Genomic DNA, 57,671 nt, shown 5'->3' with positions numbered 1-57,671 from the left:
TTGAACCACCAAGTCCCAATCATTGCTGACTTTTGTTGTTTGGTTGTCAGTACTGATCGCCAGTTTGCCTCTCGAACGCCACATCTGAACGCCTAAATAAAACAGGTAACCCGCACCAACAAATTTAAAGCCCGTAAATAGCCATGGGTAATTCAACATGATCGAAGCGATACCCAATACCGCGGCAATAGAAACCACAGCGACACCAGCCAGTTCACCGATCATCATCCATAATGTACGCTTGTATCCAACACTCATTCCAAGTGTCAACGCCAAAGTCATACACATACCGGGCGTGATTGACACGAAGAAAAACGTGGGAATAAAAGCCCAAAGTAGTGCGCTATCCATATTATTACCTTATCGACTTGTTTTTATTTATTAGTTCTTGTTTCTTGATCGGGCTTGAAATGAAGCGAGGTTGAAACGAAGCAGTAATGACAATAAACAATATTGCGATCAATACAAACAAAAAGAGCCACATAACAGTGGCTCTTTTCAATCACCAACCGTAATTACTTACGACGGTTTTTAATTCGCTTCATCATAGTCAAACGACGTTCAGCGCTTGCTTGATCTTGTGGCTCTTCGTTCGCGTTGTTCTTACGACCCTGACGGTTTTTGTAAGCCGATTTAGTGTTCAGCTTCTCGATGTAAGCATCACGTTTCTTCGGTTCATAACCCGGTTGTTCAACACGACGAATGCGCTGTTGAATCAGTTTTTCAACTTGAACGACAGTCAGCTCTTCTTCGCGGTTAACGAAAGAGACAGCGTGACCTTGCTTACCTGCACGACCTGTACGGCCAATACGGTGAACATAGTCTTCTGCTAGGAAAGGCATGTCGTAGTTAATTACGTGTGGTAAGTCTTCGATATCAAGACCACGAGCCGCAACGTCGGTTGCTACCATTACACGCGCTTTACCTTCTTTAAAATCGTCTAGAGCACGACGACGAGCACTTTGCGCTTTATCACCGTGACACAGTACTGCTTTAATGCCGTCTAGCTTAAGCTCTTTAACTACATCGTTCGCTGTTTCTTTGTAGTTAACAAAAACAAGCACTTGGCGCCAGTTTTTACGACCAATCAGCTCAGAAAGCAGTTCTGTTTTACGCTCTTGATCCACTGGGTAAACCACGTGGCCGACAGTAGCAGCCGTTGAGTTTTCGCGCTCAACACTAATACGTTTTGGTTTACGCAGAATATCAACAGACAGTTGGTTTAACTGAGTAGAAGTCGTTGCAGAGAACATCATGATTTGCGGTGATGTTTCTACATCCAACATGATCTTACGAACGGCATTGATAAAGCCCATATCAAGGATACGGTCAGCTTCATCAAATACTAGAAATTCTAGGTTAGCAATAGACACGTTACCCGCTTCTAAGTGCTCTTCTAAACGGCCAGGTGTTGCAACCAAAATATCCACACCCAGTTCTAGTTGACGAACTTGTGAAGACATCTTGTTACCACCGTAAACCGCAGAAACACTTAGATCTGTGTATTTAACGTAGTCTTTAATGTTTTGAGCGATCTGCGCAGCAAGCTCACGAGTTGGAGCAAGAATAAGGCCGCGAGCCGTTCCTCTAGACGCCTTTTTACCGCTGTTCAAAAGGTGTTGGATAACAGGCAATGAAAATGCCGCTGTTTTACCCGTACCGGTTTGAGCAGTAGCAAAAATATCATGGCCTTTACGAGCCATTGGAATCGCTTTTTGTTGAATTGGAGTGAGTTTTTCATAACCACACTCAGTCAACGCTTTGACTAATTCAGGAGCAAAACCTTGAGAGGAAAATGACATTGTTACGGGTTCCTTAAGCAGACAGCCTACATTCTTATTTCAGCCGAGCACTATAAAGTAATTAGAGTGATTTATCTCACATTTATCGTGATATAACGCAAACTTTCTCATTTAATCTGGTGTTTATCCCGCCTTCAACGAGGTAAACACCAAGATCCTTGGTTCAAACAGCAAAAACAGGGCTATTTGATACCACACAGCTTGAGTAGAATCTGCTCGAGATCGCCCCACGGCATGAGCTGCGAGTCGATCACTTCCAATCGAGATTCAAAGCCATCAAGCGTAATTTCGTTCACAGACACGACTTGATTCGCCACATTGAATGCGTAGCAACCTTGGTCGGTGTTCACGACAGCTTTTACACGCTCGGCCGTTAGATCTGACAACATAGAGAATAGCGCATCGAAGTTGAACTTATGCTCTGCGCCAAATAGCCAACCACAACTAAAGTAGCCCTGCCCTTTATTCTCTTTACGGATGAAAGCTTCACCAGGAGGAAGTTGGAATTGAGGCTCTTGTTCAGCGTGATCGTGATGATGCGCTTCAATATGAGAGGAAGCACTGCCGTATACTCTTTCAATGTCCAACACTTCCAATGGCACTTCACCATCGTGAATTAGCTTATGGAAGACTTTTGCTGGCGTTTGATCCGTCACCCAATCATTAAACACATCGATGTCTTCAGAATGAACAAGATCAACCTTAGTACCAAGAATCACATCTGCACTATTTAGTTGATCATTAAAATTCTGATTCGAGGTGTACTTTTCAATAGACAGATTTCGTGGGTCAACCAAACCAAGCGTCGCTTTTAAATCGACATATGGTGTGTACTGATCGGAAGTCAGTGTCGCTATAACCTGTTTAGGGTGACCAAGCCCTGTCGGCTCAATCAATAAACGGTCTGGCTTTTGGCGAAGTAAGGCATTAATACCCACTGACATAGGCACGCCCGCAGTACAGCACATGCATCCACCCGGCACTTCTTTAATCAAAGCGCCTTGATCTGTCATCAATGCACCGTCAATGCCGATTTCCCCGAATTCATTAACCAGAACAGCCCAGTTTTCATTCTCAGGTTTGTTTTTTAGTAGGTTCAAGATGGCTGTCGTTTTACCAACCCCCAAGAAACCCGTAATGATGTTTGTAGGAACTTTTTTAGTCATATCAGTTCTCCTTTTTAAGGGAGTATATACACAATCACGGAGAAATTGACCCCAATCGCTTGTTTATACGGAGAATGATTTAAGCCAGAAGTTGTATGGGTGTCACTAGAAAAGGGGGGGAACGATGAAAATGGGATGCTCCAGACGAACTAAAGGCGTACTTACTCAGTACGCCTCACCCTCGTTACTCAATCGTGAGTTCGCGAATCAGGAAGCCTTAAATATCGACCTGAACATTTAACGAGGAACTAAAACTTTGTTTCTGAATCCATCCAAATTGTGTGTAAAACCTCACTTCTCCTCGCGGTTCGTTATGTTGCTTTACGATTTAACTATGGTTCATTTTTGGGGATATTCAAGCCGCCGCCAGAGAATCGATCAAAACTGTGACGGTGATTCCACTATTGACCATAGATTCCATTTATGTAACACGCACATTCCATAAATGAAATTCAACTTTTCATCTTTGTTGCTATAGGATATGCAGAGGAAGCGTATAATTTAATGCAACCCCGCCTTAACTCATTCAGGAAACTTATCTCTATGACCAGAAGAGAGAAAATTAAGCAATCCTTATTAGCCAAAATGCCAAGGGATGCTATTAATCAATTTCTCTCAAGAGATAAGACACCCGCTTCCGTTCTCTTTCTTTCTTGTATTGTAGGTGTACTTGCTGGCGTAGTGGGTACCTATTTCGAAGTCGCGGTTCATTTCATCACAGAAACTCGTACCGATTGGCTTAAAGATGAAATCGGTAGCTATTTACCCCTTTGGTTGGCCGCTTTCCTTATTAGTGCTGCATTTGCCTTTATTGGTTACTTCCTCGTTCACCGCTTTGCTCCAGAGGCTGCAGGCTCAGGCATCCCCGAAATTGAAGGTGCGATGGACGGTATGCGCCCTGTTCGATGGTGGAGAGTATTGCCAGTAAAATTCTTTGGCGGCATGGGCGCGTTAGGCTCTGGTATGGTTTTAGGCCGTGAAGGGCCAACCGTTCAAATGGGCGGCAGTATCGGTCGTATGGTCACTGATATCTTTCGAGTCAAAGACGATGACACTCGCCACTCACTGTTGGCTTCAGGTGCCGCTGGTGGCTTAGCCGCCGCATTTAACGCACCACTGGCAGGAATCATGTTTGTGGTTGAGGAGATGAGACCACAGTTTCGCTACTCACTCATATCAATCAAAGCTGTCATCATCTCAGCAGTTTCAGCCAACATTGTATTTCGTTCTATCAATGGCCAATCTGCCGTTATCACAATGCCTCAGTACCAGCCGCCTGAACTCGACGCACTTTGGTTATTCTTATTATTAGGTGTGTTGTTCGGCCTGTTTGGTGTGATTTTCAATAAACTGATTACGCTTTCCCAAGACCTGTTTGTGGCGATCCACAAGAATGACCGTAAACGCTACTTGATGACAGGCACCCTACTTGGCGGTTGCTTTGGCTTGTTGCTCCTTTATATACCTGAATTAACTGGTGGTGGTATTGGTATCATCCCGAACATCACGAATGGCAGCTACAGCGCCAATGTGTTGTTGTTGATTTTCTTAGGCCGAGTCCTCACTACCCTGCTTTGTTTCGGCTCTGGTGCGCCAGGCGGTATCTTTGCACCAATGCTTGCGCTAGGAACACTCTTTGGTTATGCGTTCGGGCTTATCGCAGCGGCATTCTTTCCCGAACTGAATATTGAACCGGGTATGTTTGCAATTGCTGGCATGGGAGCATTATTTGCCGCCACCGTGCGAGCGCCTATCACTGGCATACTGTTGGTTATCGAAATGACCAATAACTACTACCTGATCCTGCCGTTGATCATCACCTGCTTAGGTGCGGTAATCATTGCTCAAATGTTAGGTGGGCAGCCAATTTACAGTCAACTGCTTAACCGTACGCTGAAAAACGAAAAACTAAGACAACAAGATCTCCCTCAACAAGAGGAAGTACGTTAATTACAAATGACTCATGAAACAAAAGCACACATTCAACGTGCTTAATCTCCCGATTCCGTATCAAAATCAAAAAAGCAAACGTTAAACTTGGTATCATCCACTCAAAATTAGTTGAGTGCCCTCAAAATCTATTGATGAAAGGCCTACACACTCTAACTAAAGCAAATATTCTAAAAGTCTTTAATTAACTAAGTCGGAGTAAGTCGTTGAACTGGAGAAGATTAACCCAAGTAAAAAATGTGCCGCCATCTCAGGCGTCTTTAGCACTTGGCGTTATTGGGTTAGGACAAGCTTGGGCGTTATATATCCCGGGCATTGGTGAGATAATTCGTCCCTACCTCGCTGCATTCGGCGCGCTATTATTGCTGCCTGTTTTACTGCGCTATTTAACGAGCTTTAATACCTTCCTTAATGACATTCGCCACCCGTTAAGTGGAAGCTTGATGGCACCAATGAGCATGGCTTTACTGATTCTGTGCGACTATTTAGCCGAGATATCGCCAGCTATCGCCTACCCAGTTTGGTTCTGCGCGCTATTGCTGCACTTTACCATGATGGTGTTGTTCTTTAGTTTTCAGATCATCAACTTCAAAATGTCGAACATTGTACCGAGTTGGTTTCTGTATCCGGTCGGTTTGATCAGCAGTTCCTTAGCTGGCACACAGTTCGGGCACACCGTATTTTCAGAAACACTTGCGGTCACTTGTATTGGTATCTATTTCCTTATGTTGCCAGTGGTGTTATACCGCTTGGTGTTCGAAGGCAATCTTCCTCGCCGAGCAAGACCAACACTCGCTATCATGGCAGCTCCGGTTAACTTGTCTTTAGCCGCTTACTTGGTTAACTTCGACAACCCAGACCCGATTCTAACAGGTGCATTGGCGGGCATTGCCATCACCATGACTTTGTTGATTTACTTGTGTTACATCCGCCTAATGCGTTTGAAGTTCCAACCTTCGATTGCTGCCGTCACCTTCCCATCTGTGATCAGCGCTATTGCCATGCATCGTCTAACTACATTTTTCGGCGCGGAATACCCACAATGGTATTGGCTACACAAGTTTGGTTTCTTTGAGCTAACCATCGCCACCATTCTAGTGATTTGGGTTGCCGGTGGTTACGTAAAAATGTACTGGCCTGAGTTTTTCGATTCCGACTACATGTCCAAGAAGATGAAACGTTCTTAGATAGAAGCGAAAAGATCTTAGCTGAACCATCGTGTTCTGCAGTAGTCGATGATGTCAGACAAAACCAACCAAACCCAAAAAGGCCTCACACTGTGAGGCCTTTGAATAGGCAAGGTATTAATAGTTCAGGCGAGTGTTACTAGAAATGCCGAGACCTATTAGAAGTTAGCGTGAGGGCCGAATACTTCGTAGTGAACGCGTGAACGGTCAACTTTCATTGCATCTAGCTGCTCTACGATGTTCTTCATGAAACCAACAGGACCACAGATGTAGAAATCGCTCTCTTCAAAGCCTTTAGTATCAGAGATAGACGCTAGATCCATTTGACCTTGATGCGTGTTTTCACATGCAGATTCATCTTTGTTCATGTACCACGTTTTCGCTTCCCAACCTTTGTCGGCAACAATATCTTTAACACGAGTCGTGAAAGAGTGTTGGCCTACGTTCTCACAAGCGTGAAGGTAAAGTACTGGCTCGTTTTTATCTTCCGTGTTTAGGAACTCAAGCATAGACTGCATTGGCGTTACACCAACACCTGCAGAGATAAGTGTTACTGGCTTGCTGCGCTCTTGATACATGAAGTCACCCGCTGGTGCGTATAGGCTAACCTCATCACCAACAGCAACCGTATCGTGTAGGTGGTTAGATACAACGCCTTGTGTCTCTTGGCCTTGTCCTTCACGTTTAACAGAAATACGGTATTGCTTGCCGTTTGGCTTATCAGACAGTGAGTATTGACGAATCTCGCTGTATTGAGAGCCTTCTGGTTTCACTTCGATACCGATGTATTGACCTGGTGTGTAATCCAGAACTTCACCGCCGTCTTTTGGCTGAAGGATAAAGCTTGTTACTAGCGCTGACTCTTCGATTTTGTCTGCAATCACAAACGCACGCGCTGCTTCCCAACCACCAACAGCTTGCTTACGCTGTAGGTAAAGTTCAGCTTCACGATCGATGAATACTTGCGCCAAGAATAGGTAAGCGGCTGTCCATGCTTCTTCCACTTCTGGAGTAAAGGCGTCAGCAGCTAGTTCACGTAATGTCTCAATCAGGTGCAAACCAACAATTTGGTAGTGCTCTGGTTGAATGTTAAAGCTTGTGTGTTTCTGAGCAATACGTTCAACGGCAGTTGTTAACGCTGCTAGATTTTCAATGTTCTTTGCATATGCCGCGATAGCTTCAAACAGTGCTACGCCTTGGCGACCTGTTCTTTGGTGAGTCATATTGAAGATATCTTTCAACTCAGGGTTATGCGTGAACATACGTTGATAAAAATGCTGAGTTAAAGCTGGGCCTGCGCTCTCAAGTAGAGGAATAGTAGATTTGATGATTTCGATATGTGCATTGTTAAGCATGAATTTACTCCGAACACTGAGCCTTATGACCTATATGTCATTTTGACTACTAAAAATTAAGAATGACTTATCGATTTTCTGAAACCTTAGTTATTTTTAGAAACTGAGTTATTTTGACTCGTTTTCATTTCAAAAAATCGCGAAACCTGATTAATGCAACCTGATTGATTGAGATCAAGAATAGTCTGTTTAATCAGCGCTATAATTGGGCTTCTCTGTATCTTCTGCACAATCAGTGCCAACTTTATCAATCCCCGTCATTACTGGTTTTCTTCTCAAAACTCATCTTATAAAAATGTCAAAAAGACCTTTTTTTTAAGTCAATAAGACTCTATTATGTAGATAAACACACACCGTTAGAGTTTTTTATGCAAGATATCTCCGCATCTACCCTCATGGAAATGACCATTGGCCTCGCAAGTGGTGTCAACGATCAAGATCGTTTCAATCGCCTGATCGATGCCATTCGCAAAACCATAACGTGTGATTGTGTCGCGCTTTTAAGCCTTCAAGGCGACACGCTAGTACCTATCGCAATGCAAGGGCTCAGCCGAGATACGTTCGGTCGTCGCTTTATCATTTCAGAACACCCACGGTTTGAAGAGATCTGCGCGTCTCGCTCTCCTGTTCGTTTCGATGCTGACAGCTCCTTACCCGATCCTTTCGATGGTTTGCTTATTGACCATGATGGCGATTTACCAATGCATGCTTGTATGGGCTTGCCTTTGCTATTTGGCGATAAGCTCTTAGGTATTCTGACTCTAGACAGCTTGAAACCTGATGTCTTCGCGAATATTCCGGCGCGTAACCTTGAAGTACTGGCAGCTATTGCAGCCTCAACCATGCAGATGGCACTGACCTTCTCGCAACTTGAGCATCAAGCAAAACAGTCAAAGCAATTACTCGAAGAATTGAACGTAGAAGCGTGGGAACGTGACGGCGGTGAGTTGATTGGTAACAGTGACACCATGGTCGCGCTTAAGAACGACATCGCTGTTGTAGCTCCATCTGAGTTTAATATCTTGATTCATGGTGACACCGGGGTTGGTAAAGAGCTTGTGGCTCGCACCCTGCACCACCAATCTCAACGTAAACGTAACCCACTCGTCTACGTAAACTGTGCTGCAATTTCTGAAAACTTAGTAGAGAGTGAACTGTTTGGTCACGTTCGTGGCGCGTTCACTGGCGCAGACAAAAACCGCTTAGGTAAATTTGCTTTAGCCGATGGTGGCACACTGTTCCTTGATGAGATTGGTGAATTGCCTTTGGCCGCTCAAAGTAAGCTCCTACGTGCGCTGCAAAACAACGAAATCCAACCGGTTGGCCAAGACAACATTCAAACCATTGATGTGCGAGTATTGGCAGCGACAAACCGAGATCTAAAACAAGAAGTTGAAGACGGTCGATTCAGAGCCGATTTGTACCACCGATTGAGTGTGTATCCTATCGCGGTGCCAGCACTGAAAGATCGTGGTGACGACATCAGCCTATTAGCGGGTTTCTTCTTAGAACAAGCGCGTCGTAAGCTTGGTATCAACCAAGTTAAGTTCCGCTCCGACGTTCTTTCTTTCCTAAACCGTTATGGTTGGCCGGGTAACGTGCGTGAACTTGAGCATGTGATCAGTCGTTCCGCATTGAAAGCGTTAGCGCGCAGCACCAATAAAAACCTGGTGACAATCACCAAGGAAGATTGTGGTCCTCTAGACCAAGATCAGCCAATTGCGACGACTCAGGTGAAAAACACACCATTATCGACACCAACGATCGACCTTTCTGCAGGGCTACGTGGTGCAACGGACGATTTTCAACGCAGTATCATTACTGAGGTGTTGGAAGATGCCAACTTTAACTGGGCACAAGCAGGGCGAGTTCTGAAAACAGACCGAGCAAATCTGACTCGACTGTCTAAGCGTTTAGGGCTAAATGTGGCTAAGTCTCATACGATCGAACGGACAAAATAGATATTAGCGGTTTGTTGCGAGCATCTGACAAAACTTGTGTATATAATGCTGCAAATTGTAACGCTAATTTTAAATATGTAGAGAGAGTTATGAAGTTTATCCGTTGGTTCTTAGGTCGTGTCATCTTGTTATTGAATTTTGTTTTCAGCCCACGTGGTGTGAAGCGTTCTCAAGAAGAACAAAACAAAGTAAATGAGCAAGCAAAAACGCACACGTTATACCAATTCGAAGCGTGCCCATTTTGTGTGAAAGTGCGCCGCGCGATGAAACGTCAGTCGGTTCAATTTGAACTTCGTGATGCAAAAAACAACGAGCAACACCGTGCTGAGCTTGAAGCTGGCGGCGGTCGTGTGAAAGTGCCTTGTCTACGTATCGAAAAAGACGGTAAAACTGAGTGGATGTACGAATCTTCAGATATCGTGACTTACTTAGAAAAGCAGTTTGCATAAGCAATAAAGCAACAAAAGTCAGATACAAAAAATCCCTCGAATGTGAGGGATTTTTTATATCTGTTATTTGGCGTTAATCGCTTCAAATTGGGCGCGAAATTTCAAACGACTACTTCGTGACAATCAGCATCAATTCAACACGGCGGTTACACGCCTTGCCTTGCGCAGAAGCGTTCGTACAAGCTGGAACATACTCACCGAAGCCACGAGTATAGATGGAACGACTTGATACGTAGTTACTCTCTAATCGAGCCTTCACTTCTTTTGCTCGCTGCTCTGAAAGCGGATCATTGATTCGATCTGTGCCCGTGTTATCGGTGTGTCCTTCAATCACCACATCAATATCTTGGCGTTGAGCAAGGTAGCTGCCTAGCGTATCTAGCCATTGATTATACGCTGGCTCAGGGAATGCTGAACCTGTTTTAAAGTTCACGTGCTGCTCAAGCTTTACCATCACATGGTTACCCGGCAACACTTCAAAATCGATGCGGTTTTGTCTTAAAAAGACTTCCAGTGGGTCGTTAGTCGAAACGCCACGTCCGTAGTTGGTCGTGATGGTTCTGTGTTGATGAGTGCTACTCTGGATAGAGTACCCACGATTGCTTGCTACATGAGTCGTTTGAACCACACCCCATTCAGGATGCATCAAGTCGTAATCGGTTTGTGGTGCAGTCTCTAGCATGTCACCGCCAAGTAAGTCAGTTGGTGACGTGGCTTCACACCCAGCCAAAGCTATGCTTAACATTATCGCTAAATATCTCATTACTTCACCAACCACTCATGCAGATAAACCATTCACTAATGTCTATATCGGCACCGAGGGAAAAACTTTAGACGAAAAGAAAGCAGAACCCAAAAAAGTGCTGTTGATCACAGTTAACCGTCTACTAGCTTGTGTTCAGCCGCTAGTTCGAACTGTTTGCATTTATTTACCTTATAATTGTTTTCCAATTCGTACTAAATAGTTAGAATCTCACGACTTCTCAACGCTAGAGCAAACATTATGTTTAAACCATTTACTAAATTCATCACAGCACTCGCTGCCGTACTCATTATCGCGGGTTGTAGTGAAACAGACGAGCCACAAAAAGGCGTTCAATACGAAGCGCTTCCTACTGCTCTAACAGAATTTAACTTGTCTCCGATCACTGAAATCTTCTCTCTTAACTGTGGTCACTGCCGTCAAATGGAAAGTGCCATTCCAGAGATTGAATCTCTAACAGACCAAACTATTGGCAAGATGCACGTGACGTTCAACGAAAGCGCTCAAATCAGCGCAATGATCTACTACACAGCAGTGATGCAGCTTGATGCGACGCCTGACCACGCATTCATGGACGACCTATTTGGTGCCGTTCAAATGGGTGCAGATGCAACACCTGAGCAGCGTCAACAAGCACTAGAGACAGCGTTTACTTCTCGTGGTTTGGTTAGCCCATACCAGCTGAATAAAGAACAGCAAGTCGCTCTTTTCGACTACGTTAAGCAAGCAGAAGAGATCTCAGTAAAAGGTCAGATCAACTCAGTACCAACCTTTATCATCAACGGTAAATACCAAGTACTAACAGCAGGTCACCAAGACGTTGCTGGCATTGCAAAAACGATCAACTACCTTTTGACTCAACCATAATCACGGCTTTAGTCAACTGATTAACACATTTTGTATTAACTACGAAATTCAGCACTCAATATAAATAGGTTTTACTATGTCTAAATTTGTCATCCCGGTCATTGTCTTTCTTTTGGCGGGTTTCATGATTTACCGTACTTGGACGAATCATAAGTCTGGCGGAGAAAACTTCGAACAAGGCCAACAATTTCTAATTGAAAACGGCACTAAAGAAGGCGTGATTACGACTGAAAGCGGTCTTCAATACCTTGTTCTTGAAGAAGGTACAGGCACAGAGCACCCAACTAAGAACAGCAAAGTAACGGTTCACTACCACGGTACGCTAATCGACGGCACTGTTTTCGACAGCTCTGTTGAGCGCGGCGAGCCAATCTCATTTGCTCTTAAGCAAGTAATTAAAGGCTGGCAAGAAGGTTTGACTTACATGGTTGAAGGCCAAAAAGTTCGTCTATTTATTCCAAGCACTCTAGCTTACGGTAAAGGCGGTTCAGGCCCTATCCCACCATCATCGACTCTGATTTTTGATGTAGAACTCATCTCTATCAAATAATCGAAGTTACTGATTTAAGCCCCAACATACGCGCTATGTCGGGGCTTTTTTATATCTGAACATTTGAAGCCTCTTTAGATATTGAGCTATTTAGCTATTTAGCTACTGTAACAACGACCAAATATACCCTCGAAAACCGACCACTAGACGACTGGTCTAATTTAACTTATAGTACCGCCCATGAACGAAAAAACGAATGACACACGCCTGCATGTTTTAGATGTTGGCTACCAATTAATAGTGAACAACGGCTTTAACGGCGTTGGCTTATCGCAATTGCTTAAAGAAGCGGACGTGCCGAAAGGGTCGTTTTACCACTACTTTAAATCGAAAGAGCAATTTGGCGAGGCTCTGATCCAGCACTATTTTGAGACCTACATCAGCAGAGTTGAAACTATTTTGGTTCATGGTGAAGGCAACCATTACCAGAGAATTGTCAGTTATTTCACTCGATGGTCACAGATTGAAAACGGCACCTGCAATGCTCATAAATGCTTGGTCGTTAAACTCAGCGCGGAAGTTTCTGATCTTTCTGATCCTATGCGCCAAGCGCTATTAAAGGGTGCAGAAAAAGTGACGAATACCATCGAACAGTGCATTGTCGGCGGTATTGAAGATGGCTCCATAAAGGTTGAAGAGAGCCAAGAAGCAGCTCAGAACCTATACTCAATGTGGTTAGGCGCCAGCTTATTGAGCAAGCTGAGCCAAAGCTCACATAGCTTACAGTCAGCTTTGAGCCTTACCGAACGAATTTTAAAAGGTGAAAGCTAATAACGCGCAGCGCGCTTTATTGGCTTTAACTTAAAAAATCACCCGCCCTCTTATCAATTTGATGACGGCGGGATTTTTAGACAACAAGACTAGACGACTGGTCTAATTCTAAATGTATAAAATACACAATTAAGGACATCCAATGACTCAACAAGACAATCGCCGAATCGTATTGGCTTCTCGCCCAGTTGGCGCACCGACTCAAGACAACTTCCGTTTAGAGACAATAGCTGCGCCAAGCATCAAAGACGGCGAGATGTTACTTCGCTCAGTTTACCTTTCTCTAGACCCATACATGCGTGGTCGTATGAGCGATGCTAAATCCTACGCAGATCCCGTTGCGATTGATGAAGTGATGGTAGGCGCAACCGTATGTCAGGTTGAAGAATCAAACCACGCTGATTACGAAATTGGCGAGTGGGTACTGGCTTACACAGGTTGGCAAGATCTTGGTGTGTCTAACGGTGAAGGCCTTATCAAACTAGGTAAAGAACCAACGCACCCTTCTTACGCGCTTGGCATCATGGGTATGCCTGGTTTTACTGCTTACATGGGCTTGCTTGATATCGGCCAACCTAAAGAAGGCGACACGCTAGTCGTTGCAGCAGCAACAGGTGCTGTAGGCGCAACCGTTGGACAAATCGGCAAACTAAAAGGTTGTCGTGTTATCGGCGTTGCAGGCGGTCAAGAGAAGTGCCAATACGCGAAAGAGGTTCTTGGCTTTGATGAATGTATTGACCACAAAGCTGACGACTTCGCAGAGCAACTGGCTAAAGCGTGTGACAACGGCATCGATGTTTACTTTGAAAACGTTGGGGGCAAAGTATTCGATGCAGTAATGCCTCTACTTAACACAGGTGCTCGTATTCCTGTGTGTGGTCTTATTTCTCAATACAATGCGACTTCACTGCCTGAAGGCCCAGATCGCATGTCTAGCTTGATGGGTATGTTGCTGGTTAAACGAATTAAGATGCAAGGTTTCATCATCTTTGATGACTACGCGCACCGTTACAACGAGTTTGCTGTTCAAATGACAGAATGGTTGTCTCAAGGCAAGATGCACTATCGTGAGCACCTGGTTGAAGGTCTAGAAAATGCGCCACAAGCATTCATGGGCCTATTGGAAGGTCAGAACTTCGGTAAGCTTGTTATCAAAACGAACGAAGCTAAATAAATTCAATAAACTGAACCCGTTAACTAGGTAGAATCATGATTACTTTGCATCACCTGAATAAGTCGCGCTCAAAGCGCATCATCTGGCTATTGGAAGAGCTTGGGGTAGATTACCAAATCAAACCCTACCAACGAGACAGTGTCACTTTTCTTGCACCACCAGAACTCAAATCCATTCACCCATTGGGTAAATCTCCTGTCATTGAAGACGATGGCGTCGTGATCACTGAATCTGGTGCTATCACGGAATACCTAATAGACAAATACGGTCAGGGTAAGTTCGCACCTACACGCGGCACCGCAAACTACGTTGAGTATTCGCAATGGCTTCACTTCGCTGAGAGTTCAGGTATTTTGCCAATGCTGCTTAAGATCTTTGTAATGAAGGACGGCTGTGAAACTAACTTCCTAGGCGGTTATGCAGACGATGAAAACCAAAAGATCTTAACTTACGTGAATAATGCACTTGAAGGTAAAACCTACTTGGTTGCAGACACACTAACAGGTGCAGATTTTATGATGTCGTTCATCGTAGAAATCGTTGGTAACTTTGGTGCAACTGCGCTTTACCCTAACATCGCTAAATACGGTGAACTTTTAAAGAGCCACCCTGCTTACCAAAAAGCTGAGCAAGTAGAGCTAGAACACTCGAACTGATCGAGTTTCACTCAAACACGTGCTTGCTAGAGTAAACACAAGAAACTAAATGAAGCCAAAGCCGATTTATCTTCTGCTTTGGCTTCTCATTTGTCTTCATTTCGACAACAATACCGAACTCTAACTGAACAGCCATAGAGTTTGATCTTAATGCCAACAAACCTCGCTCAATACACACCTCTGCACCTAGCAAACACGAATGTCGATTTAGCGCTACCGACTCGTTTTACGTTTCCGTATTACTATACCCCGCACCCTGTGTGTGAATTCGCTATGCTGCAGCTTCAGCAATCACTTGTCGACTGTGGTGTGAATGAAACCTCGCAAGGTAATCTCTACGCTGTGCTTCTTGTTCAGAATCCAACCACACAAGGGTTAGGTTACCTTTCTGCGTTTTCAGGCTTGCAGTTAGATCCGGCTTTGGTCTCTCAGTTAAACAACATTCACTTTGTTCCACCAGCCTTCGATTCAAAACAGTTTCAATCTCAAAACAGTGCGAACCTTGCTCGACAATTGCAGCTCTCGGACGACATTGAAAAGCTGCAACAGTCGCACAATCTAGACACATTATTGGCCGAGCTTGAAGGGTTAAAAATCGAATCAGCAAAAGCTATCGAAGCCTTTCAGTTAGCAATGGCCGCAAACAAAGCTCAGCGTAACGAACTCAGAGAACAAGCCAATCAAGAAAAAGCATTAGGGAATCTAGAGTCAGCGGCGAATTTGCTCAAACAACTGGGCAATCAAAGTAGCCAAGAGAAACGTGACCTAAAAGCACTTCGTATTGAGTGGAAACAGAAGATCGCAGAGCGCCAATCACAAATTGATTTGATTGAAAGCGAACTGAAAAACCGTAAGCAAGATCACCAAGCAGTTTCACAACAGTTGGAAACTCAACGCCTCTCTCACTATCGCTTTATCAATCAAGCCAAGCAATCTAAGAATTTACTCGAGTTGCTCGATGGTAAAGACGCGCTTGAAGGCTCTGGTGACTGCTGCCTACCAAAGCTGCTTAACTTCGCCTTTGAACACGGGTTCAAGCCGTTAGCTTTGTCTGAATTTTGGTGGGGATTACCGCCTACAGACATCATTCGACAACACGCAAACCTCTACCCTGTTTGTCAGAGTAAAAGCTTTGAGATCCTCGAACACCAGTTAAGTGGCATAGAGCTAGAAGATAACCCGCTTATCGTGAACCCTGCGGTTGGTAAGTCTTTTAATATTGTTTATGAAGACGATGAAATCGTAGTCGTCAATAAGCCTGAAGAGTTCTTGTCGGTTCCCGGTAAGTTCATCGAAGATTCAGTTTATACCCGCATAAAAGCGCGTTACCCGGATGCGACTGGTCCTTTGATTATCCATAGGTTGGATATGTCGACGTCAGGTTTGTTGATCTTGGCGCTCACGGCGGAATCAAACAAGCATATTCAGAAGCAGTTCATTAATAGAACCGTAGAGAAACGCTACACCGCTTTGTTAGATGGCGAGATAACGGGCGAACCTGGCAATATCAGCCTTCCTTTGCGCGGCGACATCACGGACAGACCAAGACAACTGGTTTGTCACCAACACGGCCGAAATGCAGAGACCCATTGGCAAGTGGTTAGCACTCACAATGGCAAAACCAAGGTTCACTTGTACCCTAAAACAGGGCGAACCCACCAGCTGCGAGTGCACTGTGCTCATCCATTAGGGCTTGGTGTACCTATTCGTGGTGACGACTTATACGGATACAAACGCGAGCGCTTACACCTGCACGCTGGCTACTTAAAGTTGATTCACCCGACAACCGGTGAATGGATGGAGTTTGAAGTGCCTTCCGAGTTCTAAACTCTAACTTATCGAGCTAAGACTCTTATCTCACTCAATATTTGATCTCATAAAACGCATCAAGGTTCTACAACTGCTTAAGGTATAGAACCCTGATATTTAATTTTAATGTGATTATCACAGTTCATTAGCGTACTTTAGTTACTGAGTTCAATACTGCAGACGCCTAGCCCATCACATCTTTGCGCTGGTCAACACATTCGAAAGAGCCCATTTCGAACTCGCGACAGATCCATGGTCGGTTTTCGTAGATAGTACACATCAGTGTTTCTCTATCTACCGCAGAACACCAGCCGTCGTCTAAGCGCTTCATGGTTTCACCGCCCCATTCATCATAAGCGATGTGCTCTTCAGGTACGCCCGTATCTGTGATGATCATAACCTCTAAACGACAACAGCATGCCTGACAATTTGCACAGGTTACTTCAGGTTCGGTTACGTTCTTTATATCTATCGTCATAAGTGACTACACTGCTAAATTTTGCGTATAGTAATCGAAACCGCCCGCTACGGCTAATAAAGATAGTGCGGCGCGGCGTTTTCATTGATGTAGAAATAACAAAGGGCGCTGTGATTCACTCACAACACCCATAATATTTCGACTTTTCAGCGCGGCTTATCGCCACAGGCTCTATTTAGAACAGGCTCGCGAAGAACAGCTTAACGTAGTCTATTAAACGTTTGAACAAACCGCCCTGTTCAACCGCTTCAAGCGCGATCAAAGGCTGAGTTTGAACATCTTCGCCATCAACGGTGTAATGAACCACACCTAGAGTTTGACCTTCTGCAATTGGCGCTTTCAGTTCAGAGTTAAGCTCGATAGATGCAGTCAGCTTTTTACTGTCTGACTTAGGCAACGTAATGAACGTGTCTTCTGCCACACCTAATTTCAATGTGTCTTGCTCACCAAACCATACCTTCTCTTCAGCCACTTGATCGCCGCCTTTATGCGGGTTTAGTGTATCGAAGAAACGGAAACCGTAGCTCAACAGCTGTTTGCTGTCTGATTCACGGCTCTTAACGCTTGATGCGCCCATCACAACCGCGATAAGTCTCATCTCACCTTGTGTCGCTGAACTCGCCAAACTGTAGCCAGCACCAGAGGTGTAGCCCGTTTTCATGCCATCAACGGTTAAGCTTCTATCACGCAACAAGCCATTACGGTTATGTTGAGTGATGCCGTTGTAACTGAAAGAGCGTTCGCTGTATAAGCCATACACATCCGGTAAATCACGAATAATGGCACGACCGAGTAACGCGATATCGTAAGGAGTCGAATAGAGGTCGTCTGCATCCAAACCATGTGCATTGGCAAAATGGGTGTTTTCTAGCTTCAGAGAGGTAGCCCAAGAGTTCATCAGGTCAACGAATGCATCTTGTGAGCCTGCAACATGCTCTGCAATCGCAACGCTAGCATCATTACCGGATTGAATAATCAAGCCACGATAAAGATCCATCATTGCTACATCGGTGTTTACTTCGATGAACATTTTTGAAGAGTCTGGGAAGTTCTTCGCCCACGCGTTCTCACTGATTCGTACCTGATCATCGGCAGAGATGTTGCCTCGCTTCATCTCTTGACCTGCCACATAACTGGTCATCAGTTTGGTCAAGCTTGCTGGGTTTAACTTCGTATGTGCGTTTTTTTCTACCAGCACATCACCAGAATTAAAATCAATTAACACATACCCTTTTGCGCCTAGGCTAGGTGGGCTTGGTACTATAGAAGGTGCTGCGATAGCTGCATTACTTACCATCGCGGCGTTACTTACAATGAATATACTTAATAGAGGGAGAGAGTATTTGGAAAACAGTTTCATTGAATCAAACCTAAGTTAACGTTTTGAGCAGTATAGACAAATGCTAGCAAAAGAAGCGCGAACTTTACGTTGCTTTACGTATTTGTACCATTCGTTACAAATAAAAAAGTATAATCTGCGATCTGACCATATTTTCCACAACTAATATTTACTCCACGAATGCATTCAACGCCTAATGCTATCGCTCAGGCATGCGTCTAAATAACATTTCAACAAAGCCAGTAATACGCTGTTTGCTCTCGCTTGGCTCTAAATCAGGTTGGATGCCAGACTGTGCTAATGCTTGCCATTGTACGACCTCTGAGCTAGGTACGAAAAACGCAATGTACAACGACCCTTTCTCCGCGACTTTACCTTCACCATCGTAAAATGGCACACCAGTAGATAGCTTAATCGCATCGAAGATAGACTCATCGTTCAGTTCCGATTCTTCCGCTAATCCAAAGCCTACAACAACATCACCGACACCATCCTGCTTTAACTGATAACCTTTACTTGAGAGCTGTTCTTGAATCGAATCACGCACTAAATCGGTTACCACGGTTTCATCGTATTTTTGAGAAAGGTAAACCTTTTCTGACTCAGGGTGCCAGGAGTACGTCATCACGCCGTGTTTCATGAAACCAAAGTCACCGCTAGTGACCACACCATAATTGTGTGTGGGTGGTATTTCTTGCGTAGAGCATGCGGTCAGCCCAATAGCCATCAAAGCCAATAGTGCTGCTTTTTTTATCCTTTTTGTTGCACAAATGGATCGTTTTATCATTCGAGGCTTCCTTACCTATATAAGAATAACTATCAATTCAACCTCCAACATAAATAGTAATTATGTTAATAGAAAGGTCATTAAACGTTTGCGTAATCGCTAACCTTCACCTCTGTCTGTTTTGGGGGTTTAATCACAAAAACAGAGTTGGTATAGTTCTCCCCGTTAAACAAAACCAGACCATTCGAGGCACGGAGCTTCCTCAATCATCTCATGAAGAGAAGAATTGGTACCGACAAAGTATCGGCAAATTTAAGAGGGTCAAACAATGGAATTCAATATGGTTGAAATTTTAGGTTACGCTGCGTCTATTATGGTCGCAATTTCATTAACAATGAAAGATATCGTTCGTCTGCGTGTCCTTAACTTTATTGGCTGTGCACTCTTCACAGCATACGGCATCATGATTGACGCATGGCCAGTTGCAGCCACCAACGGCTTTATCGCTTGTGTAAACATCTACTTCCTTGCAAAAATGCAAAAGGAAAAAAAAACGGAAGCGATGAAAGCAGCGAAAGCTTAAATTAACGATTAGCCTTTCAAATAATTCTGAAAAAGCCCAAATAGAGCGATCTATTTGGGCTTTTTTGTGTTTGTCGTTCTCAAGAGCTCGATTTGTGTGAACAAAACTTTTCAATTCAATGAGGCTTTCAACCGATCACATGTAAGCAACGTGATATTCGTTCTCTCGATACGCTTGAGTGTTGTTACGTCCACTCTCTTTTGCTTGATAAAGCGCTTTGTCGGCTTTATCGATAGCGGTTTCAATGTCAGTCAGTGCTTGAGCATGGCAACAACCAGCGCTGATTGTTACTGGCGACACTAAGCCTTGAAGTTGCTCAACACATAACCGTAACGCCTCTGATAATTCGAATAACTCATGTTCATCACAATCAAACGTCACCAAAATAAACTCTTCACCGCCATAGCGTGCAATCAAACGACGACGGTTAACAAATCTCTGCAGTGATTTTGCGACCTCACAGATAAACCTATCGCCTTGAGCATGACCATATTGATCGTTCACCCGCTTGAAATGGTCAATATCCAGCAAAATGACACCGACATTTGTTAGCGGATAAGGCGACCTTTGAGTAATTTTCAGTTTTAGCTGTTCGATAAAACTCCGTCGACTAGGAAGCCCAGTAAGGTAATCGAGGCTTGCCACATCCAAGATTCTAAGATGACGATGCCGCAGGTAAAGCACCAACACGACAATAATGCTCAACAAACTTACAACCAAAGCCATCAAGCTAATAAACAATAGGCTATGATTTCGATTAAGCTCTTGCTCTAAGATACCTGCAGAAATGACCCAATTAAGATAAGGGTAAAACTTATAGAAGATTTTTTTGTTGGTCGTGCCACTATCACTGGAAATCGAGTAACTGAATTGACCTTCTGGTTTGGTGGCGATTCGATCAATAAGCAGTTCAGACGAGTAGCCTATTAAGGATTTCAATGATTTGTGCTCATAATCTGGATGAAGCACTAAGTTACCCTGCAGATCGACAATGTACACATATCCGCTATCACCAAACGCATACTTTCTAAGTTTATCTTTTAAACCTTCAAGATCGACCAAATACATCAATTCTTCTTTATAGGTCGTCGCAACCAAAGTATTACCACTCGGTAGCCTCATCGAATAAGCGACTTTGGCTCTGCGGCTTATCTCATGAGGGTTAGCGTGAAAGTACTCGATCATGCCAGAGTCAATAGTGAGCTGTTTTTGGATATGAGTAAGATGCCCACGCTTCTGACCTTGCAAGAATGGATGGTAGAGATGGACGCCTTGGGGTGACATCAAATAGATATAACCCGATTGTCCAATATGCAATTCACGGGCAATTTGGCTTACCTGTTCAACTTCTTGTTCTGGCGTGGTATGCCATACATGAGACGCAACGGTATCCGTAATTCCTTTAAGATATGTCTTTATCGCCTCATTAACTGTGGTGTCGACAATATCGTAACTCGCGTTCACAATCGTACGAAAAAACAGTTGGTTAGATTCCAACAATGACCTTTCAGTTCGATTAAATTGAAAGGCAGAAAGAATCATCGACACGACGGCGAGCGCAATTGAAAAATTAAGAATGTATTTACGTCTGACTTTCAAGATTACCCCGTAGATTTATAATTTCAGGTAACGCTGTGACTTCTCTTATATACAGACTGTTTTATATCATGTTTTTATTTTTTACTGAACGAGTGTCGATATTTTTAAGGGTTTCTATACGTAATCTGTGACTTATAACAAAAACGCCGAACTGGATTCAGTTCGGCTTTTTGATTTTACGTCTAGATTGATTACTTAATTGATACTAATTCCTGATAAATAGACTTAAAAGCATTTGTGTTTATTACCTATTACTACACTCTATTGTCTATAAATAGTTTGCTTAGCATTAAATTAAGAACAAACTTGAGTCCAGCTACCATCGCTACCCGGTTCAGAACTTGTCCACCAGTTTGCTTGGTAAACACTACCGTTGTGAACCACTTGGTCTCCTGTGTTTGCATGGCTTGGGTTACCTGCCCAATCTTTCTGAGGTAAGTCTGGGTAAACCGCTAAACCTGCCGTATCACATGTACCTGGATTGGTGCCACCATCGCCAGGGTTACCGCCACCTGAACTGATATCACCTAATGGTAGATCTGGCTGCTCGAAGCTAAACGCGTAATCAACGCCACCGACATTCACCGCGTAGTTAGCAGGGCCAGAAATTGGCAAGTAATACACCATGTCTAACTCATACACACCGCCAGCAGGAAGCTCTTCCCATGTCGGCAACGTAAACGCCACTCGGTGCATGGTTCCATCTAGTCCACCGATGTTATCCGCGCGAGTATGACCTGAAGCAATCACGGTCAAACCACCACCCGATTGATCTTTCGCGTTATCAGGTGCAGATACTGGGATATCGAATTGGAACTCAGTTCCACCCGGAAGAGCTTGCCCTGTGTTGTTCGTGAACGTGATCTTAGGGTTGATTGGATAGTTTTGGTCACCGACTTTGAAGCCACCAACCGATACCGCGATATCTAGCGCTTCTGTTGGAATAGCACCCGTCGCTACTTTGTTTCCATATGGTGTTGCAGACTTAAACTTATCGTAGATAGCTTTCGTCATGGTGTTACCCATGTGGAACTCACCGTTACCGCTGTTACACGCTTGCTCAGTCGTATCGATAGAGCTTCGGTTGCCATTCGCATCGAGAACATAACAGTTATAATCCCCTGCTAGTTCCCAGAACATAATGCCGCCGATCTCTTTGTCGATAACGTAGTCCGCTTTCACGTCGATAGACTGTTTATCTTCTGTTGAAAGGAATACGCCCTTCTCTGCGTTCCACAACCAAGGGGCAACCGCCACACTGTCGTAGTTTCTCGTGTAAGTGCCCGTTAGAACATCTGAAGGATCATTCACAGGATCAAGCTTGTAAGCTTCAGCGTAAGAGCCCCAAATACCCTTCTCTAGGTTCTTCGCGTGCCACATAGGGTTAGAACCCGCGCCCATTTCGTTACCTTTTGGATCGGTATCGTGCCACATGTTGTCGATACCAATAGCGCCATGGCCACAGTTGTTTTTCTCGCCTTCACCCGTACCCGCTGAACATTCAGATTGGTTTGGCAGTGCTGCTCGGCCCCAAAGACCATTCTCACCACCCGTTACGCCTTGCCAACCACGAGTGTAGTAAGGCACACCGATGTTAATACGGCCTGCTGGCATAGAACCACGGAAGTAATGGTAAGCCCAATCCGTGTTCAGATAACCAATACCACCGTAAGCCGCCGTGTCGTATACGTTCCACTGCGCTAGCTCTGAATCTTTACCCGTATCAAACAAGGCTGCGTTATGACCTACGTGATCGTTCCACGCACCGTGAAGGTCGTAAGACATGATGTTTACGTAATCGAGGTACTTGGTTACATCGAATGTTTCCATACCGCGTAATAGGTAACCAGAAGAAGGCGCTGCGATCGTTAACATGTAGTGATTGCCATCTTGCGCAGACGCCGCATCGAGCTTCTCACGTAGCACTTTCATCAACACTTGGTACGACGCCCACAGGTATTGACGACGCGGCTCCATGAAGTCTTTGTCGTATGGGTTACCTGCGCCAGCCATAGAAGTTGGGTATTCGTAATCGATATCTAGACCATCGAACTGGTACTTACGCAGCATTTCGACCGCTGAAGTCGCGAATGTTTCGATACCTTGATGGTTGATAGAACCATCAGCATTGGTCGTCATGGTGTAGAAACCACCATCAGCCACGCGGCTGCCATCAGTCGCGAAGTGACCACCTGTTTCAGCCCAACCACCGATTGAGATTAACGTTTTCACGCCGTGTTTTTTCTTCGCTGTCGCTAATGCACCGAAGTGACCTTTGAAGCCTAATGCCGGATCAACTTCCACACCCGGCCACTCTTTACCAACCGCTGCGTTATTTGGATCGTTTACATCACCGACGTTTACTTTGCCATCTGAACCGATGCTCACGAAAGCGTAGTTAATGTGTGTGAGTTGTTCCCAAGGAATATCATTTACTAGGTAAGCAGCTTGTGGGTCATCCCCTGCACGCCAACTTGTGAAGTAACCAATGACACGACGGGGATGGTCTGCGCCCATTTTCTCACGGCCTTCATCATCGTAAATTGTACAGTAAGGAACATCGACACCTTGAGTTTGATATAAGCCATCAGGGCGACATGTGCTCACTGTTGGAGCGCCGTTCACGGTCAAAGATGCCAACGCAGAACCTGCAGTCGCACCTTGGTCGTCTGTTGCTTTCGCGTAAACCGCTAAAGAACCCGCTTGAGTTGTTGTGTAATCTAACGTGTAAGGGCTCGTTGCAGCAGTGCCCACAAGAGCACCCGCTACGTAGAAATCAACCTTATCAACCGTGCCATCGCTATCTGCTGCCGTTGCTGTCAGTGTGACTACACCACCAACATCAACAGATGTCACTGAAAGTGCAACTGAAACTGTCGGTGCTTCATTCCCTGGTTGTGCTGAATCAACAGAAACAGAAACCGCACTTGCAACACTTGCTGCGCCTTCATTATCCGTTGCAACAACAGAAACCTGATGATTACCCGACGTTGCAGCCCAAGTCGCTTCGAAAGGTGCCGCTGTGACTACCGCAACAGATGCGCCATCAACAAAGAACTCAACCGAAGCCACACTGCCATCAGAATCTAGTGCTGTTGCACTCAATACAACATTATCGCCTTCAGTAATCACGTCAGAAGCAGAGGGTGCCGTTAATGAAGCCGTTGGTACTTCATTTGGCGTACCGCCACCTCCGCCACCACTACACACATCAATCTTTTTCCATTGTGCATAGTCACCCTCAAATTGGCTCGGGTTGTTATTTTGATTCCAGTAATTCGCTGAGTACGCGCTGCCGTCATGTGAAACCTGATCACCACCGGTGTACACCGTGGCGGAATCCCACGCTTCTAACGTTGAACAATCCACAGCCGCGTAGCTGTTGAACGCCATTAAGCATGACGCGGTGAGAGTACTGAGTGTAAAAACCTTCTTGGCCACTCTTCCTTGGTTTAGGTGCATGTTAGCTGTCCCTTAAGTTATTGTTTCAAGATGCTTAATTTAAGTGTCATATTTCTCATCACTTAAATCTCTTCGCAAAACAACTGTAGGTAACAGTGCCAATTTAACACCTAAAATATTCGATATTTATAAAATGACTCGCATTAATTTGTTTATAGCATGCAATGAGTCGACACTTATTTTGCACGAACAACTAATATTAAATTTATTTCGGTACGCTAAAAAATATCGCCTAATTCGTATCCTTAATTACAAAACTCTATTCATATCTGCTTTATTTGTTCGTTCTGAAATTTCGTTTTAAAACTAACCAAAAGGGATTGATTTCGCCGTAGAACTGATTTCTTTTCTAAATTTGCCCACTTTTTCTTAACAATTGTGGTAGTATCGCGGATTTTTTTGACGAACCTCACATTTCCAATGCAAGTGTGGGAGAAATACATAGGCTCGAAAGAGCCAAATATAGCGAAGAAATAATGTCCAACTTGACGCAAGTCGCCAACGAAAACATCAACGCAGAATCTACTTCTATCGATTTCAATAAAGCTCAATCTTTGGGTGAAAAACTGGAACTCGGAAACCCAGTCTTTTGGCTTAGTGGCAGTTTTTTAACCCTCTTTGTCATCCTAGCCTTCACCAACACCTCCGTGTTGTCCGAACTTGTAAACATCGGCTTTAGTTATTCAACTAAGTGGTTCGGTGCTTTCTGGCAAGTCCTACTACTTCTCAACTTCATTATCGGTTTAGTGCTTGCACTAGGTCGCACCGGCCACGTTCGCTTAGGAACGCTTGCCCTACCTGAAATGACCACCTTTAAATGGATGTCTATCGTCCTATGTACGCTGCTAGCCGGCGGTGGTGTGTTCTGGGCAGCCGCAGAGCCTATCGCTCACTTTGTTTCAGCTCCGCCACTGTATGGCAACGCAGATCCTCAAGCGATGGCGTTCAATGCTCTATCACAATCTTTCATGCACTGGGGTTTCCTTGCATGGGCAATCTTAGGTGGTTTGTCTTCCATCGTGTTAATGCACTTGCATTACGACAAAGGCCTTCCTCTTAAGCCTCGCACTCTGCTTTACCCAGTACTTGGCGACAAAGCGATCAACAGTTGGGTTGGTAACGTTGTCGACGCATGCAGCATCGTGGCTGTAGCCGCAGGTACTATCGGCCCTATCGGCTTCCTTGGCCTACAAATCAGCTACGCACTGAGCGAACTGTTTGGCATTTCAGACAGCTTTGCAACTCAAAGTGTTGTTATTATCTTTGCTATCGCAATGTACACGCTTTCTGCTTTGAGCGGCGTGAACAAAGGTATCCAACTGGTAAGCCGTTACAACATCATCTTGTCTGTGTGTCTAATCGGCTACATCCTTCTTGTTGGCCCAACGAGCTTCATCGTTGATGGCTACCTGCAAGGTATGGGCGAAATGGTTGATAACTTCATCCCAATGGCGCTATACCGCCAAGATACAGCATGGCTAGGTGGCTGGACTGTGTTCTTCTGGGGTTGGTTCTTAGGTTATGGCCCAATGATGGCGATCTTCATTGCTCGTATCTCACGTGGCCGTACTATTCGCCAAATGATCGTTTCTATTAGCATCGTTGCGCCGCTTGTAACGTGTTTCTGGTTCAGCATCGTTGGTGGTAGTGGTCTAGCGTTTGAATTAGAGAACCCAGGTGTGATTTCTAGTGCGTTCGAAGGCTTCAACCTTCCGGCGGTTCTTCTAGCAATTACCGCGCAACTGCCGTTCCCAACTCTGATTGCAATTCTGTTCCTGATCCTGACGACCACGTTCATCGTGACAACAGGTGACTCAATGACTTACACCATCAGTGTGGTAATGACGGGTACGACAGAGCCAAACGCAGCGGTACGTACTTTCTGGGGTATCATCATGGGTGCGGTAGCGATCGCACTTATCTCAATGGGTTCAGGCGGCATCTCCGCTCTACAGTCGTTCATTGTGATCACTGCGGTTCCTGTATCGTTCATCTTGTTGCCGTGTCTATGGCACGCACCGAAAATCGCGAAACAGATGGCCAGAGATCAAGGTCTCGTTTAATGCCTGACCCGATTTAGTTTCGGGGAGCGTATAAAATTAAAAAGCCACTCAAGTGATTCACCTGAGTGGCTTTTTTGTATTTATAACGTTCTATAAGGTTGTTGGTATCAGTATCTTCAATTACTGGAATTTTTCACCTGCAGCAACCATAAACGACATCTCAACCAATAGCTCAGGGTTAGCAAGTTCTGCTTTCACACATGCACGGCTTGGCGCACAGCCTTCAGGGAACCACGATTCCCACACTTCATTTAACGCGTCAAAATTGGCAAAATCTGTTAGGTAAATAGTTACCGACAATACGCGAGATTTGTCACTGTCGACCAAGCTCATCATTTCTTCAGCTTGATCAAAAATTTGCTGAACCTGACTCTTAATTCCTGCCGTTGTATCAGTCTCTGGTACCTCAACAAAACTTGCGATGCCATTAAATACAGTTACATCTGACCAACGTTTGGTCGGGTTAATTCTATGGATTTTCACGAGCGATTCTCTTCTTATAATTAGGGGTTTACGTCAACGTAATCTAATCCAAATCGTGAATATTGAAAACAAAAATTGGAAGGCTCGCTGTACCTTTTGAACAGCACTATCGCCTACACATTGCTTCGGTTCTCAACATCACCAGTATTTAAGTTCATATCGAGACAATAAGTCTCTAGATAAATATATTAATTATTATTCTCAATGCGAAATTTAATCTGAACTCTTGCGGTCATATTCAAGGATTTTATTAAATGGAGTACTTTTATGCATGTTCAAACCTATGATTTAAAACAGAGTAATGTGGGATATAACCTAGGCGTGGTTGGAGTAGCATTAGTGCTCGCTTGGATTGGAATTTATAAGTTTACGCCAACTGAAGCGATGCTCATTGAACCGCTAATCGCGAATCATCCTGCAATGAACTGGCTTTACAATCTGTTCTCAGTACAAGCTGTGTCTAACATGGTGGGTGGCGCGGAGATCATCGTCGCGATTGGATTGATCGTTGGATTTAAGAAGCCGACAGTAGCTTTCTACTCAGGCATTGCTGCATCGGCTATCTTTGTTGTGACACTTAGCTTCCTGGTTACAACGCCAAACGCTTGGAAAGTATCGGATGGCATCTTAGTCACTAACTTCTTCCTAGTGAAAGATATCCTGTTTTTGGCTATCGCGATTAGCGTAATCGAACATAACAAACCTCAGAAGTAACCGTAAATCTAGAAGTGGCCAAACCTAGAAGTAACCTTAAACCTTTAAATAAAAAGACTCGAAGCTGGCTAGAAGGACGCTGCCAGCTTCTAATGTATAAGGCACTGATAGTCACCTAGTCAGCTAAAACCTTACGATAAAAATTAGCATCTTGATGTTCTCCTTTAAACACCGCGTAGCTCTCAACATACTCGACCAATTCAAAACCGGTATTGGATAAGATTTTGTTGGAACCGATATTGCCCACTAACGCATAGGCATCAACATATTTAAGGTTGGTCTGTTCCTCCAAATAGAGTAGAAACTGCTTTACTGCGTTAGACGCAATGCCTTTTGAAGCAAAGGAACGACCTACTCGATACCCTAGCTCTCCACTATGGGCGATCTGGTCGATATCGCGGATGTTGATTCTTCCACAGACAGTGCCATTGGCATCTTTGATCAACATAGGAATCATCTCACCATTCTCGTATTCAGTTAGAAAGCTGGTGATTTGCTCGGTCACACCTGCATTTGAATAGAAGCTATCACCCCTAACTGGAATAAATTGCTCAAACCACTCTCGATTTTCGACCTCAAAATCCAAAAGCGCACTCGCGTCATTCGGTTGAAGTAAGTGTAAAAATACATCCATGACAAATACTCTAATGTTTCCCTAAAAAGCCGCACCTTATGATTCATGAACCACGGCTTATTAATACGGTTACGGTAAACCTCTCAATTTCTTGGCTGGGTTACCTGCGTAGATACCTTTTTCGGTGATGTCTTTCGTTACCACACTGCCCGCGCCGATTACTGCACCTTCGCAAATGCTGACAGACAGAACCGTAGCGTTAGAACCGATCGTGACGTTGTCAGCTATCAAGGTACGCCCCCAACTTTCAGGATTAGGATCTGGCTTGCCCTCTTTGAATAAGTCGTTGGCAAACATGACTCCGTGACCAACAAAGCAGTCACTTCCAATGGTCACATACTCACAGATAAAGGTGTGAGATTGAATCTTGCTTCTCGCACCTATCACGGTGTTCTTTTGAATCTCAACAAAGGGGCCAACGAACACATCATCTTTAAGCTCACAGCCATAAACGTTACTTGGCTCGATGATAGTGACATTCTCGCCACAGGTAATATCAGTAATCTGTGACTTTAATACTCTTGGACTTGCCATACTTCACTTCCTCTCGACATTAGCGTCACAATTCAACCTAAGAGATTGTGCCGTAGCCATTAAAGTGCAGCAAATAGATATGTTGAGAGTTGGCAATGGATCAGAAATTCTGCATAAATTAAAACAGTCCTACCAGCACAACTGACAACAGCACCCCACCGATAAAACTTGGGGCGTGGAATGGCTGAGCTTTAGATCTAACGTACTCTTTTTGAAGGTCTTCTTGGTAAGTTTTAACGGCGAGTTCTTTTATGTAGTTATTTTGCATAATAAGCTCCTTCTTAATCAGTAAGAGAAGCTTAAGACTTGAAGTTAGGTTGAGGTAAAGCAAAAAATCAGATTAATTGAACACTTTATTTTTGTTACTCGAGGATTACCCTGAACACATCGTTATTCACGCCGCCAACATCTACTAACTCTCCCGGTTTCATTAGAAGCGAGGTGTTAAGCTGTCGTGTTGAACGTGGCTCTTTTGTTTCTCGAATCACTAACATATCGACAAAATAGCCAGAGTCTTTCTTTGATATTGAGCCCGAAAACGTAACGCTTTCAACCCTATCGGCAAGGACTGAGTTGAATGTTTTATCCTCTAAAACACCTGCGGCGATGGATGTATCACCATAAAATAGCGTGATGGTTGTTGGGTCGGGTACCAACTCTTGATTGGACGAACACCCTATTAGGGTAAGGCATAGCAGTAAAATGGCTCGAAATTGCATAAACTGGTTTTCTTTATTACGTTAAGCGTCTGTTTTTCATATTAAAACACTTCAACCTTATAAATACCATGTTTACGGGATAAGCTTAGGTGTGTCGCTTCGATGGACTTGAGTAATGAAGTGAACGGATCAGATCTCGGCCTGTTGAGTTTGCTCCCTATTTGGAAGCTAAACCGAGATCTGATCGATATTATCGAGAAGGGTTCAATTGATTTATGCAACAACGCCTTGTGGAGGTGTCCCTTCACAGTTAGAAACGACAGCATCAATTTGTACTAAAGCATTCATTGGGATTTCTGAAACCCCTACTACCGTTCTTGCAGGCAGCTCAGCATTAAAGAATGTGGTGTAGACTTCGTTTACCACATCAATATCTGAAATATCCTTAAGTTGAATATTAATTTTCACCGTATCGTCCATGCTATGGTCAACGCTTTCAATTATCGCCTTAATATTGTTTAAACATTGTTCCGCTTGTTCTTTTACCCCGCCAGCAACGATTTCATTTGTTTTCGGATCTAAAGGTAATTGGGCTGAAATATGATTGTAGTGAGAGAAAGCAACAGTATGCGAATAAGGCATGAATGGTGCAGAAACAGTATTATTGGTTTCAATAACCAGTAAGCGAGTGTCTTCTGGTAATTGCGGCGGTGTACCGTCGCCATGTGAAATGGATGTATCAATTTGAATTAAAGCACCCATTGGTAATTCAGCTGCGTTAACAACAGTACGAGCAGGAACGTAGCTTGGGAAGAATTTAGCACATACTTCATTTACCACTTCCGCATCTGCGATATTTTTTAGGTAGATAGTCGTTTTAACCACATCATTCATGACATGACCGATACTTTCTAGAATAGCTTTGATGTTTGATAGACATTGTGCTGTTTGCGCTTCGATACCACCATCAACCAACTCACCTGTGGCTACATCTATAGGCAACTGAGCTGAAAGATTGTTGTAGTGAGAAAAGGCAGCAGTCTGCGTGGACACAGTACTTTGAGGTGCATTATCCGTATTTCTTGATACCTTAATTAGAGCGCAAGGTGCTTGTGGTTTAGTGCCTTCACCGTTAGAAATGAGAGCATCCATTTGAACCAGCGCATCGCTGTTTGTCAGTGCAGCGACACCCACGACAGTGCGTGTTGGCAGACTGTTGTGGAAGAAGCTTTTGTAAACTTCATCAATAGCATCGATATCAGAAATATTCTTAACGAAAACATGAATCTTCACGACATCATCCATAACATGGTCGATGCTTTCAACAATCGCTTTAATATTATTCAAACATTGTGCTGCTTGATCTTTAATATCACCGATGACTATTTCACCCGTTTTAGGGTCAATCGGAAGTTGAGCAGAAAAGTTATTATAATGAGAAAAAGCGACCGTTTGTGTAGATACAGAATTAATTGGTGCGTTTTCAGTGTTTCTTGAAATTTTAATGATATCGCTACTCATCGGTATTATCCTTTTAATAAAATAGGTATACGTATTTATATTTAACAATCGTATTTGAAAGAATGATTAAAGTAGCGCCATGTTAAGTGAATTATTTTAGGGTAAACGTGATATCCATCAGACTCTCAGTTGACTATAAATCAGCAAGTTACAGAATAATTAGTCATCAAACGACTAATTATCCGTCGTACTAGGCTTTATCAACTGCTAAATTATCTTTAATTTTAAGTCTATTCAATAATCCTGAATACTCTCTCTGATAGTACGGTGAGTAATTCCAGAATTTTAGATAATATTTGATAGGTTGTTCACACTAAAACTTCGTTAATAGCTAAGTTAGTGAGTTTCTCCCCTATACCTGTGCATAAACTCTTAGGCTATTTAATTAATTATTTTCGAGAGCTTATTTTATATAAGTACGTTAATAATATATTCGAGAATCAAATACCTACAATCTGACAATGCCTATGATTAGATACATTTACTCATATAATTCAACAAATATGAGCAATCGTCACCATAGCTTTTGGCATTATAGCTCTCAACACATAGTTTCGTTGAAAGAAGAACTAAACCGCTCTTGGAGTAGTATTGAAGTGGCGCTTAAATTCGCGACTGAATTGGGATGGGCTAGAATAACCGACTCGACGTGCAGCATCACTAATACGAAGGCCTTCTAGTTGAATCAGCTCTTTCGCTTTGTTGAGCCTAACCTTCTTCAAATATTGCAGTGGTGATTCAAAAGTGACATTACGGAATGCATAGTGGAAGGCAGACACGCTCATGTTGGCTTCGTCAGCCAGCGATTGAACAGTGATGGTTTGGTCGTATTCTTCATGCACTTTAGACAGCGCTTTAGCGACACGTGCGTAATGGCCATCATGATGAGCTAAATCAAACAGCACACGCCCTTCTGAACCGGTTAATGCGCGGTAGACAATCTCTGTCACCATCGCATCGCCCAATATATTGGCTTCAATGTCGCAATGCAGCGTTTTCACCAACCGGGTAAAGCTCTCTAGCATTTGCTCTTCCATCGGCGTCGATTCTAAGCCACTCGAGTTCTGTTTATGCTTGTTGCAGTAGCTCTCTAGAAAGCCTTGGTCTTCGAGCTTTTTGACTAAGCTATGCAAACGTTGAGAATCAATGCTTATCGACAAACCAAGCAATGGTTCGCCATTAACAGGCAAGGCTTCGCACTCTAACGGCATTGGCACACCCACCACAAGATAATCACCTGCAGCGTAAGTCACTGGCCTTTCACCAATGTAGATGTTCTTTTTGCCCTGTCCGAGCATGATAATGCCAGACTGGTAAGTAAATGGCTGACGCTGATTCCCGCCACTGCTTCGATACAACCACACACCGCTAATTTCAGTTTCTCTGATCCCTTCAAGGTCATCCCAACCTTTGTGTTCAACATAAGACTGTAATAACTGAGCGAGTGTTTTCATAAGTGGCGACTTTCCATTCTAAGTGCTAAGAGTAAGTAAGCTAAAGCAGAGGAAGAATATCAAGTTTGTAGAAATAGGCAATTTATTTGGAGGAACAGCTCTTCATTGACCTAGATTACTGTACTAATATGCAAATATAGAAATTGAGCAATAAACCAAAATAACAAATTTCGCTTTACACAAGGAATCTCTGATGCAATTTACTTACGTTAACCCTACTATTATCCATTTCGGTCAAGGCCAAATCAACGCTATCAGCCAAGCTGTTGATACTTCGAAGAAAGTACTGGTCATCTATGGTGGCGGTTCAATCAAGAGCAACGGTGTATACGACCAAGTTGTAGAAGCTTTAAAAGATCACTCTTGGATTGAGTTCTCTGGCGTTGAAGCAAACCCTACCAAAGAGACGCTAGACAAAGCAGTCGCTCTTGTTAAAGAAGAAAACGTAGAATTCATTATCGCTGTTGGCGGTGGTTCAGTAATCGACGGCTCTAAGTACGTTGCTGCAGCGGCTAAATATGACGGCGACGGTTGGGACATCCTAACGGGCAAACACCAAGTAACTGAAGCGACGCCAATCGGTGCGGTACTGACACTTCCTGCGACAGGTTCTGAATCTAACATGGGTGCGGTAATCACGCGTAAAGCGACTCAAGAGAAGCTTGCTTTCCTTAACCCTGCAGTACAGCCTAAGTTTGCGGTTATGGACCCAGATGTAATGAAGTCTCTACCTGAGCGCCAATTGATCAACGGTTTAGTTGATGCGTGGGTACACGTGTGTGAGCAATACATCACGATGCCAACAGACGCGATGGTTCAAGACGGTTACGCGGAAACACTGCTTAAGAACCTACTTGTACTGGGTAAGCAATACGACGAGCGTGACAACGACGCATGGCGTGCAAACCTAATGTGGACAGCAAACCAAGCGCTTAACGGCCTAATTGGTACGGGTGTTCCTCAAGATTGGGCAACTCACATGATTGGCCACGAATTCACAGCACTATGGCACGTAGACCACGCACGTTCGCTTGCGATTGTTCAACCTTCACTACTTCGTAACCAAATCGAAGCAAAACGTGGCAAGCTAGAGCAAATGGGTCGTAACGTATTTGGCCTAGAAGCGGGTGCTGATTTAGCAGAACGCACAATCGCTGCAATCGAAGCGTTCTACCACAGCCTAGACGTAGCAACCATGTTTGACGGCTACGAAACAAACAAAGCAACGGCGATTGACAATGTTGTCGCTCAACTTGAATCACACGGCTACCTACAACTTGGTGAGAATCAAGCAATCACGCCAGAGAAAACACGTGAGATTCTAGAGTCTGCGATTCACTAAGAATCGGGAAAATAGAGAGAAAGTAAAGATAGTGGTCATACAACGATGAATTTTCACATCTGACTGAACCCATTACTTTTTTCTTTCGTACAACAGAAGCAGCGTTCATTTTGAGCGCTGCTTTTTAATTTGCCCTATAAGATGCTATTAAATTCTCATAAGTCCCTAATTTTATGTGCAATCATATTTCTATATTGTTAAGGTAAACCTGTCTCTTTACTAGGTATGAACAACGATTTGAACAATCTCAAGGAAATGGTTAAGTTTAAGTCACTTAACAAGTGGTATGGTGATTTTCATGCCCTAAAGGGTATCGATTTAAATATTGAACAAGGAGAGATAGTGGTGATTTGCGGGCCGTCTGGTTCGGGTAAATCAACCTTGATCCGTTGCATCAATCAGCTAGAACCTTTCGAAAGTGGCGAACTTTCCGTGCTAGAACAAGTACTCCCGAGTAAGTTCAACACACCGGGCCAAGTCGGAATGGTGTTTCAGCACTTTCATTTATTCCCCCATCTTACCGTGCTTGAGAACCTTACTCTTTCTCCAATTCGTACGCTTAAAAAAAGCAAACAAGAAGCCGAAAAGATAGCAATGCACTATCTCGAGCGTGTGCACATTGCAGAACAAGCCAACAAATACCCAGTGCAACTTTCTGGCGGCCAGCAACAACGTGTGGCTATCGCCCGTTCTCTGTGTATGAAGCCGGAATTACTCTTGTTCGATGAACCCACTTCAGCGCTTGATCCGGAGATGATCAACGAAGTACTCGATGTGATGGTTGAACTGGCGAGCGAAGGCATCACTATGGTGTGTGTCACCCACGAAATGGGCTTTGCAAAACAAGTGGCCGACCGCGTTATCTTCATGGATGAAGGACAAATTGTGGAATCGAATACCCCACAAGCGCTCTTTGAAAACCCTCAACATGAACGTACTCAAGCGTTCCTAAATCAGATCCTGACTTATTGATGTTGATTCGAATTATTAAACCCGCCCTATCTGCTTTGGTACAGATTGTTGTACTGGCGTCTGCTGTTGTTTGGATTCTCGACTCTGGTGCACAAACCATGGGATACAGCTGGCAATGGGAGCGTGTGCCGGACTATATTGCTTTCTATGAAGATGGTGAATGGTGGCCTGCAGAATTAGTTGAAGGGCTACTAGTTACCATCAATATCTCTTTGATTTCTTTGGTTGCAACGCTGGTGATTGGCTTAACCACAGCCCTATTGCGAAACTCCAATTCGGTGGTTGGACGCACCTTAGCCACCAGCTATGTTGAGTTGATTCGTAACACGCCGTTATTAGTACAAATTTATTTGCTCTATTTTGTATTTGGCCCCGTATTAGGGCTGGATCGTTTTAGCACTGCCGTTTTGGCCTTGGCACTTTTCCAAGGTGCTTACACCGCCGAAATCTTCCGTGCTGGTTTAAATGGTATTGCGAGAGGACAATTTGAAGCAGCTCAATCTTTGGGTTTATCAAAGACCTATACTTACTGGGATGTGATTCTTCCTCAGGTGGTGCAACGCACCTTGCCACCTTTGACTAATGAAGTGATCTCTCTTATCAAAAACTCTTCGATTGTGAGTGTCATGGCTATCTTTGACCTAACAACCGAAGCCAGAAACATAGTTTCTGAAACCGCGATGCCATTTGAGATTTGGTTCTCTGTGGCGATCATTTACCTTGCACTTACACTTTCACTTTCTGCCGTTGCAGCTTGGCTTGAGCATAAGCTCGGAGCTAACTGGCGAACACAATAAGGATTTATCAGCATGAAGCTATTTAAAACCGCAATTACAGCCCTACTTGCGCTTGCCGTCAGTTTGCCTGCACTTGCTTCTGAAACGCCTAACCTAGACAAAATAAACGAACGTGGCTCTCTACGCGTTGGTATGTCGACATTTGTTCCTTGGGCGATGCGTAACAAACAAGGCGATCTTGTTGGCTTTGAAATCGATGTAGCAAAACGTCTTGCTGAAGATTCTGGCTGGAAAGTTGAATTCGTACCGACGGCATGGGATGGCATTATTCCTTCTCTACTTTCGAACAAGTTTGATGTAATCATTGGCGGTATGTCTATCACTGAAGCTCGCGCTAAAAGCGTATTGTTCACTGAACCTTACTCGCACTCTGGCGTTCAACTGGCAGCGAATAAAGAGCTAGCAGAAGGTTTTACACAAATCTCTGATTTTGATTCTCGCCGTGTAAAAATTGCAGCGCGTCGTGGTGCATTCACAGTGCAAGTAGCTCGTGAAACCTTCCCTAAAGCGAAAGTTCTACAGTTCGATGACGATGCTCAAGCATTCCAAGAAGTATTAAACGGCAACGCACACGCGGTTATCGCGTCTAGCCCGAAACCAGAACACGAAGCGATTAAAAACGCAGACACGCTATTTATTCCATTCGAAGAACGCCTATCAAAAGGTAATGAAGCATTTGCAGTTCGCCTAGGTGAAACTGACAAGACAGAATTCTTCAACGAGTGGATCAAAGCACGTACTGAAGACGGTTGGTTGAAAGAGCGTTACGAGTACTGGTTCTCTACTCTAGATTGGCAAGACCAGATTGCTCAAGGTCAGTAATCAGAACTTTTGCTAGTGAATCGAGGCAGTGCATTGTTTGCGCTGCCTTGTTAAAAACAACGAGATAGCTATGACCTCATAGCCACCTCTCACAACACATCAATTATTATCGTTTAAACAGGAATGACGTGAGTAGTACTAGCGCATTAACAACACCTAAGCCCAACGTTCATATGAAGCCTTGGTATCAACGCCTTAACCTTTTAGATGGCGTGTTACTAGCTGTCATTTGTGTGTTTGCAGGCTGGCTTTATTATCGTTCCGCTGTTGGTATTAACTACCAGTGGCGCTGGGAAGATGCGTTTACCCTGATTTTCATTCCGCCTTCTCAAGGCAATATTCCTTACTTTTTCCAAGGCTTGATCGCGACACTGCGCTTGAGTGTTTGGAGTATGGTGTTAGCACTCTCTTTTGGTACATTACTTGGCGTTGCAAGGCACTCTAAAATCACTTTCTTTCGTACCCCTGCACTGATTTTTATCCAGTTGGTTCGAAATATTCCGCCGCTGGTGTTTGTCTTCATATTCTATTTTTTCGTTTCAAACCAACTGATTCCATTACTTGGTTTAGAAAGTATCTTGCGTGAACACAACGGCGAGATTAACGCTGTTCAAGCCTTTCTGTTTGGTCCTGCTAACCTTTGGGAAAACTTGGCGTCTGGTGTTATCTGTATTGGTTTGCTCTCTTCGGCTTACATCGCAGAAGTGATTCGAGCTGGCTTAGAAAGTATTCCTAAAGGGCAATGGGAAGCGGCCGATTCACTCGGCTTATCGGCGTTGTCTAAGTATCGATTTGTGGTTGGCCCGCAAGTATTAACGGCCATCACACCGCCTTTAGCAGGTCAGGCAATTTCTCTAGTAAAAGATACCTCGATTGTATCCCTGATTTCGATTCAAGAGATGACATTTGTTGGCACTGAAATGGCGAACTCTTCCGGTTTGATCTTCGAGATCTGGCTGATTGTTGGTGCGGTTTACTTCGCGTTATGTTTCACCCTTTCACGTATTTTCAAAGTCATTGAACAACGCTCGAGTGTTTACCTTAACCGCTAGTGTCATTGTTTATTTAGACGTGTATTCAAGCGTCTGTTAGATGTCAACATAGCCACCTAAGTCATAATATTCATCCACTTACCCTGATTGGTTTAACTCATTGACCAATCAGGATTAATTGCTTGAAAACTCTCTACTGAAACACAGCAAACCCATCATTTAGTCACTATACTTGAAGTATCAAATTCCATTGGATCTTCTCAAGGACTTCACTCAGCATGGACAATCATAAAGAAAGAGCTTTTTACGCCGTTGTTGGCGCATTGGTTGGAGACGCTGCTTCAATGGGGCTGCACTGGCTATATGACCAAGAGAGGATCTTGCACGTGGCGGGTTTTGAACCAGAATTTCGCTCACCAAACCAGTTCGATTATCAAGACAAAGGCTACTTCGCCCACCAAGGTAAAACCGCTGGCGACCAATCACAATACGGTGCTCAGTTATTGGCGATGGTCGATAGCCTAGCCGATAATCAACACTACGACGAAGCGAGTTACATTAAGCACTTCCGTTTCTGGTTTGATTTTGGTGGCAGTTGGCAAGGTTACATTGATAAAGCGACTCGTATGAGCTTGCTGAACATCCATCAATTAGAATTGGCAAATGCCCCGATTACAGCCTGTGGCGCGGATGATACACAGCTCCCCGCAGTCTCAAAGATCATTCCTTTAGTGGCGTGTACTTACACCTCTCACACCTTACCGGCAATGGTAGAGAGTGCGGTACGAGTGACCAACAACAACGACAAAGCCGTGGAATGGGCACAAGCCATCACCCTACTGATTCAAGCGGCAATTCAAGGCAACTCGCCACTGCAATCGGTAGAAATGGTGCGACAAACCTGTAGCAAGTTCATACACGATCAAATCGACGAAGCACTGGCTGATCCTGAGCTTTCGATTACAGATGCCGCGAAGAAGTTTGGATTGCATTGCGAATTGAGCGCTGCGTTCCCCTTGCTGATTCGCATCATTGCAGGTGCTCAGAGTTATCAACAAGGCATTCGAGACAATATCTTATGTGGCGGTGACAGCTGCGGGCGTGCGATTGTAATTGGCGCGGTATTAGCGGCGTGTTTCTACGAAGAAGATGGCGAAATTCCAACCGAATGGCTAAAACAAGTCGAACTCAATGGTGGCGTGCTGTCTTTGCCTATTGAGTGATTTCCACAACAACGAACTAGAGCCTGACATAAGACAAGCACACTTCTAGGTCGGATGTCGTTCCTATAAAGTTGGAACACACTGCGATAACTCATTCTTCAGCCAAACAACAAACGGGCTTTCTGGCTCTTCACGGTTGCTATCTTGCGTGAGCAATATGTACTGGTGACCAGAAGGTACGAAGCCAAACGGCGCGATCAAGTTACCTCTTTCAAGATCGTCGGCGACAAGTGGATAAGACCCAAGCGCTATGCCTAACCCATCGACAGCCGCCTGAAAGCAAAAGTAGAAGTGTGCAAATGTTTGGTTCGCTCGAGCTTTTGACCACTCTCCACCATTAACTTTATCTATAGTGATAGCACCCCAATGACTCCAAGCACCTGGCCGTGTACTGCTGTGCAGTAATTTCACATCATCTAAGTTATCTTTTACCTGCTGCCAATAACCCGGGGAACACACAGGGCCTACCCACTCTTCAACTAGTGGTATCTGTTCGTAACGCTCGGTTAATTTAAAGTCATCTCGGCGAATCGCCATATCGAGCCCTGTCGCATTCAAGTTCACAGGCCCACCAGCAGTCGACAATCGAACATCAATTCCGGATTCGTTATAGAAATCACCGAGTCGAGGCATTAACCAACGCATGGTCAATGTGGGTTCGCATGAAACTTCCAACGCTTGATGATTCAGCTGATTAAGCTTATGGACTCCAGTCTCCAAGGCTTGGAACGCTTGCTCTGTGTAACCTTTGAGTAATTCCCCTTCTTTGGTGAGACACACATTCCTGCCCTGTTTGTAAAACAAAACTTGGGATAAGTGATTTTCCAATACCTTGATCTGCTTACTCACCGCGCCATGTGTGATATTGAGTTTATCCGCCGCTTCACTGTAACTACTCGAATGCGCTGCTACGTGGAAAATATGAAATGCTTTCAAATGTCTCATGTGTGATTTTTTCTCACAGATAGGTGGAATTCATTTCGATTATAGGCAGCAATAAAAAACCATACAATGCTGGCTCATCAAATATAAAGAGTTGGAGTCATTATGGAGTGGTTAAGCCTAGCAGTATTGGGACTATTGATTGTTATCAGCCCAGGCGCTGATTTCGTTTTAGTTTTGAAAAACAGTGTCAATCAAGGAAGACAAGCAGGAATTTGGACTGCAGTCGGTGTGAGTTTAGCGATTTGTGTTCACATCAGTTATTCAATGCTTGGGATCAGTTACTTAATCTCACAGAATGAGCAGCTGTTTGACATGATTAGATACGCAGGTGCAACCTACCTTATTTATCTAGGGCTAAAAGGTATCCTGAGCGCAAACAACAAACTTGCACCGATGGAAGATACGAAGCAAAGCACCAGTGTTTGGCGCTATTTAGCCCAGGGCTTTTTGTGTAACGTGCTCAACCCAAAAACCATGTTGTTCTTCTTGAGCATCTTCACTCAAGTCATCTCACCTGATGCAGAGAACCAGCATGTCGCACTCGGCTATGGACTTTATATGATTTTTCTTCACGGCTTGTGGTTTGGGATTGTCGCTATGCTGTTTACTTCGAGTACATTGCAAAAGCATCTATTGAGAGCAAAGAAAAGGCTTAATCAAGCGTGTGGATTTGGCTTAGTGACGTTCGGAGCACTGTTGGCAATTAAATCGTAAACAAGCGAGTCAGAAATAGAATGCGATTCAAACGACTGAATCGCATCTAACAGGGTCTTGGTAAATCTCTAAACAAGATTCATCGGTCTAATATCGGCACTATCAGGGAAGATAATGTTGAGTTTTTTCACTTCTACCGATAAATGTTGGTAGAGCACGCCCTTGATAACCGAGCGCATATCAGTCGTTGGATTAAGGTCTCGGCCCTCATATAGCTGGCTTTGGCTCAAGCCCGGCCAATTGGCAATAACCTTACCCCCCACTCCTTTCAACGATGGCAGCGCACCACCCGCAACAAACATGACGTTGCCGGTGCCATGGTCGGTTCCTTTAGTGCCATTTTCTTTTGCTGTTCGACCAAATTCACTGGCTGCAATGATCACTGTCTTCTGCCAACGATCACCAAGTGAAGCCTTGAGAGCCGCTAACCCAACATCCAAAGTTTTAAGCTGATTACTCAACCGTCCATTTACGTTGCCTTGATTGGCGTGAGTGTCCCACCCACCGAGTTCTAACGCTGCGATGTTTGGTCCGTTATCAGCCGACAATATGTCGCCTGTTTTACCCATCAATGATTTAAACTGTTTGCCGACACCTTGGTCGCCTACCAGTTGATCTATCTTCATGACACTTTCAAAGTTTGAAGACAGCATTTGGTCACTTTGAAACAACTCTTCCAGCAGTTCCGTTTGTTTATCACGTGTTTTTAAGCGGTTTGGGTACCAACTTGCCACGGTCGATTCGCCCTGCATGATGAGTGGTAAGCCCGAATCAATCGCTATTCCATCGTATTTTTCTGAGCTCAACGTGAGTAAACGGTTAATCCACCCTACGGTGTTAAACGGGTCGGAAGTGCCATTCTCCAATATCTTCTGTCCATCAAAATGTGAGCGCTCGCGATAAGCGGTTGAACAAGCGTGTACAAAGCTGAGTTCGTTACTCTCATACCATTGATGGCATTGCTTTAGGGATGGGTGAAGCCCAAAGAAATCATCCAACTTCACTAGCTGTTCAGGTTTTAATCCGATGTTGGGTCTCAAATTAGAGTAATCCGGATCGGCATGCGGCACTACAACATTTAAACCATCCATCGCGCCACGCAGTGATACCCAAATGAAGATATTGTCTGAACCTGTTTTGGCAAAGCTTGGAAATGGCAGCATCGCACTGACGCCAACAGCCGCCGCAATACCCATGAACTGGCGGCGGTTAATACTATGTGGCGCTTTATTCTGAGAACAATCTGACTTTTTCATACCCACTCCTAACGATATTGAAACTGCGGACTTAGCCACAACAGGGAAAGTTGCATTGCAGCGCTGTCGGCTTTGTTCAATACAATTTGGGTGTGTTCATCAATAGCATCGCCATATAAACCCGCGATCACTTTATCCACTACCGCTTTCGGCTTAACTCCTGACGCTTTAGCCGATTTTATTGCAGCAGACGCAAGCCTATTCGCAACTTGCATACGTTGAGTCAACGCCGAAGGGCTATTGTAGTCTCTGTCTTGATCCGACCAGCCTGCAGGTGAACCCGGTTTAAAAGGAGGCTGCCCTAAATTGTTGAGTGCATTGAATGCCTGTTTCTCGTTTAAAGAAATATCGGCACTACGAAGAACGGCAAACAGCCACTCCTTCGGCGGTCTAAAACGATTAGGGTTAGGTTTACTCGCCTCAGCGCTGTTCAATAACAAGCGATAGATAGGCAGTAAATCTCCCTCGCCTTTCAGATATTCAGCAACCATTTGCTCTGAGAGTTCTTTAGATATGTCGCCAATGAAATGCTGGCAAAGCTTATCAACCAAGTGCGCAGCAGTGTCTTTGTGGGTCGCTAAGGTTTTTAAACACGACTCTCCTTGCGAGACCCCGGATTGAGAATAGGACTTTCCAAGCAGTGTGATACTTCCTGGCTCATGCAGATTATTAGCGAATCGAAAACCAGCATCAGGAGATTTGAATTTAATGCCCCAGCCTGAAATGCCTTTTGCTAAAGCAATAACATCTTGCTGAGTATAAGAACCGTCAACGCCAAGAGTGTGGAGTTCTAAGATCTCACGAGCGAGGTTCTCATTGAGCCCCTTATTACGGCGCTTTCCGACTTTTGAATTGGGACCAATCGAGAGTTGATTATCGAGATACAGAAGCATCGCAGGATGTTTAGAAGAAGCCATCAGCATCTCGCCAAAGTTACCATTCCAATGCTGGCGAACCACATCGTTTTCAATGCTGGCGGCCAAGGGCATCAGTTTTCGATTATCGACCGAGATGGCGAAGTGATTGCTCCAAAACTGAATGATGCGCTCTTGAAAACCATAAGGAGTTTCAACACTTTGTAGGTGGCGAGCTTGAGCTTGTTGTCGATACTGCGTTCGAAGAAAAGACTGCGCTTCTTTCTTCGTGGCTTGCATCTGTTGTTCGTCACCCTTGGCCTTCATTCGTTGTACACGATTCTCTCCTACTTTAATCAGAGTAGATTCAGTACTCGGTAAGTCTTGTATAGCTTGGTGAACGAATGGCTTTTTATCCAACTGTTCTACAGGAGAGTAATAGGTTGTTTGACCTAGTTTTGGCCCAAAGCCAAACCTTTGTTCACCCACGATTTTTGAAGTCGGGTAATAATTCATTGCACACTCCCTTACGCTCGATCTTTTCTAAGTGTAATCGCTTAGTCATCAAGCATAGGGAGCTTTACAAGGTTTTACGTTAGATAAGTGTCAGGTGCCTATCAAGTTACAGACACGGTGTGATCATTTTAAATGTATATCTACTTGCGCAACATATACACAAACTGATCGTTTTGCGAGGTGATTTCAAAACCAAATCGGAGATACAACTCCCCAACTCGATTACCTTGCAAATAACACAGCTCTACTGGCTTACTGAGCTTGTCTGCGTGAGCTAAACAATCAGTCAAAACTTGGCTTCCAATACCCTTACCATGATATTCAGGCAGCAAGAAAAATCGGCAAAAGTAGAAGTGGTCACCTTTATCTTGCAGCAACACACTGCCAATCGCTTTGCCCTGATACTCAATGATTTCAGGCCTTTCCTCTGCCCACTCTTCGGCGTGTATGTCTCGTTGAATTTGGTCATCCCAGCCAAAAACAGCCTTGATTGGCTCATATTCAGCCGCCTTTTTTAGCTCGAACAGAAATTCATAATCTGATGACTGAGCAGGTCTTGTTGAATACTTCAAAATACCTCCAACAATAATTGGCTATGGCTTCATTTTCGTTTAAACCGGGACATAGTAACCCCGAACAAACCAAAAGATGCCACGCTTAAATGTTCATTTTGGTTCTAGTTGGTAACGTAAGACTTCGTGTTTATCTTGCTCTGAATAAAAGGTACTCAGGAATTGTCCACCGCACTTCTCAATGACCTTTTGCGAAGCTATATTGCCCCTCTCACACGTAATAATAGCGCTTTCGGACAATACGTACCGTTGAACCCAAGACAACATATGACTTGCGATACCCCGCCCTCTCGCTTGTGGCAAAGTCTCGTAGCCGATATGTCCGATGACACCGTGAATGTACGGACTGGTGCCATGACGAACTCTTATCACTCCAAGAATACGTCCAGACTCGAAACAAAAATAAGTAGAAGCAGGCGTCCACCCTTCTGGCAAACCCCCACCTTTTGAATAAGCAATTCGTCTTTCTAAATAGGCATCACTGCCATCAGAAATGCCCGTGTAAATATCTAACCCATCTTCAACACAGGCGTTCACATAGTGATGAAAGGCAGTTGAATGCGAAAGAGCAGCTTTAACCATGTCCATATGATGTTAATTCTCCGCCGGTTTTACGCTATTTAGTTCAGTAGCAACTCGCAATTTTGACCGATTATCGACTATTGCTTCTTAACGTACTTCGCCGTAACCAACATTTCACCGCCACCATCCAACTTGCAATCTAGCTGGTGATCTTTGCCTTCGTTGATGCGTCGAATCACGGCTTTAGTGCCGATTTTCAGTACGCTAGAACTGCCTTTAATTTTTAGATCTTTAATGAAGGTAACTTTATCGCCACTTTCCAATACAACGCCATTCACGTCCTTAACACGCGCAGCTTCTCTTTCTAAACGTTCTTCTTCCGGATTCCACTCATAGGCACACTCAGGGCAGATTAGGTTGTTTTGGTCTGGGTAGACATATTTAGATTGGCATTGCGGACAAGGAGGTAAGGACATACGTTAATACTTCATTTAAATAGAATTTGTTCCATTTTAATGGCTCTTGTCAGGCTTAGCGAGCATAAATCTAACAAGTTTTACGGAGAGCTAATTGTCTTAAAAAAGAGCAGTACCTAAAACGAACAAACACAGCCGCTAAGCTGTGTTTGTTTAAAGGTTTGAAAAGCGGAACGGCTTAACGTTCGACTTTTGGTGAGTAAATCGAGTAAGCGGTGATTTGCCCTGCCACGATTGCAGAGAACATGAATAACGCCGACAAACCAATACTCGGGATAGGCAGAATCGATTGTTCAAACACCGATTGGCTGGCACTCACTAATACTCGGCTACCCGGAACCAAGATGATGATCCCTTGCACGATATAAATAGAGCCCGTGAGCTCCATCTTTTTAGCAATCCAAGTTCCGTACAAAGTAATAAGAACCGTCGTAACCCAAGTACCGACAACCCAACCACTATCAAAACCTAGATAGAACGGGCCCCACATACCGAGAACCGCTACTGGTAAACCAAGTAAGATGTCTTTAGGTCGCGCATTGAACATCACACCGATAGAAACAGAGATCAGCACCAAGCCAGATATGTGCATCCACATCGGTACCGCATTGGTATAGTCGATGGAGACCGCTTGTCCCCATATCGCTTCACCGATGTTGAGCCCCATGATAATCCCGACAAACAGCTTAATCAGGGTTAAGGCGCTCTGCCCTAGCAAGCTGGTACCAGAAACCAAGTCATTAAACGCCAAACATTCTAATGCGTTAGCTATGGATAACCCGGGGACAAACAAGACAATCGAGGCGATACACAACGCCCACACCGGAATCGGCAACCCTGTGCTCGCCAGAAACGCCACGAAGATACCGGTTAGCAGTGCCGAGATGAACTCAACCGCGATAGCACGACGTGAATGAAGAACTTGCTGACATACCCACACCATCAAACCCAATAACGCAGAAAAGCCCACCGCTTCCAACGTACTGCCCACCAGCATCAAATAAGCAGGCGGAATACCCATATTGGCAAGTGCCGTCACGAATTTAGAGTAACCGACAGGCTCTGGTACAGGCTCACTACTCGGTTGGTTAATACGAATGATCGTATTGGCCAACAAACTCAGATTAATCGACGCAGGCTTTAGACGCTTTAGAATCACAGCGTTGTTATCGTCTGGAAACTGATAATTAATCGCGGTTGGCGTTGCTTGGATCATCACATCCACACCATGCTTTTTAGCATAATATTGTGTATATTTTTCAAGCTTATACGGAGCGCAACCACTGCGGTGAAGAGTATCACCAATTTCAACAATTTTGTTAATTCGGAACTGAGAAGGCATGGGTATTTTAGGGGAGACAAAATGTGCGGCAAATGTACCAAACGACAGACGGAATGACGAGACTTTTGCGTGAATTATCAACTGAACTCGTTACTTTTTTCTGCAAAGGCTTAGAAGTCTCTATAACTCTACTCATTTGGGATTAGTTTACTGAATGTTTTGACCGACTAATAAGTTAAATTTATGCATTCAGATTGTTATTAATGGACGCCAAAACACGATTAAAAATCAGTTTATGTTAACACTCCAAATTCCTTAATTTGTATGGGTTTTATGACAAGCTAACACCAACAAACTGGTTTATAAATCAAACCGAATTTGTCACAGAAATAGCGGGGGATTTTCCATTGTTTCTCGCCCTCCGTTTAACGAGAGTTTAGTCACATTTTATTCACTCTGAAAACGCCGAACATGATTGAAAAACTAGCGGTGTGGTGGTTATGCGAGCACTTAGAATAAAAATGAAAGAAAAAGGTTTCGTTTTCAGTTAGATGTGGCATTATCACTCTCGTTAAGACGATGTGCGTACATCGTATAATGGCTATTACCTCAGCCTTCCAAGCTGATGATGCGGGTTCGATTCCCGCTGTACGCTCCAGTCTCTTAACGCCTCAGTCTGACTCATAAGACAGTGTGCGTGCATCGTATAATGGCTATTACCTCAGCCTTCCAAGCTGATGATGCGGGTTCGATTCCCGCTGCACGCTCCAACTTCTCCTTAAGCTTCATTACGCACTTTCTTCCAGCGACACCCTATTCAAAAATTTTCGCCGTTTGCTAAGTCCATAATCATTAAATCTATACTGACTAAACTTATTTTATTTAAGCTTGGATTGACGAATCAACGCTAAGTGACCAACCAAAGCTATTAACTCCATAAATTGCTTCGTATTTCTGACACCTATCCAAATCACACATTGCAGTTCAGCTTTTAATGATTTTCAAAATTGTTCCAATTTAATAATCTTGGTCAATATCTGCAAAAATCATTGTGGTAATGTGCGCGCATTAGCAACAAACCACAAATAATAAAAATGTTTAAAATCAATGAGTTAACAATTAACATCGAAGCAATTAATGTCGCGTTAGCAAAAGTTGAAAATGCCAATAAAATTCAGCTAGATACATTGAAAGGTTATGTGAACAGCGAGCCTGAACAGGCTGTACTGGCTTTTCGATCGCTGAATGAAGCAGAGTCAATCGACGACAAGTTTAAAAAGATCATGGCAGAGCTACCGCACCTAAGCGGCGAAGCACACCACCTGCTTGAAACTTCTATCTTGCTACAGTGATTCTAACTACAGATAAGCCTCAGCCAATACAAGTTAGTTCATGTATTCCTGAACAGGTTGAGACTTATCTTTAACTGGTCATAATGTTTAACCAATGACTTAGCGGTCACACAAGGCTGTGCTGATAGGTTGAAATGAATTGGTGATGTAAGGCCCTCGCATTACTCCCAGAAGTTCCACCACTTTTTGCTGTTTTCTTCACGCTGCTGTTGGCCTTTCTCTGACCCTTTTCCTTCTTCTTTACGCTCTTGTTCCGCTTTCTTGTCTTTCTGCTTTTCTAATCCCGACTTTTCTTCGTCATTATCTATATCATCTTCAAGCTTTTCTTTCTTATCTTTGAGCTTCTCTTTACTCTCTTCGAGGGCTTCTTTCTCGTCTTCCAAATCGTCGAGTTCTTTATCTAGTTTCTGCTTATCTTTTTTGTTCTTACTTTTTTTCGCTTTCTTATTTTTCTCTTCGATCATTGAATCAAGCTGCTTCTCACGATCATCAATTTCGCCTTCAACTTTTTTAGCCTCAGCGAGCGTTTTCACTTCTTCTAAATCGGGCTTACCTTTACCAGCCCACTCAGGTTTAGCAGCAACGCTGTGGGTCGACCACGTTATTAAAGCACCCGTTACTGCAAGTACTAGAACTGTCTTATTCATCCTTAAACTCCTATTCCTATAGTCTTTTAAAGCTAATACCTAACTAGCACTAAAACAAGGTAGCCATACCTAGCATTCATCCCTTTGAACTAGATATGGCTTGTGTATCATCTTATAGCGTTAACGACTTCACCATACCTGCTTCAGCGTGACCAGGAATATTACACGCGAGCTCTACGTTATTATCACCATGGAAATGCCACAGCAATTGCTTCGCTTTGCCCGGCTTAACTGTAACTGTGCTGCCCGAATCATGTGCGTGATTACCCATGTTTTTCATCATTTCACGATGCTCTAGTTGCTCTGCGGCAGAACCAATTGAGAATTCGTGATCGATCTTGCCTGTGTTCATCACAACGAACTGCACCACATCGTTCGGCTCAATTTCGACCTTGTTCTTAAAGGTAATTTTCATATCGTCACTTAGTAAAACATGAACCACTTTATCCGGTTTTGCACCCGTCGCAGGCATGCCTACTTCAGACATACCGTCCATGTTCATCATCATTGAATGATCCATCTTTCCACCTTTCATCATGCTGTGACTCATCTTCGAGTGGTCCATTTCTCCGCTCTTCATCATCGAGTGATCCATATTTGAATGGCCACCAGCTGAATGATCCATTGCAGCAAATGCTGTTGAAGCGGTGATTGTTAAAGCGATAGTAATTAGTGTCTTTTTCATGGTCGTTCCTTAAATATATTCTGTTTGTTTTGTTGGTTTCACATGTTCATGTAATGCGCCCTTACCTCTCTGTTTTTGGTAAGTAAGGGCTAATAGTCAATACGTTATTTGTTTGTCTCGTTTTGGCTATGCGTAATCTCACGCTGTTTCCAGAGCTTAAAGATTGCAGGCAACACCAGTAGGGTAAGCAATAGTGCAGACGCCATTCCGCCTATCATTGGCGCGGCAATTCGCTGCATCACTTCAGAGCCCGTTCCCTCACCATACATAATTGGAATGAGTCCAATGATCACGGTAAGTACCGTCATCATCACAGGACGAACACGCAGTCCTGCGCCCTCACGAATCGCATCCGTTAAGTCTTCACTCTGAAGTGCTTGCTGGTTCTGCTCCGCATCCAATTTTTTGTAGTGCCATGCTTGGTTTAGGTAGACCAACATGATCACACCTATCTCAACAGCAACCCCGGCAAGGGCGATAAAGCCCACACCCACCGCAATGGAGAAGTTGTAATTGAGGACATGCATCAGCCATAGGCCACCAACCATTGCGAGTGGCAATGTCAGCATGATCATCATCACCTCACCGACACGGCGGAAGCTGAGGTAGAGCAACAACATGATGATGGCGATTGTGATTGGCACAACGACACTCAAACGCTCCTTCGCACGCTCCATGTATTCGTATTGACCAGACCACGCCAATGAATAACCCGCAGGTAAGACGATTTGATCTGTAACGATTTTTTGCGCCTCTGCCACATAAGAACCAAGGTCGCGACCTTCGATGTCAACGAACACCCAACCATTAGGACGCGCGTTCTCCGTCTTAATCATTGGTGGCCCATCTTCATAGCGAATGTCTGCAACATCAGACAAAGCAATTCGCGCTCCATTTGGTGTCACTAACGGCAGGTTCTGCAACTTAACGACAGAATCACGATAGCTTTGTGGGTAACGGACATTGATTGGATAACGCTCTAGCCCCTCAACGGTTTCACCCACGTTCATGCCACCAACCGCAGTCGAGATAACCTGTTGCACTTCTTTAATGCTCAAGCCATATCGCGCAGCCGAGCGACGTTTAATGTCTATCGTGACGTAACGACCGCCCGCAACACGCTCGGCGTAGACAGAAGCCGTACCACTCACGCTGTTGAGGATGGGTTCAAGTTGCGAACCAATCTCTTCAATCACACTCAGCTCAGGGCCAGCGATTTTGATGCCAATTGGGGTTTTGATACCTGTCGCCAACATGTCGATACGCGTTTTGATTGGCATGACCCAAGCGTTGGTCAAACCGGGGAATTGAATCAGATCATCAAACTCTTTACGCAGAGACTCCGTAGTGACACCGTCACGCCACTGTTCTCGCGGTTTAAGCTGAATAACCGTTTCAATCATAGTCAGTGGCGCAGGATCGGTTGCTGTCTCTGCTCGGCCAATTTTGCCCCAAGTGGTTTCGACTTCTGGAATGGTTTTGATGAGCTTGTTGGTTTGTTGCAACAACTCACGAGCCTTACCTATTGAGATACCCGGATACGTGGTTGGCATGTACATCAAATCCCCTTCGTCCAAAGGAGGGATGAACTCGCTGCCAAGCTTACTCGTTGGGTAATAAGCAGACGCCATTAAGCCAAGTGCAATAACAATCATCACCTTTGGATATTTTAGGCTGAGGTTCAGAAGCGGTTTGTACATCGCCACTAGGCTGCGGTTGACTGGGTTTTTGTGTTCAGGTAGCACGTTGCCGCGAATGAAGTAACCCATTAGCACAGGCACAAGCGTGATAGCCAAACCCGCCGCTGCCGCCATCGCATACGTCTTGGTAAACGCAAGTGGCGAGAACATCTTGCCCTCTTGCCCTTCTAGCGCGAACACAGGCACAAAACTCAAGGTAATGATAATCAGAGAGAAGAACAGCGGCGCGCCAACTTCTTCTGCTGCCTTACCAATCACTTGCCAACGGTTTTTGTCAGTGAGCGGAGTCCGTTCAATGTGTTTATGAACGTTCTCAATCATCACTATGGCACCATCCACCATGGCGCCAATCGCAATCGCGATCCCGCCAAGAGACATAATGTTGGCGTTAATACCCTGCCAATGCATAACGATGAATGCGCCTAAGATACCGACAGGCAGACTTAGCGCGATAACCAGTGATGATCGGATATGGAACAAGAACAGCGCACACACGACGGCGACCACGATGAACTCTTCAGCCAGCTTCTTCCAAAGGTTTTCAACGGCTGAATCAATCAAAGTAGAACGGTCATAAGTTGCGACAATCTCGACACCATCAGGTAAGCCAGCTTGCAGTTCAGCGAGCTTGGATTTCACCGAGTCGATCACTTCACTGGCATTTTCACCAAAGCGCATCACAATAACGCCGCCAACCGCTTCACCCTCACCATTGAGTTCAGAGATACCGCGACGCATTTGCGGGCCAAGATTAATGTCAGCAATGTCACCTAATAGCAGCGGTGTGCCTTTGTCGGTCACTTTTAGCGGCAGAGATTGAATATCTTCGATGCTTGTCAGGTAACCGGTCGTACGAACCATGTGCTCGGCTTCGGCAATCTCAACAACAGACGCACCGGTTTCTTGGTTACCATCTTGGATTGCCTTGTTGACTTGCTGAAGCGTTAGGTCGTAAGCACGTAACTTGGCAGGATCAATCTGTACTTGATACTGCTTCACCATGCCGCCAACGGTCGCCACTTCAGACACGCCTTCTACGGTTTGCAATTCATACTTCAAGAACCAATCTTGCAAACTACGAAGTTCCGCTAAGTCGTGCTGACCGGTTTTATCTTGCAACACGTAGCTGTAAACCCAGCCCACACCAGTTGCATCTGGCCCTAGTGTTGGCTTAGCACTCGATGGCAAGTTAGGTGCAACTTGGCTTAAGTACTCCAACACTCGTGAACGCGCCCAGTACATATCGGTATCGTCATTGAAGATGATATAGACATAGGAATCACCAAAGAACGAGTAACCACGAACCGTTTCAGCACCCGGTACGGCTAACATGGCGGTGGTCAATGGATAAGTCACCTGATCCTCGACCACTTGTGGCGCTTGCCCCGGATAACTGGTTTTGATAATTACCTGAACATCTGATAAATCTGGAATGGCATCGACCGGTGTATTTTTAACGCTGTATAAACCGCCAAATACGATGGCGACAGTGGCAACCAGCACTAAGAAACGGTTGCTAATAGACCAGCGAATAATTGCATTGATCATAGTTCGCCCTCACCCGTGCTATTCGTCGGTTCGAGAGATTTGAGCACATAATCAGAACCTTGCTTCGCCACTAGAAACCGAATGGTTTGACCCTCGGCAAACTCAGATAAATCAAGGTCATCACTGGCTTGGAAATTCATTTCACCCGCTTTCCAATTCCACTCAGGGACTGGCTGATGTTTTACAGTGATCATGCCAAAATCTGCCATCAACATGGTGATGTCACCCGTTACCCAAACTTCGCCGGCGATCTTGTGTTTGTTGACCTTGTAATCAACAACCTCGTACTGCCCTGACTCTGTCTTTCTCATCTCAAAATCAATCGCCTTACCACGTTTCACGTCACTCATGTCTAAGCCTTCCGCAAAGGTGAAATTCATCACCATGCCCGGCCAATCCCATTCAGGAACAGGCTGATGGTTAATCGTCACCATGCGACTGCCTTGCATAACATCGGAAATTTCGCCATTTGCCCACACGGTTTCAGCTTCTTCCTCAACACCATTGATGCGTGACAGATCAGCAGATTGGCTCGATTCAGAATCCAACATGAAATGCGCAGAAGTGACAATGTTTTCGCCTTGATCTAGCCCTTGAAGCACCTCTATTTTTTCGCCAGCTTCACGACCAACCTCAATACGAGCAGAGCGATACTTGCCAGAACCTTCTGACATCACCACTCGAGTCATACCACCGGAGTGAATCACCGAAGATCTTGGGATAGTAAGAACGGCTTCATCACTGATGGGTTTCAGCGCAATATTGGCAAACATATTTGGCTTAAGCTCGCCATTTGGATTGGAGAACTTTAAACGAACGCGCAAGGTTCGCGTTTTTGGGTCAAGGATTGGGTAAACGTAATCGACATTACCCAACCACTCTTTGCCAGGAATGGCATCTAGCGTCATCACCGCATTGCTGCCTGACGAGATCCAGTGCGCTTGGCGCTCAAACACCTCAGCATCAACCCATACTTCGCCTAATGGACCCGCACTGATCACCGCTTGTGCAGGTGAAAGGTAACCACCTTCTCGGATATTCAAACTTGCTATAACACCATCGGCTGGTGCTTTAATTTCAATGGTTTGCGAAGCTTTGCCTTGTCGTGTAATAGCGCGGATTTGCGTCTTATCAACACCCAAGGTAATCAAGCGTTCAGTCGAGCCCTTGATCAAACCTTTACGACCCGTTTTATAAGCACTGATCAACTCTTCTTGTGCTTTAACAAGCTCTGGAGAATAGAGTGTGAAAAGCACATCACCTTTGTTTACCTTCTCACCCACTGCGTTGATGTAGAGCTTCTCAACCCAACCAGCTGCTCTTACGTTGGTTTGCCACAATGTACTTTCATCGAACGCCACATAACCCACGGTTTCAATCCGAGGAGACAGCGCTTCGAACTTAACTTTCGCTGTTTTGACACCCAGATTATTTTCTACGGAAGAATCAATAAACACGGTTCCGGGCTTATCTTTGGCTCCGCCGTTCACATCGTCTGCATACACAGGGATAAGGTCCATCCCCATTGGCGATTGACCTGGCTTATCACGCTGATAATTTGGATCCATCGGAGCCACCCAATACAGAGGTTCATCCTTGGTTTGTTTACTTACTTCGGCGCCTGTACTCGTTGCCATTGCTGACATGTTATGTGCTGACCCAACGACAAAGTGATTCACACCAAAACCCAATGCACCACCGACCAATAAAGCGATTGTTGCTACTTTTACTGAACTCATTGTCTATTCCCTTATTGATTGGCTGTGTGTTTAGTTGCGCTTGAATTGAGTTGTGGTTGGTTTACTTGGTATTCAAAGCCACTGACTAACGCAGCCAGTTTGCTGTTAACGATGTTGAGATCGGTGATCAAACGTTGTTGCTCTAACTTAAGCGCCAGCTCATCGGTCGTTGCTAAAATGACATCGTTAAACTGAGCGGTATTGTTTTGATAGCCCCTTTCAACCGCGCTGATTCGTGCTGCGGTTTGAGGAAGCAAGGACGTTTGATAGCGATCTAATCGCTGGATCAGATTTGATCTGTCCACCAGCAATGCATTCACTTGCGCGTTCATTTGGGAAAGTAAGGTGTCTTTTTGAGATTTAGCCGCACCAACTTGATACTGAGCAGCCGATAAGTTCTTATCTTGTCGATTCCCCGTAAACAGCGGGATGTCGACAGTCAGATAGGCACTCACCAGATCAGAAGCAGGTTCACCTGCCATGTTATTGGCTTGACGGTGTGCATACATCACTTCCACCCCAAACTGCGGGGTATAAGCTTGCTCGGCCAACTCAACCTGAGTCTGATTCGAGGAAATACTGACATCGGAGATCTTAACCAAAGGATGGTCAGTCAGTAACTGGTAGTGCTTGGTTGAATCAATATTGGTCGCTAATTTGCTTTCCAAAAAAGACCAATCGATTTGGTTAGTTGCATTCAGTGTGCCCTGAGAATCAAGAACCTGAGAGCCTAGCCAATCAGAACCCAACCATTCAGAAAGCTGAGAGATTAAGCGGCGCTGAACTTGCTGGTTTGCCTGAAGTTTCTCATCAAGCTTGCTCACTTGAAGCTGAGCATTAAGCAGATCTTGCGCTTCACTTTTACCAATCGAGTAATTGGTTTGTACATAGTTTTCAAGCTCAACCAACAAGCGACGATTTTGAAGAATCACCGACTCAGCTTTTTGTTGATAACCTAACTCAAGCCAAAGCTGCGTCATGCTATTCGCAACCGTCAATTCTCTTGCTTGCACCTGCAAAGCTAAAGCATCTGCCTGTTGGCCTGCCTTTTTCTGTTGGAGGTTAAGCGTATCGCCACGCTCAAACTGCTGCATCAGCCCTACCGATATATTAGTCATCGGGTCTTCGTCGAATTGAAAGCTATCGACAGGCAAACCGCCAAATCCAACTTTCAATTTCGGGTCCATTAAGGTCGCGCTGGCAATGCCCGTTTCTCGCATCGCTTGAGACTGAGCAAAGTACTGTTTGCGATTTCCATCTTCGCTTAAAGCAATCTCAATCAGTGTATTGAGTTGCTGCGTTGAGCTTGCTTGGTCATGTGCTGAAATGTGTTGAGCATTTGAAGCTGACGCCGTGGTAGCCGCGAGCGTAGCACTTGAAAACAAGGCCATAGGCAAGGCAGCAGCAACCACTAAGCTCGTGTTCATGACAAACACAGAGGTTGTTGGTTTCATATTCACAATGAATGTCCATATCTAGCGCTAATTAGCGCATAAAAAAGAATGGCTTATCAGGTTTATCTAACTGATAGAGCTGTATTTTTAGATATAGATTTATGCGGAAGGTGGGCGTAGCAAAGATTGAGCGCGTGCGACTTTCTGGCCAATCGTGACCGATTGAAAACGAGCTAATGAAAAGGAAAGTTGATCAACGGCTTGAACAGTCTGGATTGGATAGGGACTTGCAGAACACATTGAGGCACAGCAATCGGCACTCGAACAATGGTTACCCATCATCGGACTGCCGTCTTCGCTCATTGAAGACATATCGAATTGAGCCATCAAAGCATGGGCACTCATGTTAGAGTCTTCAGCGTGTACTTCTTCACTCATCACATGACACCCTGCCATTGAATCATTAACCGAAGTATCGCTGTGGTAACAAGCCGACTTGCTCGACCCCATTTCCATCATCATTACTTCAGTCATCAAGGCTGAGGAGCTTGAGGCATAGCTAGACATCAACATCGCAATGATGCTGAAAACAATAATCCAAGTTTTTCGGAATGTGTTTGTCATAGTTTACCTTTGAATTTACATCGCAACTATAAACGTTCCCCTTAGGGTAAGGTCAATGCCATTGTGCCGATATTTACCTGACCGTTGAAAAAGTATTCATCCTCTCTTTCATCAAAATGAGATAATTCTTCGACTTTGCAGTTTTTTCTTTAAAAATTATCCAATTAGCTAGCGAAACCTCTATCTGTGTATTTTACTTAAGATAGTGCAACCACGATTCACGGATGATAAAAATGGCTAACAAAAAAAACGTCGAAGCAAACAAGAAAAATACAGAAATCAAAAATAAGAAAAGTAACAAGCTAGAACAAAAGAAACCAACACAAAAAAAGAAGCGCAGACTGCATTCACATCTAAAAGTGAATATCCCACTTTTTCAGTCACTCATGATGATTTTACCATCATTGGCTAAACACGCTGCTGCAGAAAGTATAGACAATTCCAGCGACGCTGCAGATCAAGTAACCGCAAATAACGTGACCGAAAAAGATGTCACCGATGACCATAGCAAGGCGGACTCATCAGCGGTTGCTCTCCAAGAAGCTCAGACGAGTGACAGCGACGTAAACTCAACCTTAAGTGCAAGTCATGCCGCCCATGGTTCGAGCTCTCACTTGGTTCCTTCTCATCATTTATCGACGTTTTCTCACCCGCAAGTCCATTACATTCCTTCAGTATCGATGCCTACTATCTCCTCAGGGAGTAACGGTCAGCCGACTCATTCGAATGCGCCTACGACGCCCGCTTTACCCGTCACCTTTATGCCAGAAGTCATAAAAGGTACGTACGGAGAGCTTCATGTTGATGCAAATGGTCAATACACATTCGTATTGAATCCAAATTCTCCTCAATACATCCTGTTAAACCAGCACCAACCAGGTACTGATCATTTTGCGTTACATCTATCTAATGGCTCGAGCATCATTGTTCAGATACCGGTAACAGGTAAGCAAGACACGCCAAATATTTCTGGAGACTTAACAGGTGTGGTAACAGAAGATCACAATATTGATTCACAAGGCTTGTTACATGCGACCGGCAAAATCGATGTCATAGACCCTGACCAAAATGAAAGTTCGGTTACGCCGGAAGTAATCTCAGGTAAATATGGCTCATTAACTATCGATGCTGATGGACATTGGCAGTATCAAGTTGATAACTCGCTCTCTAATGTTCAAGCTTTAACCGCAGCCACTTCACTGCATGAAAGTTTCACAATTCACACCAAAGATGGCACACCGCAAACGATCGATATGACGATTGGCGGAAACGACGACAATGCCGTAATTACGGGTGTGGATGCTGGCACGTTAACTGAAGATTTAACGACACAAGTTCAAGGGCAGCTTTCGGTAACGGACTCTGATCTTGGAGAGGACCACTTTCAAGCCTCACAAGTGACTAGTAATTTCGGTACGCTAAGCATCACCAAAGACGGTGCGTGGACATACAGTTTAGACAACAATAACCCAGTAGTTCAAAGACTTGGCCAAGGTTCAACTGCGACAGACATCATCACTGTTCACTCAGCTGATGGCACAGCGCATCAAATCACTATTACCGTTAATGGCACTAATGATACTGCTGTGATTGCAGGCACCAATACCGGTGCGGTAACTGAAGAGTCTCAACTTCAAACAACGGGCTCATTAACTATTAGCGACACCGATACCAATGAAGCGCACTTCTCGAATACAGACATTGTTGGTTCATTAGGCACCCTACATCTTAAAGATAACGGTGATTGGACCTATGATTTAGACAATCAAAATCCGACCGTGCAAGCATTAGCGCAAGGCAAAACGGCAACCGACACCATCACCGTTCACTCTGCCGATGGCACGCCACATCAAGTTACTATTACTGTAAATGGTACTAATGATAAAGCTACTGTCAGCAGTGCAACCGTTGCTATCGATGAAACCGACAAAGCGGTAACAACCTCAGGCACCCTAACCAGTACCGACATAGATAACCCAGACAATGC

General features: G+C 44.4%; 52 protein-coding genes and 2 tRNA genes (1 of these 54 running past the window's edge). 24 read left to right on the top strand and 30 right to left on the bottom strand.

The features are described from left to right. The 3 genes from AB4493_RS02500 to AB4493_RS02490 all read right to left on the bottom strand — a co-directional run. Positions 1-351, bottom strand: the 5' portion of a protein-coding gene (locus AB4493_RS02500) for a LysE family translocator (protein ID WP_017064486.1). The gene continues 270 nt to the left of window position 1, outside the view; 351 of the gene's 621 nt are visible here — the first part of the coding sequence; its start codon is at positions 349-351; its stop codon lies beyond the left edge, outside the window. A 164-nt stretch (positions 352-515) separates the two neighbouring features. Continuing rightward, positions 516-1,802 (bottom strand): DEAD/DEAH box helicase, encoded by a 1,287-nt coding sequence (locus tag AB4493_RS02495; RefSeq protein WP_017062632.1) that lies wholly within the window; start codon positions 1,800-1,802, stop codon positions 516-518. A gap of 182 nt (positions 1,803-1,984) precedes the next feature. Then, the gene (locus AB4493_RS02490) at positions 1,985-2,968 is read right to left on the bottom strand and encodes a GTP-binding protein (RefSeq protein ID WP_372154460.1); all 984 of its coding nucleotides are present in this window, start codon (positions 2,966-2,968) and stop codon (positions 1,985-1,987) included. A gap of 543 nt (positions 2,969-3,511) precedes the next feature. Between AB4493_RS02490 and clcA the strand changes: the two genes are divergently transcribed. Further along, positions 3,512-4,918: a H(+)/Cl(-) exchange transporter ClcA gene (gene clcA, locus AB4493_RS02485; RefSeq protein WP_102397989.1), complete on the top strand. Its 1,407-nt coding sequence runs from the start codon at positions 3,512-3,514 to the stop codon at positions 4,916-4,918. Positions 4,919-5,124: 206 nt separating this feature from the next. Then, the gene (locus AB4493_RS02480) at positions 5,125-6,105 is read left to right on the top strand and encodes a TDT family transporter (RefSeq protein WP_104216296.1); all 981 of its coding nucleotides are present in this window, start codon (positions 5,125-5,127) and stop codon (positions 6,103-6,105) included. Between the two features lie 158 nt (positions 6,106-6,263). Here AB4493_RS02480 and hmpA read toward each other — a convergent pair whose 3' ends face one another. Next, complete coding sequence (hmpA, locus tag AB4493_RS02475) at positions 6,264-7,460, bottom strand: NO-inducible flavohemoprotein (protein ID WP_017062636.1); 1,197 nt, start codon at positions 7,458-7,460, stop codon at positions 6,264-6,266. A gap of 368 nt (positions 7,461-7,828) precedes the next feature. Here hmpA and norR point away from each other — a divergent pair, with 368 nt between their 5' ends. Both norR and AB4493_RS02465 read left to right on the top strand, forming a co-directional pair. Then, a complete protein-coding gene (gene norR, locus AB4493_RS02470; protein ID WP_017062637.1) occupies positions 7,829-9,421 on the top strand; it encodes a nitric oxide reductase transcriptional regulator NorR in 1,593 nt (530 codons plus the stop codon). A gap of 89 nt (positions 9,422-9,510) precedes the next feature. Then, a complete protein-coding gene (locus tag AB4493_RS02465) occupies positions 9,511-9,870 on the top strand; it encodes a glutaredoxin family protein (protein ID WP_372154459.1) in 360 nt (119 codons plus the stop codon). Positions 9,871-9,979: 109 nt separating this feature from the next. Here the strand turns inward: AB4493_RS02465 and AB4493_RS02460 are convergent, their stop codons facing one another. Next, positions 9,980-10,615, bottom strand: coding sequence for an OmpA family protein (locus AB4493_RS02460; RefSeq protein WP_029235219.1), 636 nt, complete (start codon positions 10,613-10,615; stop codon positions 9,980-9,982). 258 nt (positions 10,616-10,873) lie between these two features. Here AB4493_RS02460 and AB4493_RS02455 point away from each other — a divergent pair, with 258 nt between their 5' ends. From AB4493_RS02455 to AB4493_RS02430, 6 genes are all read left to right on the top strand, one after another. Next, positions 10,874-11,500 (top strand): thioredoxin domain-containing protein, encoded by a 627-nt coding sequence (locus tag AB4493_RS02455; RefSeq protein ID WP_017062641.1) that lies wholly within the window; start codon positions 10,874-10,876, stop codon positions 11,498-11,500. 76 nt (positions 11,501-11,576) lie between these two features. Continuing rightward, positions 11,577-12,050: an FKBP-type peptidyl-prolyl cis-trans isomerase gene (locus AB4493_RS02450; RefSeq protein WP_017062642.1), complete on the top strand. Its 474-nt coding sequence runs from the start codon at positions 11,577-11,579 to the stop codon at positions 12,048-12,050. A gap of 180 nt (positions 12,051-12,230) precedes the next feature. Next, the gene (locus tag AB4493_RS02445; protein WP_017062643.1) at positions 12,231-12,821 is read left to right on the top strand and encodes a TetR/AcrR family transcriptional regulator; all 591 of its coding nucleotides are present in this window, start codon (positions 12,231-12,233) and stop codon (positions 12,819-12,821) included. 142 nt (positions 12,822-12,963) lie between these two features. Then, positions 12,964-13,995 carry an NADP-dependent oxidoreductase gene (locus AB4493_RS02440; protein WP_017064480.1) on the top strand — a complete coding sequence of 344 codons (1,032 nt, stop codon included), beginning with the start codon at positions 12,964-12,966 and terminating at the stop codon, positions 13,993-13,995. A gap of 35 nt (positions 13,996-14,030) precedes the next feature. Continuing rightward, positions 14,031-14,651 carry a glutathione S-transferase family protein gene (locus AB4493_RS02435; RefSeq protein ID WP_017064479.1) on the top strand — a complete coding sequence of 207 codons (621 nt, stop codon included), beginning with the start codon at positions 14,031-14,033 and terminating at the stop codon, positions 14,649-14,651. A gap of 150 nt (positions 14,652-14,801) precedes the next feature. After that, positions 14,802-16,478, top strand: a complete 1,677-nt coding sequence (locus AB4493_RS02430) for a pseudouridine synthase (RefSeq protein WP_372052152.1) — start codon at positions 14,802-14,804, stop codon at positions 16,476-16,478. Between the two features lie 166 nt (positions 16,479-16,644). On the opposite strand, the gene AB4493_RS02425 is transcribed toward AB4493_RS02430, so the two are convergent. The 3 genes from AB4493_RS02425 to AB4493_RS02415 form a co-directional block, all read right to left on the bottom strand. Further along, complete coding sequence (locus tag AB4493_RS02425) at positions 16,645-16,938, bottom strand: YkgJ family cysteine cluster protein (protein ID WP_080582263.1); 294 nt, start codon at positions 16,936-16,938, stop codon at positions 16,645-16,647. Positions 16,939-17,113: 175 nt separating this feature from the next. Then, entirely contained in the window at positions 17,114-18,298 is a 1,185-nt protein-coding gene (locus AB4493_RS02420) for a D-alanyl-D-alanine carboxypeptidase family protein (protein ID WP_017064476.1), read from the bottom strand. Between the two features lie 178 nt (positions 18,299-18,476). Continuing rightward, positions 18,477-19,064: a DUF4136 domain-containing protein gene (locus tag AB4493_RS02415; RefSeq protein WP_372154458.1), complete on the bottom strand. Its 588-nt coding sequence runs from the start codon at positions 19,062-19,064 to the stop codon at positions 18,477-18,479. A gap of 268 nt (positions 19,065-19,332) precedes the next feature. Here AB4493_RS02415 and AB4493_RS02410 point away from each other — a divergent pair, with 268 nt between their 5' ends. Then, positions 19,333-19,587 carry a YgjV family protein gene (locus tag AB4493_RS02410; protein ID WP_017068159.1) on the top strand — a complete coding sequence of 85 codons (255 nt, stop codon included), beginning with the start codon at positions 19,333-19,335 and terminating at the stop codon, positions 19,585-19,587. Positions 19,588-19,722: 135 nt separating this feature from the next. Here AB4493_RS02410 and AB4493_RS02405 read toward each other — a convergent pair whose 3' ends face one another. Both AB4493_RS02405 and AB4493_RS02400 read right to left on the bottom strand, forming a co-directional pair. Then, positions 19,723-21,186, bottom strand: coding sequence for a diguanylate cyclase domain-containing protein (locus tag AB4493_RS02405; RefSeq protein WP_372154457.1), 1,464 nt, complete (start codon positions 21,184-21,186; stop codon positions 19,723-19,725). A gap of 294 nt (positions 21,187-21,480) precedes the next feature. Beyond that, complete coding sequence (locus AB4493_RS02400) at positions 21,481-24,648, bottom strand: chitinase C-terminal domain-containing protein (RefSeq protein WP_372154456.1); 3,168 nt, start codon at positions 24,646-24,648, stop codon at positions 21,481-21,483. Between the two features lie 476 nt (positions 24,649-25,124). On the opposite strand from AB4493_RS02400, the gene AB4493_RS02395 reads away from it, so the two are divergent. Then, positions 25,125-26,711 (top strand): BCCT family transporter, encoded by a 1,587-nt coding sequence (locus AB4493_RS02395; protein WP_372154455.1) that lies wholly within the window; start codon positions 25,125-25,127, stop codon positions 26,709-26,711. 120 nt (positions 26,712-26,831) lie between these two features. On the opposite strand, the gene AB4493_RS02390 is transcribed toward AB4493_RS02395, so the two are convergent. Further along, complete coding sequence (locus AB4493_RS02390; protein WP_004731436.1) at positions 26,832-27,194, bottom strand: RidA family protein; 363 nt, start codon at positions 27,192-27,194, stop codon at positions 26,832-26,834. Positions 27,195-27,461: 267 nt separating this feature from the next. Here AB4493_RS02390 and AB4493_RS02385 point away from each other — a divergent pair, with 267 nt between their 5' ends. Further along, positions 27,462-27,908, top strand: a complete 447-nt coding sequence (locus tag AB4493_RS02385) for a DUF417 family protein (RefSeq protein ID WP_017064470.1) — start codon at positions 27,462-27,464, stop codon at positions 27,906-27,908. Positions 27,909-28,023: 115 nt separating this feature from the next. Here the strand turns inward: AB4493_RS02385 and AB4493_RS02380 are convergent, their stop codons facing one another. The 6 genes from AB4493_RS02380 to AB4493_RS02355 all read right to left on the bottom strand — a co-directional run bounded on the left by AB4493_RS02380 (position 28,024) and on the right by AB4493_RS02355 (position 32,710). Continuing rightward, positions 28,024-28,542, bottom strand: coding sequence for a GNAT family N-acetyltransferase (locus AB4493_RS02380; RefSeq protein ID WP_017062656.1), 519 nt, complete (start codon positions 28,540-28,542; stop codon positions 28,024-28,026). 69 nt (positions 28,543-28,611) lie between these two features. Beyond that, complete coding sequence (locus AB4493_RS02375; RefSeq protein WP_017062657.1) at positions 28,612-29,076, bottom strand: acyltransferase; 465 nt, start codon at positions 29,074-29,076, stop codon at positions 28,612-28,614. A gap of 118 nt (positions 29,077-29,194) precedes the next feature. After that, positions 29,195-29,344 carry a hypothetical protein gene (locus AB4493_RS02370; RefSeq protein WP_017067591.1) on the bottom strand — a complete coding sequence of 50 codons (150 nt, stop codon included), beginning with the start codon at positions 29,342-29,344 and terminating at the stop codon, positions 29,195-29,197. A 94-nt stretch (positions 29,345-29,438) separates the two neighbouring features. Continuing rightward, positions 29,439-29,795 carry a hypothetical protein gene (locus tag AB4493_RS02365; RefSeq protein ID WP_017062659.1) on the bottom strand — a complete coding sequence of 119 codons (357 nt, stop codon included), beginning with the start codon at positions 29,793-29,795 and terminating at the stop codon, positions 29,439-29,441. Positions 29,796-30,008: 213 nt separating this feature from the next. Then, positions 30,009-31,256 (bottom strand): RidA family protein, encoded by a 1,248-nt coding sequence (locus tag AB4493_RS02360; protein WP_372154454.1) that lies wholly within the window; start codon positions 31,254-31,256, stop codon positions 30,009-30,011. Between the two features lie 569 nt (positions 31,257-31,825). Beyond that, entirely contained in the window at positions 31,826-32,710 is an 885-nt protein-coding gene (locus tag AB4493_RS02355; protein WP_017062661.1) for an AraC family transcriptional regulator, read from the bottom strand. Positions 32,711-32,903: 193 nt separating this feature from the next. Between AB4493_RS02355 and AB4493_RS02350 the strand changes: the two genes are divergently transcribed. The 6 genes from AB4493_RS02350 to AB4493_RS02325 all read left to right on the top strand — a co-directional run bounded on the left by AB4493_RS02350 (position 32,904) and on the right by AB4493_RS02325 (position 38,858). After that, positions 32,904-34,052, top strand: coding sequence for an iron-containing alcohol dehydrogenase (locus AB4493_RS02350; protein ID WP_372154453.1), 1,149 nt, complete (start codon positions 32,904-32,906; stop codon positions 34,050-34,052). A gap of 225 nt (positions 34,053-34,277) precedes the next feature. After that, complete coding sequence (locus AB4493_RS02345) at positions 34,278-35,024, top strand: amino acid ABC transporter ATP-binding protein (protein ID WP_029224268.1); 747 nt, start codon at positions 34,278-34,280, stop codon at positions 35,022-35,024. Then, complete coding sequence (locus AB4493_RS02340) at positions 35,024-35,821, top strand: amino acid ABC transporter permease (protein WP_372154452.1); 798 nt, start codon at positions 35,024-35,026, stop codon at positions 35,819-35,821. The genes AB4493_RS02345 and AB4493_RS02340 overlap by 1 nt, the downstream gene beginning before the upstream one ends. A gap of 12 nt (positions 35,822-35,833) precedes the next feature. Beyond that, positions 35,834-36,643 (top strand): transporter substrate-binding domain-containing protein, encoded by an 810-nt coding sequence (locus AB4493_RS02335; RefSeq protein ID WP_017067595.1) that lies wholly within the window; start codon positions 35,834-35,836, stop codon positions 36,641-36,643. A gap of 128 nt (positions 36,644-36,771) precedes the next feature. Then, entirely contained in the window at positions 36,772-37,695 is a 924-nt protein-coding gene (locus tag AB4493_RS02330) for an amino acid ABC transporter permease (protein ID WP_136978171.1), read from the top strand. A gap of 218 nt (positions 37,696-37,913) precedes the next feature. Continuing rightward, entirely contained in the window at positions 37,914-38,858 is a 945-nt protein-coding gene (locus AB4493_RS02325) for an ADP-ribosylglycohydrolase family protein (RefSeq protein WP_372154451.1), read from the top strand. Between the two features lie 63 nt (positions 38,859-38,921). On the opposite strand, the gene AB4493_RS02320 is transcribed toward AB4493_RS02325, so the two are convergent. Then, a complete protein-coding gene (locus AB4493_RS02320) occupies positions 38,922-39,803 on the bottom strand; it encodes a LysR substrate-binding domain-containing protein (protein WP_372154450.1) in 882 nt (293 codons plus the stop codon). Positions 39,804-39,905: 102 nt separating this feature from the next. On the opposite strand from AB4493_RS02320, the gene AB4493_RS02315 reads away from it, so the two are divergent. Continuing rightward, the gene (locus tag AB4493_RS02315; RefSeq protein WP_372154449.1) at positions 39,906-40,517 is read left to right on the top strand and encodes a LysE family translocator; all 612 of its coding nucleotides are present in this window, start codon (positions 39,906-39,908) and stop codon (positions 40,515-40,517) included. Positions 40,518-40,585: 68 nt separating this feature from the next. Here AB4493_RS02315 and AB4493_RS02310 read toward each other — a convergent pair whose 3' ends face one another. From AB4493_RS02310 to AB4493_RS02285, 6 genes are all read right to left on the bottom strand, one after another. After that, positions 40,586-41,773: a DUF1501 domain-containing protein gene (locus tag AB4493_RS02310; protein WP_372154448.1), complete on the bottom strand. Its 1,188-nt coding sequence runs from the start codon at positions 41,771-41,773 to the stop codon at positions 40,586-40,588. An 8-nt stretch (positions 41,774-41,781) separates the two neighbouring features. Further along, positions 41,782-43,143 carry a DUF1800 family protein gene (locus AB4493_RS02305; protein WP_017081500.1) on the bottom strand — a complete coding sequence of 454 codons (1,362 nt, stop codon included), beginning with the start codon at positions 43,141-43,143 and terminating at the stop codon, positions 41,782-41,784. Positions 43,144-43,283: 140 nt separating this feature from the next. Then, on the bottom strand, positions 43,284-43,715 hold the full coding sequence (locus AB4493_RS02300; RefSeq protein WP_372154447.1) for a GNAT family N-acetyltransferase: 432 nt from the start codon (positions 43,713-43,715) through the stop codon (positions 43,284-43,286). 93 nt (positions 43,716-43,808) lie between these two features. Then, positions 43,809-44,303: a GNAT family N-acetyltransferase gene (locus tag AB4493_RS02295; RefSeq protein WP_372154446.1), complete on the bottom strand. Its 495-nt coding sequence runs from the start codon at positions 44,301-44,303 to the stop codon at positions 43,809-43,811. A gap of 71 nt (positions 44,304-44,374) precedes the next feature. Continuing rightward, on the bottom strand, positions 44,375-44,713 hold the full coding sequence (locus tag AB4493_RS02290) for a zinc ribbon domain-containing protein YjdM (RefSeq protein WP_372154445.1): 339 nt from the start codon (positions 44,711-44,713) through the stop codon (positions 44,375-44,377). Positions 44,714-44,891: 178 nt separating this feature from the next. Continuing rightward, complete coding sequence (locus AB4493_RS02285; RefSeq protein ID WP_017058966.1) at positions 44,892-46,055, bottom strand: threonine/serine exporter family protein; 1,164 nt, start codon at positions 46,053-46,055, stop codon at positions 44,892-44,894. A 523-nt stretch (positions 46,056-46,578) separates the two neighbouring features. Here AB4493_RS02285 and AB4493_RS02280 point away from each other — a divergent pair. The 3 genes from AB4493_RS02280 (at position 46,579) to AB4493_RS02270 (ending at position 47,347) form a co-directional block, all read left to right on the top strand. Beyond that, positions 46,579-46,653, top strand: a tRNA-Gly gene (locus AB4493_RS02280). Between the two features lie 37 nt (positions 46,654-46,690). Then, positions 46,691-46,765 (top strand) — tRNA-Gly (locus tag AB4493_RS02275). Between the two features lie 324 nt (positions 46,766-47,089). Beyond that, positions 47,090-47,347 carry a hypothetical protein gene (locus AB4493_RS02270; RefSeq protein WP_102428568.1) on the top strand — a complete coding sequence of 86 codons (258 nt, stop codon included), beginning with the start codon at positions 47,090-47,092 and terminating at the stop codon, positions 47,345-47,347. A gap of 161 nt (positions 47,348-47,508) precedes the next feature. Here AB4493_RS02270 and AB4493_RS02265 read toward each other — a convergent pair whose 3' ends face one another. The 6 genes from AB4493_RS02265 to AB4493_RS02240 all read right to left on the bottom strand — a co-directional run bounded on the left by AB4493_RS02265 (position 47,509) and on the right by AB4493_RS02240 (position 55,684). Continuing rightward, a complete protein-coding gene (locus tag AB4493_RS02265) occupies positions 47,509-47,994 on the bottom strand; it encodes a hypothetical protein (protein ID WP_372123984.1) in 486 nt (161 codons plus the stop codon). A gap of 112 nt (positions 47,995-48,106) precedes the next feature. After that, positions 48,107-48,679, bottom strand: coding sequence for a cupredoxin family protein (locus AB4493_RS02260; protein WP_372154444.1), 573 nt, complete (start codon positions 48,677-48,679; stop codon positions 48,107-48,109). Positions 48,680-48,783: 104 nt separating this feature from the next. Further along, complete coding sequence (locus AB4493_RS02255) at positions 48,784-51,927, bottom strand: efflux RND transporter permease subunit (RefSeq protein ID WP_372154443.1); 3,144 nt, start codon at positions 51,925-51,927, stop codon at positions 48,784-48,786. Beyond that, a complete protein-coding gene (locus AB4493_RS02250) occupies positions 51,924-53,666 on the bottom strand; it encodes an efflux RND transporter periplasmic adaptor subunit (RefSeq protein ID WP_102320739.1) in 1,743 nt (580 codons plus the stop codon). Before AB4493_RS02250 ends, AB4493_RS02255 begins: the two co-directional genes overlap by 4 nt. 11 nt (positions 53,667-53,677) lie before the next feature. After that, on the bottom strand, positions 53,678-55,120 hold the full coding sequence (locus AB4493_RS02245; protein WP_004731496.1) for a TolC family protein: 1,443 nt from the start codon (positions 55,118-55,120) through the stop codon (positions 53,678-53,680). A gap of 99 nt (positions 55,121-55,219) precedes the next feature. Continuing rightward, positions 55,220-55,684, bottom strand: a complete 465-nt coding sequence (locus AB4493_RS02240) for a hypothetical protein (RefSeq protein WP_004731497.1) — start codon at positions 55,682-55,684, stop codon at positions 55,220-55,222. A gap of 233 nt (positions 55,685-55,917) precedes the next feature. On the opposite strand from AB4493_RS02240, the gene AB4493_RS02235 reads away from it, so the two are divergent. Then, on the top strand, positions 55,918-57,671 hold a 1,754-nt coding region (locus tag AB4493_RS02235; RefSeq protein ID WP_372154442.1), incomplete at its 3' end, for a VCBS domain-containing protein.

It is taken from the genome of Vibrio sp. 10N.222.55.A1, assembly GCF_041473835.1.
Classification (GTDB): Bacteria; Pseudomonadota; Gammaproteobacteria; order Enterobacterales; family Vibrionaceae; genus Vibrio; species Vibrio crassostreae_C.
This window is presented reverse-complemented; position numbering and strand designations above follow the sequence as displayed.

Coding starts and splice junctions, on each gene's coding strand:
- AB4493_RS02440 (WP_017064480.1), top strand. CDS start 12,964: ATGACTCAACAAGACAATCGCCGAATCGTATTGGCTTCTCGCCCAGTT.
- AB4493_RS02435 (WP_017064479.1), top strand. CDS start 14,031: ATGATTACTTTGCATCACCTGAATAAGTCGCGCTCAAAGCGCATCATC.
- AB4493_RS02355 (WP_017062661.1), bottom strand. CDS start 32,710: ATGAAAACACTCGCTCAGTTATTACAGTCTTATGTTGAACACAAAGGT.
- AB4493_RS02260 (WP_372154444.1), bottom strand. CDS start 48,679: ATGAAAAAGACACTAATTACTATCGCTTTAACAATCACCGCTTCAACA.
- AB4493_RS02310 (WP_372154448.1), bottom strand. CDS start 41,773: ATGAAAAAGTCAGATTGTTCTCAGAATAAAGCGCCACATAGTATTAAC.
- AB4493_RS02430 (WP_372052152.1), top strand. CDS start 14,802: ATGCCAACAAACCTCGCTCAATACACACCTCTGCACCTAGCAAACACG.
- AB4493_RS02415 (WP_372154458.1), bottom strand. CDS start 19,064: ATGATAAAACGATCCATTTGTGCAACAAAAAGGATAAAAAAAGCAGCA.
- AB4493_RS02315 (WP_372154449.1), top strand. CDS start 39,906: ATGGAGTGGTTAAGCCTAGCAGTATTGGGACTATTGATTGTTATCAGC.
- AB4493_RS02490 (WP_372154460.1), bottom strand. CDS start 2,968: ATGACTAAAAAAGTTCCTACAAACATCATTACGGGTTTCTTGGGGGTT.
- AB4493_RS02395 (WP_372154455.1), top strand. CDS start 25,125: ATGTCCAACTTGACGCAAGTCGCCAACGAAAACATCAACGCAGAATCT.
- AB4493_RS02240 (WP_004731497.1), bottom strand. CDS start 55,684: ATGACAAACACATTCCGAAAAACTTGGATTATTGTTTTCAGCATCATT.
- AB4493_RS02325 (WP_372154451.1), top strand. CDS start 37,914: ATGGACAATCATAAAGAAAGAGCTTTTTACGCCGTTGTTGGCGCATTG.
- AB4493_RS02345 (WP_029224268.1), top strand. CDS start 34,278: ATGAACAACGATTTGAACAATCTCAAGGAAATGGTTAAGTTTAAGTCA.
- AB4493_RS02255 (WP_372154443.1), bottom strand. CDS start 51,927: ATGATCAATGCAATTATTCGCTGGTCTATTAGCAACCGTTTCTTAGTG.
- AB4493_RS02305 (WP_017081500.1), bottom strand. CDS start 43,143: ATGAATTATTACCCGACTTCAAAAATCGTGGGTGAACAAAGGTTTGGC.
- AB4493_RS02465 (WP_372154459.1), top strand. CDS start 9,511: ATGAAGTTTATCCGTTGGTTCTTAGGTCGTGTCATCTTGTTATTGAAT.
- norR (WP_017062637.1), top strand. CDS start 7,829: ATGCAAGATATCTCCGCATCTACCCTCATGGAAATGACCATTGGCCTC.
- AB4493_RS02335 (WP_017067595.1), top strand. CDS start 35,834: ATGAAGCTATTTAAAACCGCAATTACAGCCCTACTTGCGCTTGCCGTC.
- AB4493_RS02265 (WP_372123984.1), bottom strand. CDS start 47,994: ATGAATAAGACAGTTCTAGTACTTGCAGTAACGGGTGCTTTAATAACG.
- AB4493_RS02360 (WP_372154454.1), bottom strand. CDS start 31,256: ATGAGTAGCGATATCATTAAAATTTCAAGAAACACTGAAAACGCACCA.
- AB4493_RS02375 (WP_017062657.1), bottom strand. CDS start 29,076: ATGGCAAGTCCAAGAGTATTAAAGTCACAGATTACTGATATTACCTGT.
- AB4493_RS02320 (WP_372154450.1), bottom strand. CDS start 39,803: ATGAGACATTTGAAAGCATTTCATATTTTCCACGTAGCAGCGCATTCG.
- AB4493_RS02245 (WP_004731496.1), bottom strand. CDS start 55,120: ATGAAACCAACAACCTCTGTGTTTGTCATGAACACGAGCTTAGTGGTT.
- hmpA (WP_017062636.1), bottom strand. CDS start 7,460: ATGCTTAACAATGCACATATCGAAATCATCAAATCTACTATTCCTCTA.
- AB4493_RS02445 (WP_017062643.1), top strand. CDS start 12,231: ATGAACGAAAAAACGAATGACACACGCCTGCATGTTTTAGATGTTGGC.
- AB4493_RS02370 (WP_017067591.1), bottom strand. CDS start 29,344: ATGCAAAATAACTACATAAAAGAACTCGCCGTTAAAACTTACCAAGAA.
- AB4493_RS02295 (WP_372154446.1), bottom strand. CDS start 44,303: ATGGACATGGTTAAAGCTGCTCTTTCGCATTCAACTGCCTTTCATCAC.
- clcA (WP_102397989.1), top strand. CDS start 3,512: ATGACCAGAAGAGAGAAAATTAAGCAATCCTTATTAGCCAAAATGCCA.
- AB4493_RS02425 (WP_080582263.1), bottom strand. CDS start 16,938: ATGACGATAGATATAAAGAACGTAACCGAACCTGAAGTAACCTGTGCA.
- AB4493_RS02455 (WP_017062641.1), top strand. CDS start 10,874: ATGTTTAAACCATTTACTAAATTCATCACAGCACTCGCTGCCGTACTC.
- AB4493_RS02380 (WP_017062656.1), bottom strand. CDS start 28,542: ATGGATGTATTTTTACACTTACTTCAACCGAATGACGCGAGTGCGCTT.
- AB4493_RS02460 (WP_029235219.1), bottom strand. CDS start 10,615: ATGTTAAGCATAGCTTTGGCTGGGTGTGAAGCCACGTCACCAACTGAC.
- AB4493_RS02365 (WP_017062659.1), bottom strand. CDS start 29,795: ATGCAATTTCGAGCCATTTTACTGCTATGCCTTACCCTAATAGGGTGT.
- AB4493_RS02340 (WP_372154452.1), top strand. CDS start 35,024: ATGTTGATTCGAATTATTAAACCCGCCCTATCTGCTTTGGTACAGATT.
- AB4493_RS02400 (WP_372154456.1), bottom strand. CDS start 24,648: ATGCACCTAAACCAAGGAAGAGTGGCCAAGAAGGTTTTTACACTCAGT.
- AB4493_RS02350 (WP_372154453.1), top strand. CDS start 32,904: ATGCAATTTACTTACGTTAACCCTACTATTATCCATTTCGGTCAAGGC.
- AB4493_RS02495 (WP_017062632.1), bottom strand. CDS start 1,802: ATGTCATTTTCCTCTCAAGGTTTTGCTCCTGAATTAGTCAAAGCGTTG.
- AB4493_RS02410 (WP_017068159.1), top strand. CDS start 19,333: ATGGAATTCAATATGGTTGAAATTTTAGGTTACGCTGCGTCTATTATG.
- AB4493_RS02290 (WP_372154445.1), bottom strand. CDS start 44,713: ATGTCCTTACCTCCTTGTCCGCAATGCCAATCTAAATATGTCTACCCA.
- AB4493_RS02270 (WP_102428568.1), top strand. CDS start 47,090: ATGTTTAAAATCAATGAGTTAACAATTAACATCGAAGCAATTAATGTC.
- AB4493_RS02385 (WP_017064470.1), top strand. CDS start 27,462: ATGCATGTTCAAACCTATGATTTAAAACAGAGTAATGTGGGATATAAC.
- AB4493_RS02420 (WP_017064476.1), bottom strand. CDS start 18,298: ATGAAACTGTTTTCCAAATACTCTCTCCCTCTATTAAGTATATTCATT.
- AB4493_RS02450 (WP_017062642.1), top strand. CDS start 11,577: ATGTCTAAATTTGTCATCCCGGTCATTGTCTTTCTTTTGGCGGGTTTC.
- AB4493_RS02250 (WP_102320739.1), bottom strand. CDS start 53,666: ATGAGTTCAGTAAAAGTAGCAACAATCGCTTTATTGGTCGGTGGTGCA.
- AB4493_RS02285 (WP_017058966.1), bottom strand. CDS start 46,055: ATGCCTTCTCAGTTCCGAATTAACAAAATTGTTGAAATTGGTGATACT.